This window comes from Nocardiopsis prasina DSM 43845 (genome assembly GCF_000341265.1).
Taxonomy (GTDB): domain Bacteria; phylum Actinomycetota; class Actinomycetes; order Streptosporangiales; family Streptosporangiaceae; genus Nocardiopsis; species Nocardiopsis prasina.
Genome location: NZ_ANAE01000212.1, coordinates 1 through 57,671 on the forward strand (window position 1 = coordinate 1; position 57,671 = coordinate 57,671).

Annotated in this window: 48 protein-coding genes (1 of these 48 running past the window's edge); 28 read left to right on the forward strand and 20 right to left on the reverse strand. The window is 71.5% G+C overall.

Features of this window, described 5'->3' with window-relative positions:
• The first annotated feature begins 180 nt into the window (after window positions 1–180).
• On the forward strand, window positions 181–864 hold the full coding sequence (locus D452_RS0126425) for a GntR family transcriptional regulator (protein WP_051061373.1): 684 nt from the start codon (window positions 181–183) through the stop codon (window positions 862–864).
• A gap of 61 nt (window positions 865–925) precedes the next feature.
• Window positions 926–2,182, forward strand: coding sequence for an MFS transporter (locus D452_RS0126430; RefSeq protein WP_017547147.1), 1,257 nt, complete (start codon window positions 926–928; stop codon window positions 2,180–2,182).
• A gap of 1 nt (window position 2,183) precedes the next feature.
• Here D452_RS0126430 and D452_RS0126435 read toward each other — a convergent pair whose 3' ends face one another.
• A complete protein-coding gene (locus D452_RS0126435) occupies window positions 2,184–2,705 on the reverse strand; it encodes a hypothetical protein (RefSeq protein ID WP_017547148.1) in 522 nt (173 codons plus the stop codon).
• Between the two features lie 287 nt (window positions 2,706–2,992).
• Here D452_RS0126435 and D452_RS0126440 point away from each other — a divergent pair, with 287 nt between their 5' ends.
• Genes D452_RS0126440 through D452_RS0126450 form a run of 3 tightly spaced genes read left to right on the forward strand, consistent with a single transcriptional unit; the run spans window position 2,993 to window position 6,113 of the window.
• Entirely contained in the window at window positions 2,993–4,252 is a 1,260-nt protein-coding gene (locus D452_RS0126440; protein WP_017547149.1) for an ABC transporter substrate-binding protein, read from the forward strand.
• Entirely contained in the window at window positions 4,249–5,247 is a 999-nt protein-coding gene (locus D452_RS0126445) for a carbohydrate ABC transporter permease (RefSeq protein ID WP_017547150.1), read from the forward strand. The genes D452_RS0126440 and D452_RS0126445 overlap by 4 nt, the downstream gene beginning before the upstream one ends.
• Complete coding sequence (locus D452_RS0126450) at window positions 5,244–6,113, forward strand: carbohydrate ABC transporter permease (protein WP_017547151.1); 870 nt, start codon at window positions 5,244–5,246, stop codon at window positions 6,111–6,113. The genes D452_RS0126445 and D452_RS0126450 overlap by 4 nt, the downstream gene beginning before the upstream one ends.
• Before the next feature lie 42 nt (window positions 6,114–6,155).
• Here the strand turns inward: D452_RS0126450 and D452_RS0126455 are convergent, their stop codons facing one another.
• The 3 genes from D452_RS0126455 to D452_RS0126465 all read right to left on the reverse strand — a co-directional run bounded on the left by D452_RS0126455 (window position 6,156) and on the right by D452_RS0126465 (window position 9,322).
• On the reverse strand, window positions 6,156–7,076 hold the full coding sequence (locus D452_RS0126455; protein ID WP_017547152.1) for a ketopantoate reductase family protein: 921 nt from the start codon (window positions 7,074–7,076) through the stop codon (window positions 6,156–6,158).
• Between the two features lie 77 nt (window positions 7,077–7,153).
• Entirely contained in the window at window positions 7,154–8,344 is a 1,191-nt protein-coding gene (locus D452_RS0126460; protein ID WP_017547153.1) for an MFS transporter, read from the reverse strand.
• A 156-nt stretch (window positions 8,345–8,500) separates the two neighbouring features.
• On the reverse strand, window positions 8,501–9,322 hold the full coding sequence (locus D452_RS0126465) for a sigma-70 family RNA polymerase sigma factor (RefSeq protein ID WP_017547154.1): 822 nt from the start codon (window positions 9,320–9,322) through the stop codon (window positions 8,501–8,503).
• Window positions 9,323–9,954: 632 nt separating this feature from the next.
• Here D452_RS0126465 and D452_RS0126470 point away from each other — a divergent pair.
• From D452_RS0126470 to D452_RS0126500, 7 genes are all read left to right on the forward strand, one after another.
• On the forward strand, window positions 9,955–10,989 hold the full coding sequence (locus tag D452_RS0126470; protein ID WP_239646458.1) for an acyl-CoA dehydrogenase: 1,035 nt from the start codon (window positions 9,955–9,957) through the stop codon (window positions 10,987–10,989).
• Window positions 10,979–11,770, forward strand: a complete 792-nt coding sequence (locus tag D452_RS0126475) for a PIG-L deacetylase family protein (RefSeq protein ID WP_017547156.1) — start codon at window positions 10,979–10,981, stop codon at window positions 11,768–11,770. The genes D452_RS0126470 and D452_RS0126475 overlap by 11 nt, the downstream gene beginning before the upstream one ends.
• Window positions 11,767–12,378 (forward strand): SAM-dependent methyltransferase, encoded by a 612-nt coding sequence (locus tag D452_RS0126480; RefSeq protein ID WP_017547157.1) that lies wholly within the window; start codon window positions 11,767–11,769, stop codon window positions 12,376–12,378. The genes D452_RS0126475 and D452_RS0126480 overlap by 4 nt, the downstream gene beginning before the upstream one ends.
• The gene (locus tag D452_RS29075; RefSeq protein ID WP_017547158.1) at window positions 12,378–13,136 is read left to right on the forward strand and encodes a glycosyltransferase; all 759 of its coding nucleotides are present in this window, start codon (window positions 12,378–12,380) and stop codon (window positions 13,134–13,136) included. Before D452_RS0126480 ends, D452_RS29075 begins: the two co-directional genes overlap by 1 nt.
• 43 nt (window positions 13,137–13,179) lie before the next feature.
• A complete protein-coding gene (locus tag D452_RS0126490) occupies window positions 13,180–14,064 on the forward strand; it encodes a helix-turn-helix transcriptional regulator (protein ID WP_017547159.1) in 885 nt (294 codons plus the stop codon).
• Between the two features lie 132 nt (window positions 14,065–14,196).
• On the forward strand, window positions 14,197–14,631 hold the full coding sequence (locus D452_RS0126495; RefSeq protein ID WP_017547160.1) for a (R)-mandelonitrile lyase: 435 nt from the start codon (window positions 14,197–14,199) through the stop codon (window positions 14,629–14,631).
• On the forward strand, window positions 14,628–15,278 hold the full coding sequence (locus D452_RS0126500) for an SDR family NAD(P)-dependent oxidoreductase (protein ID WP_017547161.1): 651 nt from the start codon (window positions 14,628–14,630) through the stop codon (window positions 15,276–15,278). Before D452_RS0126495 ends, D452_RS0126500 begins: the two co-directional genes overlap by 4 nt.
• Window positions 15,279–15,299: 21 nt before the next feature.
• Here D452_RS0126500 and D452_RS0126505 read toward each other — a convergent pair whose 3' ends face one another.
• The 3 genes from D452_RS0126505 to D452_RS0126515 all read right to left on the reverse strand — a co-directional run bounded on the left by D452_RS0126505 (window position 15,300) and on the right by D452_RS0126515 (window position 20,310).
• Entirely contained in the window at window positions 15,300–16,175 is an 876-nt protein-coding gene (locus D452_RS0126505; RefSeq protein WP_017547162.1) for an aldo/keto reductase, read from the reverse strand.
• Between the two features lie 508 nt (window positions 16,176–16,683).
• The gene (locus D452_RS0126510; RefSeq protein WP_017547163.1) at window positions 16,684–18,333 is read right to left on the reverse strand and encodes a type 1 periplasmic-binding domain-containing protein; all 1,650 of its coding nucleotides are present in this window, start codon (window positions 18,331–18,333) and stop codon (window positions 16,684–16,686) included.
• 12 nt (window positions 18,334–18,345) lie between these two features.
• Entirely contained in the window at window positions 18,346–20,310 is a 1,965-nt protein-coding gene (locus D452_RS0126515) for a hypothetical protein (RefSeq protein WP_152498651.1), read from the reverse strand.
• 886 nt (window positions 20,311–21,196) lie between these two features.
• Between D452_RS0126515 and D452_RS0126520 the strand changes: the two genes are divergently transcribed.
• Both D452_RS0126520 and D452_RS0126525 read left to right on the forward strand, forming a co-directional pair.
• Window positions 21,197–22,726, forward strand: coding sequence for a fatty acyl-CoA synthetase (locus D452_RS0126520; RefSeq protein WP_026129700.1), 1,530 nt, complete (start codon window positions 21,197–21,199; stop codon window positions 22,724–22,726).
• A gap of 320 nt (window positions 22,727–23,046) precedes the next feature.
• On the forward strand, window positions 23,047–23,868 hold the full coding sequence (locus D452_RS0126525; protein WP_017547166.1) for an SAM-dependent methyltransferase: 822 nt from the start codon (window positions 23,047–23,049) through the stop codon (window positions 23,866–23,868).
• 79 nt (window positions 23,869–23,947) lie between these two features.
• Here D452_RS0126525 and D452_RS0126530 read toward each other — a convergent pair whose 3' ends face one another.
• The 7 genes from D452_RS0126530 to D452_RS29080 form a co-directional block, all read right to left on the reverse strand.
• Window positions 23,948–24,685 (reverse strand): methyltransferase domain-containing protein, encoded by a 738-nt coding sequence (locus tag D452_RS0126530; protein ID WP_017547167.1) that lies wholly within the window; start codon window positions 24,683–24,685, stop codon window positions 23,948–23,950.
• A 4-nt stretch (window positions 24,686–24,689) separates the two neighbouring features.
• A complete protein-coding gene (locus D452_RS0126535) occupies window positions 24,690–25,457 on the reverse strand; it encodes an SDR family oxidoreductase (RefSeq protein WP_083927636.1) in 768 nt (255 codons plus the stop codon).
• Entirely contained in the window at window positions 25,454–26,314 is an 861-nt protein-coding gene (locus tag D452_RS0126540; protein ID WP_017547169.1) for a TauD/TfdA family dioxygenase, read from the reverse strand. Before D452_RS0126540 ends, D452_RS0126535 begins: the two co-directional genes overlap by 4 nt.
• A 29-nt stretch (window positions 26,315–26,343) precedes the next feature.
• Window positions 26,344–30,675, reverse strand: coding sequence for a non-ribosomal peptide synthetase (locus tag D452_RS0126545; RefSeq protein WP_017547170.1), 4,332 nt, complete (start codon window positions 30,673–30,675; stop codon window positions 26,344–26,346).
• Between the two features lie 113 nt (window positions 30,676–30,788).
• Entirely contained in the window at window positions 30,789–31,325 is a 537-nt protein-coding gene (locus D452_RS0126550) for a DUF6309 family protein (protein ID WP_017547171.1), read from the reverse strand.
• Window positions 31,322–31,564, reverse strand: a complete 243-nt coding sequence (locus D452_RS31555; protein WP_239646459.1) for a hypothetical protein — start codon at window positions 31,562–31,564, stop codon at window positions 31,322–31,324. Before D452_RS31555 ends, D452_RS0126550 begins: the two co-directional genes overlap by 4 nt.
• Window positions 31,564–32,136, reverse strand: coding sequence for a phytanoyl-CoA dioxygenase family protein (locus tag D452_RS29080; RefSeq protein ID WP_239646460.1), 573 nt, complete (start codon window positions 32,134–32,136; stop codon window positions 31,564–31,566). Before D452_RS29080 ends, D452_RS31555 begins: the two co-directional genes overlap by 1 nt.
• Before the next feature lie 984 nt (window positions 32,137–33,120).
• Between D452_RS29080 and D452_RS0126560 the strand changes: the two genes are divergently transcribed.
• Entirely contained in the window at window positions 33,121–34,458 is a 1,338-nt protein-coding gene (locus tag D452_RS0126560; protein ID WP_017547172.1) for an MFS transporter, read from the forward strand.
• A gap of 11 nt (window positions 34,459–34,469) precedes the next feature.
• On the opposite strand, the gene D452_RS0126565 is transcribed toward D452_RS0126560, so the two are convergent.
• A complete protein-coding gene (locus tag D452_RS0126565; protein ID WP_017547173.1) occupies window positions 34,470–34,934 on the reverse strand; it encodes an Lrp/AsnC family transcriptional regulator in 465 nt (154 codons plus the stop codon).
• An 82-nt stretch (window positions 34,935–35,016) separates the two neighbouring features.
• Between D452_RS0126565 and D452_RS0126570 the strand changes: the two genes are divergently transcribed.
• Together D452_RS0126570 and D452_RS0126575 are read left to right on the forward strand one after the other, a co-directional pair.
• Window positions 35,017–36,015: a DMT family transporter gene (locus tag D452_RS0126570; protein ID WP_152498652.1), complete on the forward strand. Its 999-nt coding sequence runs from the start codon at window positions 35,017–35,019 to the stop codon at window positions 36,013–36,015.
• Complete coding sequence (locus D452_RS0126575; protein WP_040694966.1) at window positions 36,015–37,235, forward strand: aromatic amino acid transaminase; 1,221 nt, start codon at window positions 36,015–36,017, stop codon at window positions 37,233–37,235. The genes D452_RS0126570 and D452_RS0126575 overlap by 1 nt, the downstream gene beginning before the upstream one ends.
• Window positions 37,236–37,283: 48 nt before the next feature.
• Here the strand turns inward: D452_RS0126575 and D452_RS0126580 are convergent, their stop codons facing one another.
• Together D452_RS0126580 and D452_RS0126585 are read right to left on the reverse strand one after the other, a co-directional pair.
• Window positions 37,284–38,561, reverse strand: a complete 1,278-nt coding sequence (locus tag D452_RS0126580) for an AI-2E family transporter (protein ID WP_017547176.1) — start codon at window positions 38,559–38,561, stop codon at window positions 37,284–37,286.
• Window positions 38,562–38,866: 305 nt separating this feature from the next.
• Window positions 38,867–39,076, reverse strand: coding sequence for a hypothetical protein (locus D452_RS0126585; RefSeq protein ID WP_017547177.1), 210 nt, complete (start codon window positions 39,074–39,076; stop codon window positions 38,867–38,869).
• A gap of 149 nt (window positions 39,077–39,225) precedes the next feature.
• Between D452_RS0126585 and D452_RS0126590 the strand changes: the two genes are divergently transcribed.
• The 3 genes from D452_RS0126590 (at window position 39,226) to D452_RS0126600 (ending at window position 42,617) form a co-directional block, all read left to right on the forward strand.
• Window positions 39,226–39,705, forward strand: coding sequence for a GNAT family N-acetyltransferase (locus D452_RS0126590; protein ID WP_017547178.1), 480 nt, complete (start codon window positions 39,226–39,228; stop codon window positions 39,703–39,705).
• 243 nt (window positions 39,706–39,948) lie between these two features.
• A complete protein-coding gene (locus D452_RS0126595; protein WP_017547179.1) occupies window positions 39,949–42,120 on the forward strand; it encodes a fibronectin type III domain-containing protein in 2,172 nt (723 codons plus the stop codon).
• A 38-nt stretch (window positions 42,121–42,158) separates the two neighbouring features.
• Window positions 42,159–42,617 carry a hypothetical protein gene (locus tag D452_RS0126600; RefSeq protein ID WP_152498653.1) on the forward strand — a complete coding sequence of 153 codons (459 nt, stop codon included), beginning with the start codon at window positions 42,159–42,161 and terminating at the stop codon, window positions 42,615–42,617.
• 394 nt (window positions 42,618–43,011) lie between these two features.
• Here D452_RS0126600 and D452_RS0126605 read toward each other — a convergent pair whose 3' ends face one another.
• Window positions 43,012–46,905 (reverse strand): type VII secretion protein EccC, encoded by a 3,894-nt coding sequence (locus D452_RS0126605; protein ID WP_026129703.1) that lies wholly within the window; start codon window positions 46,903–46,905, stop codon window positions 43,012–43,014.
• 340 nt (window positions 46,906–47,245) lie between these two features.
• On the opposite strand from D452_RS0126605, the gene eccD reads away from it, so the two are divergent.
• The 8 genes from eccD to D452_RS0126645 all read left to right on the forward strand — a co-directional run bounded on the left by eccD (window position 47,246) and on the right by D452_RS0126645 (window position 56,984).
• A complete protein-coding gene (gene eccD, locus D452_RS0126610; RefSeq protein ID WP_017547182.1) occupies window positions 47,246–48,592 on the forward strand; it encodes a type VII secretion integral membrane protein EccD in 1,347 nt (448 codons plus the stop codon).
• 635 nt (window positions 48,593–49,227) lie between these two features.
• Window positions 49,228–49,560, forward strand: a complete 333-nt coding sequence (locus D452_RS0126615; protein ID WP_017547183.1) for a hypothetical protein — start codon at window positions 49,228–49,230, stop codon at window positions 49,558–49,560.
• 36 nt (window positions 49,561–49,596) lie between these two features.
• A complete protein-coding gene (locus tag D452_RS0126620; RefSeq protein WP_017547184.1) occupies window positions 49,597–49,893 on the forward strand; it encodes a WXG100 family type VII secretion target in 297 nt (98 codons plus the stop codon).
• A complete protein-coding gene (locus D452_RS31905; RefSeq protein ID WP_017547185.1) occupies window positions 49,890–50,309 on the forward strand; it encodes an ABC transporter permease in 420 nt (139 codons plus the stop codon). Before D452_RS0126620 ends, D452_RS31905 begins: the two co-directional genes overlap by 4 nt.
• 30 nt (window positions 50,310–50,339) lie before the next feature.
• Entirely contained in the window at window positions 50,340–51,344 is a 1,005-nt protein-coding gene (locus tag D452_RS0126630; RefSeq protein WP_017547186.1) for an AAA family ATPase, read from the forward strand.
• A complete protein-coding gene (locus D452_RS0126635; protein WP_017547187.1) occupies window positions 51,344–52,474 on the forward strand; it encodes a DUF58 domain-containing protein in 1,131 nt (376 codons plus the stop codon). Before D452_RS0126630 ends, D452_RS0126635 begins: the two co-directional genes overlap by 1 nt.
• Window positions 52,471–54,738: a DUF3488 and transglutaminase-like domain-containing protein gene (locus tag D452_RS0126640; protein ID WP_083927637.1), complete on the forward strand. Its 2,268-nt coding sequence runs from the start codon at window positions 52,471–52,473 to the stop codon at window positions 54,736–54,738. The genes D452_RS0126635 and D452_RS0126640 overlap by 4 nt, the downstream gene beginning before the upstream one ends.
• Window positions 54,735–56,984 carry a protein kinase domain-containing protein gene (locus tag D452_RS0126645; protein ID WP_017547189.1) on the forward strand — a complete coding sequence of 750 codons (2,250 nt, stop codon included), beginning with the start codon at window positions 54,735–54,737 and terminating at the stop codon, window positions 56,982–56,984. The genes D452_RS0126640 and D452_RS0126645 overlap by 4 nt, the downstream gene beginning before the upstream one ends.
• Before the next feature lie 10 nt (window positions 56,985–56,994).
• Here the strand turns inward: D452_RS0126645 and D452_RS0126650 are convergent, their stop codons facing one another.
• Together D452_RS0126650 and D452_RS0126655 are read right to left on the reverse strand one after the other, a co-directional pair.
• Window positions 56,995–57,627, reverse strand: coding sequence for an MBL fold metallo-hydrolase (locus D452_RS0126650; protein ID WP_017547190.1), 633 nt, complete (start codon window positions 57,625–57,627; stop codon window positions 56,995–56,997).
• Window positions 57,624–57,671, reverse strand: partial view of an S-(hydroxymethyl)mycothiol dehydrogenase gene (locus D452_RS0126655; RefSeq protein WP_017547191.1) — the end only. It continues 1,038 nt past the right edge of the window; the window shows 48 of its 1,086 coding nt (coding positions 1,039–1,086); its start codon lies beyond the right edge, outside the window — the gene reads right to left on this strand; the stop codon is at window positions 57,624–57,626. The genes D452_RS0126650 and D452_RS0126655 overlap by 4 nt, the downstream gene beginning before the upstream one ends.

A 57,671-nucleotide genomic window follows, 5' to 3' on the forward strand; every position in this document is an offset into this window, starting at 1 on the left:
CGTTCGCTCGGGCGGACGCCCTCTCCTTTCCTTTGTGTCGGTGGTGCGTGACTCCGCTCTCGGGGCGACGAGGCGTCGGTGGGAAGCGCCCTCCTGTGATGCTTCGAACAGGGAACACCGGCGCAGGGGAGGCTGGTACACAACTAGTATCTATGTTGTATCCAACCCCCTGGAGGTCCAGTGAGCGCGAGCGGTGTCGGCGGAGGAGAACCGGTGGTGGGAGCGGCCACGGAGCCGGAATCGGCGGCCGGACGGGCCTACGCCGTCCTGCGGAACCGCATCCTCGACGGGGAGTTCGAGGACGGCAGCATGCTCAGCGAGGGCCGCGTCGCCGCCGAACTGGGCATGAGCCGCACCCCCGTGCGAGAGGCCTTCCTCCAGCTCCAGGCCGAGGGATGGATGCGGCTGTACCCCAAACGGGGGGCCATGGTGCGCCCGGTCCCGCCGCACGAGTTCCGCGAGGTCCTCCAGGCGCGCCAGATCATCGAGTCCGCGGCGGTCCGCACCGTGTGCGCCTCGGCGGGCGGCTCCGAGCGGCTGGTCCGGCGCCTGCGCGAGGTGACCGAGGAGCAGCGGCACGCCTGGGAGCAGGACGACCTCGCCGCCTTCACCCGGGCCGACGTCGAGTTCCACCGTGAGGTGGTGGCCGCGGGCGGCAACTCGATCCTCCAGGGCTTCCACCAGCTCCTCCAGGACCGCCACCGGCGCATGACCACGCAGTCGATCAGCGACGACACCACCCGCGCCGAACGCGTCCTCGCACAGCACGCCGGGCTGGCCCGGCTCATCGAGGAGGGCGACGCCGAGGGCTACGCCCGGGCCACCGCCGAGCACCTGAGCGACATCCACGGCTCCACCGTGTGACACCCGTCCCGCCCCCGACCCCCGTTCCCTGAACCCGAACCCCGAGGAAGCAGCAGCAGCCATGGCCACGATCGAGGCCCACAGACCAAGCCCGCACGCACGGACCGGAGCCGGGCGGCGCCGAGCCCTGCCGGGTTGGCTCGCCGTCTGCGGCACCCTCTTCGCAGTCGCGTGGGGCGGCAACGAGTTCACCCCGCTCCTGGTCATGTACCGCCTGGAGAGCGGTCTGAGCGTGCAGGTCGTCAACGTCCTGCTCGGCGCCTACGTCCTGGGGATCGTGCCCGCCCTCCTTGTGGGCGGGCCGCTCTCCGACCGCCACGGACGCCGCCCCCTGCTTTTCCCGGCGCCGGTCCTGTGCGTGATCGGCAGCGGGCTGCTGGCTCTGGGGCCGGACTCGGTCGCCCTGCTGTTCGCCGGGCGCGTGTTCTCCGGGCTGGCACTCGGCCTGGTCATGGCGGTGGGCACCAGCTGGGTGAAGGAGCTGTCCCAGCCGCCCCACGACACCGGCGCCACGGCCGGGTCCGGGGCGGTGCGCGCCTCGCTCGCGCTCACCCTCGGATTCCTGCTCGGCGCGGTCGTCGCGGCCGCCATCGCCCAGTTCGCGCCGATGTCCGCCGTCCTGCCCTACGCGGTCAACATCGTGATCACCGTGCTGCTCGCAGTGGCCCTGCTGCGGGTTCCGGAGACCCACGGGCGGGGGACGGTGCCCGGCGGGCTCCTGGACGACCTGCGGGTCCCGGCAGCGCTGCACCGCCGGTTCCTGCTGGTGGTCGTGCCCATGGCGCCGTGGGTCTTCGGAACGTCCGCCACCGCCTACGCGATCCTGCCCAACCTGCTCGCCCACCGGGTGCCCGGCTACGAGGTCGGCTTCTCCGGGCTGCTGTGCATGGTGGCGCTGGCCAGCGGGGTCCTCAGCCAGCAGGTGGCCAAACGCGTGGACAGCCCGCACTCCTCACGCGCCGTCCTCGTCGCCCTGGGAACCGCCGCCGTCGGCATGGCCTTGGCGGTGTGGGCCTCGGCCGCCCTCACGATCCCGGCCGCATTGGTGGCGGCGGCGGTGCTGGGCGCCGCCTACGGTCTGCTGTTGGTGTCCGGCCTCCAGGAGGTCCAGCGCATCGCGGGACCCGACCGTCTGGCCGGGCTGACCGCCGTCTACTACTCGCTGGCCTACCTGGGGTTCTTCGTCCCCGCCGCCCTGGCGGCGCTGACCGGACGGTTCGACTACCCGGCCATGTTCGCGGTCGGAACGGGACTCGCGCTGCTGTGCGCCCTGGCCGTCGCCCTGTCCTGGCGACGCCACCTTCCCGCCGCGCACTGACTCAGCACTCGGGCGGGAACTCGTCGGTGCCCACGAGCGCCCCCTCGCCGCTGGTGTGCGTGCCCAGGTACACGCCGTCGTCGGCGGCCAGGAGTTCGGTGTCGAAGCCCAGTGTGGCGATGTCGTGCTCGGCGTCCTCCTCCAGCGCGGCGGCGGAGGTCACCCCCAGGGTGTACTCGGTCTCCGGGGAGTCGGGCACCACCCGGTAGGCCGGGTCCCCGGCCAGGTCGGTGATGGTCCAGTCCTCACCGGGGGCTCCCAGGTCCACCTCCAGGCGGTCGCCCTCGAACTCACGGGTGGCGTTCAGCCGCCACCCATGGTCCTCCGAGGCGAGTTCGATCCGCGCGGGCGGGCTCTCCCCGCACCAGGACACCAGGACCACCGGGAACTGGTGGCGCGCGGAGAAGTGACCGGTGGCCACGGCGCCCACCGCGCCGCCGTCGGGCGCGCAGGAGGACAGGAGGAGACAGGCCGAGGGGAGGAGCGCCAGGCGTCGCAGGGCGGCTCGGTCGAGGACTGACATGCCGTGATTGTGCCAACCGCTGTGGCGTGCCGTGCGGGACGCCCGGCGGCTTCGGGGCCGGGCGGGTGGAACACCACAGGTCACGTGAGGGCCGCGACGAATCCCGCGCGCGGTGTCGCTTCGGCGTGTCCCGTCACCGCGGGTGCGTCTCCGATTCGTGATCCGCCCCGCCCTTGACCTAGCTCGCCGGGGTTGCGAAGGATGGCGAAATCGGATTTTCGGTGACTTGTGACACGTGGGGCGGTGCGTCACCGTGGACGGGGGCGGCCGCCCGGAGAGGGATGCGTATGCGTTCACGGCGGTGGTCGATCGCGGCCTCAGGGCTCGGTCTCACACTCCTGGCCACGGCATGCGGCGGCGGAGGCGGGGCCGGAGACCAGGTCGAGGTCTTCTCCTGGTGGACCGGCGGCGGTGAGGAGGCCGGCCTGAACGCGCTCATCGAACGCTTCGAGGAGCAGAACGAGGGGATCGAGTTCGTCAACGCCGCCGTAGCCGGGGGATCGGGCACCAACGCCCAGGCCGTGCTGGAGGGACGGCTCCAGAGCCAGGACCCGCCGGACTCCTTCCAGGGGCACGCGGGGGCCTCCCTCCAGGACTACATCGAGGCCGGCTACCTGGCCCCGCTGGACGACTTCTTCGACGAACAGGGACTGCGCGAGGCCTACCCCGACCAGCTGGTCGAGCAGATCTCCTACGAGGACAGCGTCTACTCGGTCCCGGTGAACATCCACCGCTCCAACGTGATGTGGTTCAACCCCTCGCTGTTGGAGGAAGCGGGGGTGGACGGGCCACCGGAGACCCTGGACGAGCTGGTCGACGCGTTGGAGGCCGTGGACGCCGAGACCGACGCGATCCCCATGGCGGTGGGCGCCCAGTGGACCGTCGACCACCTGCTGGAGTCGGTGCTGCTGGGCTCACTCGGCACCGACGCCTACAACGCCCTGTGGGAGCCGGGCGCCGACTGGGACACCCCGGAGGTGGCCGAGGCGCTGGAGACCTTCGAGATCATCATGTCCCACACGCAGGAGGAGTCCGCAGCCGAGGACTGGCAGGAGGCGTCGCGCCGGGTGTCCGAGGGCGAGGCCGCCTTCAACGTGATGGGTGACTGGGCGGCCGGGTACTTCGACGAACTGGGAGCGCTCCCCGGGGAGGACTACGACTGGGCTCCCTCACCCGGAACGGACGGCACGTACATGTGGCTGTCGGACAGCTTCACCCTTCCGGCGGGCGCCCCCAACGAGGAGAACGCCTACTCCTGGCTCGAACTCGTCGCCAGCCAGGAGGGCCAGGACCTGTTCAACCCCCTCAAGGGCTCCATCCCGGCCCGCTCCGACGCCGACCCGGCCAACTACGCGGACAGTCCCTACCTGGAGTCCGCGCTCGCCGAGTGGCAGGCCGGACCGCAGCTGGCGGGATCGTTCTGGCACGGGGTCACCGTGGGAAACCGGTGGAAGAACGACATCGACACCGCCGTGGGCCTCTACCTCCAGAGCGGGGACCTGGAAGCACTCAACGCGGCCCTGCACGAGGCCGCCCAGTCCGAATGAGCGCGTCCACAGAACCCGGGGCCGCCGCGAACGGCGGCCCCGGCCACCCGAAACGTCCCGTGACGGGACCCCGCGCGCACCCGACACGCTTCCGACGGGCACTGACCAGGGCCCGCACGTGGTTCCCGGGCCTGCTGATGGTCTCCCCGTCGATCCTGCTCATCGGCGTGTTCGTCTACGGCATGATCGGCTGGAACACCCACCTGGCCCTGAGCGACAAGCACGCCCCGATCCAGGACGGCTCCTTTGTGGGGCTGACCAACTTCGTGCAGCTGTGGCAGGAGGCCCGCTGGCCCGCCGCCGTGAGCAACGCGGTCGTGTTCACCGTGGTGTTCGTCGGCGGCGCGCTGTTCCTGGGCTGGCTCCTGGGCCTGCTGCTGGACAAGGGCATCCGAGGCGAGGCGGTGTTCCGCACCCTCTTCCTCGCCCCGATGGCCGTCTCCTTCATCGCCACCGGAGTCGTGTGGCGGTGGCTGATGAACCCGGCGCCCGCCGAGCGCGCCACCGGACTCAACGCCCTGTTCGTCCACCTCAACCTGGACTTCCTCGTCAACGACTGGTGGACCGCGCCCGACTTCGGCATGGCGGCGATGGCGCTGCCCGCCGTCTGGCAACTGGCGGGGTACGTGATGGCGCTGTTCCTGGCCGGGTTCCGCGGGGTGCCCGAGGAGCTGCGCGAGGCGGCCCGCGTGGACGGGTGCTCGGAGTGGGGCGTGTACTGGCGGGTGGTCATGCCGCAGCTGCGCCCGGTCGTCCTCAGCGCCGTCATCATCCTGGGACACATGTCGTTGAAGGTGTTCGACCTGATCATCGCGGTGGCGGGCCAACAGATCGTCGCCGACGTCCCCGCTGTGTACATGTGGGCGATGGTCTTCGAGGTCCGCGACCCGGCCAAGGGAGCCACGATCGCGTCCTACCTGCTGTTCGCGGTGGCGGTGTTCGTCATCCCCTACCTGGTGTGGACCGTGCGCAAGGAACGGAGCGAGGGCCGATGACCCAGAGCGCACCCGAACGGGTGGTCGCCCCCGGCGGCGGCGCGTCCGGGACCACGCGGCGCGGGCAGGCGGTCAAGTTCACCGTCCTGTTCGTGCTGGCGGCCCTGTTCCTGCTGCCGATGTACGTGCTGGCGGTGACCGGGTTCAAACCCTTCGACGAGGCCACCGCCGCCCAGGCCTGGCTGCTGCCGCGCAACTGGAGTCTGGAGGGGTGGTCGACCGCCTGGTCGTCGCTTGCCCCGGGGCTGTGGAACAGCGTGCTGATGGCGGTGCCGAGCGCGGTCATCTCGGCCGTGCTCGGCTCGATGAACGGCTACGTGCTGGCGCGCTGGCGCTTCCCCGGCGCCGACACGGTGTTCACGCTGTTCCTGTTCGGGATGTTCATCCCCTACCAGGCGGTGATGATCCCCCTCCAGCAGATGCTGGTGAGCGCCGGGCTCATGGGCGGGCTGTTCCCGCTCATCCTGGCGCACACGGTGTACGGCATCCCGATCTGCACGCTCATCTTCCGCAACTACTACGCGAGCATCCCGGGGTCCCTCATCGAGGCGGCACGGGTGGACGGCGCGGGTCTGCTGCGCACGTACGCCCACGTGGTGCTGCCGGTGTCGGCACCGGCGTTCGCGGTCACACTGATCTGGCAGTTCACCTCCGCGTGGAACGACTTCCTCTTCGCGGTGTTCCTGACCGGGCCCAACAGCTGGCCGGTGACGGTGCAGCTGAACAACGTGGCCGGGTCCATGGTGGTGCCCTACAACCAGCAGATGGCGGCGGCGGTGCTCGCCTCACTGCCGACGCTCCTCATCTACCTGGTGCTGGGGCGGTACTTCATGCGCGGCCTCATGGCGGGCGCGCTGAAGGGCTGACCGGGATCGGCCGCCGGAGACGCCCCCCCGGCGGCCGTCCCGTCAACCCCGCCCGGCCGAGTAGACGCTCAGGTGCGTGTGGGCCAGGGAGAACAGCGGGGTGGGCACTCCGAGTTCGCGGCCTCTGGCGACCAGGTCACCGACGATGTGGTCGCCCTCCACCGGGTTGTCGTGGGTCAGGTCCCAGTACATGGACGTGGAGGTGTCGCGTTCGGTGTCGGAGATGACCTTGTCGGCGAACCCCCTGATCCGGTCGCTGGGCGGGTAGCCCGCGGCGGTCGCCACGGTGATGGCCTCCGCGAACATCCCCGCGCTGAACTCGGAACCGCCCGGGGCGCGGTTGACCCTGCCGATGGGGGCCCGCATGAGGCAGGTGACGGCGCCCAGGCTGCCCAGGAAGACCCACTTGTCCCACATCTCCTGGCGGATGTCCTTGGTGGGTCGCGCGGTGTACCCGGCCTCTTCCAGGGCCGTGTGGACCCGGTCCAGGTCCACCACGGGGGAGTCGGAGAGCGGGCCGTAGACGAGTTCGCCCAGCTTCCCCACCTCCACGATGCCGCCGTCCTCGTCCAGGCGGGTCATCACCATGCACACCCCGCCGTACACCCGGTCAGGGCCGAACCGCTCGACCAGGACGTCCAGGTGACGCATGCCGTTGAGGAAGGGGACCACCACCGTCCGGGGGCCCACCGCCGGCGCGAGGTCCTCGACGGCGCCCTCGAGCCCGTAGGACTTCACCGAGAGCAGGACGAGGTCGTAGTCGTCGGTGAGCTCGTCCCTGGTCACCGGACGGACGGGGATGTTCTCGGTGCGGCCGTCCACGGAGCGGATGTTCAGTCCGTGCTCCCTCAGGAGCGCGGCGCGGGCGGGGCGGACCAGGAAGTCGACGTCGCGACCGGCCTGGACGAGCCGCCCGCCGAAGTAGCCGCCGACAGCTCCCGCACCCACGACAAGGATCTTCATGTCTCTCCTGGTTCAGCCCAGCCCGATGGATCAGGCAAAACGTATGACGATGGGACGCAACCCCGCAAGGGGTGCCCCTAGCGCCTGTGGACAACGCGGTCCGGGGTGCGGGTGAACGCGGAGCTGAGCAGCAGTCCCACCCCCGCGGCCGTCGCCGCCACCACCGGGACCAGGCCGGGGCTCGCGGCGACCGCCGCACCGCCGAGGACGCCGCCCAGGGCGGCTCCTACATAGACCGACCCGCTGTGCACGGCCATCGCCTGCGAGGCCGCGTGCGTGCCCGCACGGTCGAGCATGAGCGTCTGGAGGCCCGGCGGCACGGCCCAGGCCGCGGCGGACCAGGCCACGAGCAGGGGCGTCACCGCCCACAGCGGAGCCGGGCGGGCCAGCCACAGGAGGGCGAGCGCGGACATGGTGAGAGCGAAGAGCACCACGGAGCACCGCAGGGTGCGCGGGGCCCCGATCCGGTCCACCAGGTATCCGGAGGCCTGCGCCCCCAGCAGCCCGCCGACCCCGGAGCACACCAGTAGTACGCCGAGCACCACGGGGGTGACGCCGGAGAGCCCGGACAGCACCACCGCGACGTAGGTCTGGAAGGCGAGGTTCCCGGCCACGGTCAGGACGGTGACGGCGAGGACGACCGCCACGGTCCGGTCGACGAGGGGGCGCACCAGGTCGGTCAGCGTCCGGTCATCCTCCTCGACGACCACCGAGGGCAGGGTGCGGGAGGCCAGGGCCAGCGCGGCCAGGCCCAGGAACCCGCAGGACACGAAGGTGGCCTCCCAACCCCACAGGGCTCCGATCCACGTCCCGAGGGGGACGCCGAGCAGTACCGCGCCGGTCAGACCGGTCATGACGGCGGCCAGGTGGCGGCCCCTGCGCTCCGGTGGGGCGAGGGTGCCAGCCAGGGCCAGGGAGGTGGGCAGGACCACCGCGGCCGCGAGTGCCGCGATCACACGCAGGGCCATCAGCGCCGGGTAGCCGTTCACCAGTGGCACGGCGACGTTGGCCGCCGCGAAGACGGCCAACGCCCCGAGGAGCGCCCGCCGTCGGGGGACCCGGGCGAACAGGACCGCCCACAGGGGAGCGGTGAGCGCGTAGACGAGGGAGTAGACGGTGACGAGCTGTCCGGCGGCGGTCTCCGAGACGGTAAACGCGGAGGCGATCGCCGGGAGTACGCCGATGATCACGAAGTCGTCCGTCTGGACCGCGAACGCGGCCAGTACCAGGGGGAGGAGCCACAGGGGAGGCAGGCGGGGACCACGCATGGATTAAGGGTAACAGTTGTTTCCTGAATGGAGGCGCGTGTTCGCGCCGCCTCCTGCTTCGGCGAACACCCGCACGTTCTCCCGATCCTGAGCGGCATCGGGCGCGGACCGGAGCAGTCCGAGGACGGCGGGGGAGCCGGGGCACAGGGCTGGCTGTCAGAAAGGGGGGCTCCCCTTCCGAGGGGCGTCCCCCTCGGACAGTTCCGCGCGCATCCATTCCAGGGCCCCGGACAGGAGCCGGGACACGTGCATCTGGGAGCAGCCCACCTCGCCCGCGATGCGCGCCTGTTGCCAGCCGTCGAAGTAGCGCCGCCGCAGGATGAGCCGCTCCCTGGGCGTCAGCCGGGTCAGGACGGAGCGGGCCGCCTGCCGATCGACGACCAGGTCCAGACCCGGGTCGCGGACCCCCAGGTACCGCTCCATGGCGTTGGACGACTCCTCACCGCGCGGATCCGGAGCGCTGAGCGAGAACGTGTTGTAGGCCTCCGAGACCAGCAGTGTCTCCTCGACGTCGGCGACCGTCACTCCCATCTCCCGGGCGATCTCCTCGTTCGACGGTTGGCGGCACAGGCGTTGCTCTAGGTCCTGCCTGGCCTGGAGCAGGAACGGGCGGCGCGCCTGGGGCGCGCGGGGTGTGTGCACCGACCACGTGTGGTCGCGGAAGTGACGCTTGATCTCCCCGGTGACCGTGGGCAGCAGGTAGGAGACGAAGGGCTTGCCCCGGCCGGGGTCGAAGCCCTGGATGGCCTTGACCAGTCCCAGGTGGGCCGTCTGCCTCAGGTCCTCGATGTCCTCGCCCCGACCGCCGTAGCGTCGGGCGATCCGGTTCAGGAGTGGTCGGTAGTGGGCCACGATGCGTTCCTTGAGCCGGACGGCGGCGGCGCTGCCCTCTTCCAGAGACCGCAGCTCCAGGAGGATCGCCTCGGCAGAGGCGTCCTCGGGCGGTTCCTCCACGGTTCCGGAGCCGTCGGACGGCACTGGCGCGAACCTCGTCGTGTTCGGACGCATGTGAACCTCACAACCAGTCACGTGTGGGCGGTGCGGCCAAGGCGCGGCGTCCTGGTGCTTCCTGGCGGGATCGCCTGCGGTGCCCGGCCGACCTGGTCGGCGCGCGGTACGTCACGGCCAGCGTGCCCTGGATGGAGACTTGGGGGAACCTCACATGTCAGGACTTGACGCGTTGTTGTGGACCTGTTGGGCGGCCAGACCGCCCGCGTCGCGGCGGTGAAGCACTCCAACGTGCCAGGGGCGGGACCTTTCACCTCCGGAGCCGTTCACGCCGGATGGGTTCCCCGGACCCGGGTGTGGGCCGGGCGGGACCGTGCGCTGGCGAGGACCCGCGTGGAGCCCGCCAGGAGGACCTCCGCGCGTTACCCCGTCCGCCGTGTGTGGCGACGGATCCTCTCTTGTGAGCGGCTCGAATCTTGTGAGCGGCTCGAACGCGTCCGCCCGTGCCCACGACCGAAGCGGCAGAGCCGGCCGTGCCGGGTAAAGATCGCCTCCGCGCGTGTTTGGCGGGACCGGCGCCGGGTCACTCGCCAGTGGAGAGCACGAAGGTCCGCACTCCGCTGTCAGGGGGTGCGGGCCCGACGAGCGGCCAGGGAGGGCGTATGAGCCGATCGACTCCGCCCGCACCGGTGAACGGCCGGGAGCGGACACGCGACGAGGATGTTCCGGAGCAGCACCGGCGACGGGTCGCGGCGTCGTTCGCCCGGGCCGTGCGCTCCGGAGACCTCGACCTGCCCCTGCCGGGCGGCGGGGACACCCGGCGCCGCTGGCGGGCGCTCCGGGACCTGGCGCGTGAGGACCTGTCCCTGGCCAGGCTCGCGGAGGGACACGTGGACGCCATGGCGATCCTCGCCGAACTCGGCGCCGCGCCGCCCCGGCACGGACAACTGTGGGGGGTGTGGGCGGCCCACCCTCCCGGGCCCAACGTGACGGCCCGGGCCATCGACGGGGTCTGGCGGTTGAGCGGACTGAAACCCTTCTGCTCCGGTGCGCGCACGTGCACGCACGCCCTGGTGAGCGCCGAGGTCGACGAGGGCGAACGCCGCCTCTTCGCTGTCGCCACGGCGGGGGCGGGGACGGTGGAGGGGACGTGGGCCAGCGCGGGGATGGCGGCCAGCGACACCCTGACGTTCGGGTTCGACGACGTTCCCGCCGAGGCGGTCGGGAGTCCGGGCGCCTACGTCCGACGACCGGGCTTCCACCACGGGGGCGCCGGGGTGGCCGCCTGCTGGCTGGGCGGCGCGGTGGCGGTGAGTGCTCCCCTGGCCGCCAGAGCCGCCCGAGAGACGGCGGACGTCCACCTACGGACCGCGTGGGGGAGCGTGGACCGCGACCTCCACGCGGCCGCGGCGGTCCTGGGACGGGCGGCCGACGAGATCGACGCCGACCCCGAGGACACCCTGGGACGGGCCGCACCCCGCACTGCCCGCGCCCGAGCCGTCGTGGCCGGGGTCTGCGGCGACGTCCTGAGACGGACCGGCGAGGCGTTGGGCGCGGGGCCGCTCGCGGCTGACCCGGAGTACGCGCGCGCCGCCGCCGACCTCGCCGTGTACGTGCGGCAGCACCACGCCGACCGCGACCTGGCCGAGCTGGGCGGGCTCACCGCGACGAAGGAGGACCTACCCCATGAGTTCTGACACCCGCCCCGGCGTCCACCCGATAGACGCTGAGGGGACCCCGGAACGGTTCTGGCGGGAGTGGGGCCTCCTGCGGCGGCTGCCCGCGTTCGCTCTGACGGGAATCGCGGACGCGGTCGTGGTCGCGCCCCACCCCGACGACGAGACGCTGGGATTCGGCGGGGGACTGGCGCTGTTGGCGGCGCTCGGCACACGGATCACCGTCGTGGCGGTCACCGACGGAGAGGGATCCCATCCCGAGGGCTGCGCCCTCGCCCCGGAGGGCCTGGTCGCGGCGCGTGCCGAGGAGAGGGCGCGGGCGCTGTCCATGCTGGGAGCCGGGGACGTCCGTGTCGTGCGGCTGGGGCTCCCGGACGGTGAGGTGACGCGACACCGTTCCCTCCTCACCGCACACCTCACGGACCTGTGCGCGGGCGCCCAGCTCTGCGTCACGTCCTGGGCGGGCGATCTGCACCCGGACCACCGCGCCACCGGCCTCGCGACCCGCGACGCCGTCCACGGCGGGGTCCAGCCGTCGAGAACCGTCCGGGGCCCGGGGCCGACGCTGGTCAGCTACCCGGTGTGGATGTGGCACTGGGCCCGTCCCGCGGACGAGTCGGTGCCCTGGGAGCGGGCGCGGGGGATCGACCTGCCCGCGGCCACGCGGCGGCGCAAGGATCGCGCGCTGGGCGCCTTCACCACCCAGACCGAGCCGACCGGTTCGTCGGCGCGGGACCGGCCGGTGCTCGACGAGGGAATGCTCGCGCACTTCCGACGCGACCGGGAGGTGGTGTTCCGGTGAGCGTCGGACGGCACTACTTCGACTCCATGTACGCGGGGGCCGCGGACCCGTGGGGATTCCGGAGCCGATGGTACGAGGCCCGCAAACGCGCGCTCACCATCGCCTCGCTGCCCCGCGAGAGGTACGCGCGGGCCTTCGAGCCAGGGTGCGCGATCGGGGTGCTCACGAAGGCGCTCGCGGAGCGCTGCGACGAGGTCCTGGCATGGGAGGTCGTGCCGGAGGCGGCCTCCCGGGCCAGACGGGACCTGACCGGCGCCGACCACGTGGAGGTCGTCCACGCCGCTGTCCCCGAGGAGTGGCCGGAGGGAGACTTCGACCTCGTGGTGCTCTCCGAACTCCTCTACTACTTCGACGACACCGACCTCGCGACCGTGTTCGCCCGGACCGCCCGGTCACTGGCCGGGGACGGCACGGTCATCGCCGTGCACTGGCGACACCCGGTCGACGATCACGTCCGGTCCGGTGACGACGTGCACCGGGCACTCGACGCTGTACCGGGACTGGGCCGGACGGTGCTGCACGTGGAACGGGACTTCACGCTCGCGGTGTACGAGCGCTCCGACACCCGCGGGCCGCTCTCCGTCGCGCAACGTGAGGGGCTGGCCTGATGGAGGCCGTCGCCGTGGTGATTCCCGCGCATGACGAGTCGGAGACCATCGTGGCCTGCCTGCGGTCGGTTCGGGCCTCCCTGCGCCACTGTGGGGTGCCCCCGTGGCACCGCCGCGTGGTGGTGGTCGCCGATGACTGCACCGACGCGACAGCCACGCTGGCCCGGGCGGAGGGAGCCCACGTCGTGGAGGTCGCGTACCGCAACGTCGGAGCGGTACGGCGTACCGGCGTGGAGCTGGCGCTCGAACTCGCGCACCACCGGTCCGAGAAGGACCTGTGGCTGTCCTTCACCGACGCCGACAGCGTGGTCCCGGAGCACTGGATAGCCGCGCAGCTGGCCCTGGCTCGGACCGCCGACGCCGTGGCGGGCACCGTCGAGGTCACTGACTGGTCCGGGCGACCCGCCGAGCTGGCCGAGCACTTCGCGCGCACCTATCCGGTCGTCCGGGGCGACGAGCACCTCCACGTCCATGGGGCCAACCTCGGGGTGCGGGCCTCCGCCTATCTTGCCTGTGGCGGCTTCGAGGCCCTGCGCCTCTCGGAGGACCAGGCCCTGGTCGCGGAGCTGGTGCGCCGGGGCCACTGTGTGAGTCGTCCCTGCGACCTGCCGGTGGTGACCTCGGCCCGGAGCTCCCCACGCGCCGCCGGGGGGTTCGGGGACTGTCTGAACCGGCTCACGCAGCCCGTGATGCGGCAGGAGCACACACTCCGCCGCCCTTCCCGGCGATGGGGGAATCCTGGCTGGTGGGGGTACTGAGAGGGTCTCCCTCACCCCAGATCCCTGGCCTACGGTGGCTGGTATGGACAACCGAGCGGAAGTGCGTGAATTCCTCATCTCGCGGCGCGCCCGGATCAGCCCCGGGGACGTCGGGCTGCCGGCCGGCGCGAAGCGTCGCGTGAAGGGTCTGCGCCGCAGCGAGGTCGCGACCCTGGCCGGTGTGAGCGTGGAGTACTACACCCGGCTGGAGCGCGGAGCGATCAGCGGTGCCTCCCCGGAGGTGCTCAACAGCCTCGTCAAGGCACTGCGCCTGGACGACGCCGAGAGGGCGCACCTGTTCGACCTCGCGCACGCGGCGAGCCCGGTGGCGCGGCCGCCCAAACGACGGAGCGCGAAGAGCTGGTCCCCGCACACCAGCCTCCAGTGGACGCTCGACGCGATCACCGCCGGGCCCGCCTTCGTCCGAAACGGACGCATGGACCTGCTGGCGGTCAACACGCTGGCGCGGGCGTTCTACAGGGACGTCCACGCGATGCCGGGCCAGCCGCCCAACGTCGCCCGGTTCACCTTCCTGGACGAGCGCGCCCGGACCTTCTTCCCCGACTGGGACATGTTCGCCGAGGTGACCGTCGCGATCCTGCGCACCGAAGCGGGACGGGACCCGCACAACAAGGAGCTGCACGACCTGATCGGTGAGCTCTGCACCCGTAGCGACGAGTTCCGCCACCTCTGGGGCGCGCACGACGTCCGTCACCACGGCACCGGGTTCAAGACCTTCGACCACCCCGTCGTGGGTGAGATGACCCTGGCCTTCGAGGGGATGGAGCTGGCCGCCGAGCCTGGTCTGACCCTCACCGTCTACACCGCGGAGCCCGGGTCGGCCTCGGCCGAACGGATGAGCCTGCTCGCCTCCTGGGGAGCCAGCGAGTTCCAGGCCGAGCGGGCCGTCGACGAGTCGCACCCGTAGGGCGGCTCCGAGCTCCGGGGCAAAACCGCGGTCAAGAGGCGGCCGCCCCGCCGTTCCGCGACGGGGCAACGGTGGACGCGGGCACGACCATGGGAACCGACCACCACGAGACCGCACCACGGGAGGACCGCCTTGGAACACGTCACCGGCACCGCGACCCTCAGGGGACCGTCCGAACGCTTCACCGGCGACGTCTACCTGAACATGATCGAGGCCCCCGCCGAACCGGCCCGCCTGGCCGCCGCGCTGGTGCGCTTCACCCCCGGTGCACGAACGAATTGGCACTCCCACACCCTGGGCCAGGTCCTGCACGTCACGGACGGTGTCGCGATGGTGGGCACCCGCGACGGCGCCGTCGTGCGCGCCTCCCCGGGCGAGACCGTCCGGTGCCCGCCCGGAGAGGAGCACTGGCACGGCGCCACCGACGAGGCGTTCATGTCACACCTGGCCCTGGTGGTCGGGGACGGCCACGGCGACGGCACCACCTGGCTGGAGCCGGTCACCGATCACCAGTACACGGAGGCTCTGGCCTCCGCCACCAGCCGAGCGAAGAAGGAAACCTCATGACGACGATCGCGATCATCGGCGCGGGCCCCGGCCTCGGCGCCGCCGCCGCTCGAAGGTTCGGCCGGGAGGGGTTCTCCGTCGCACTGGTCTCCCGCAACGAGGACAGACTCGACCAGCTCGCCCGTGACCTCGCCGCGGAGGGGATCGAGGCGCGCGGCTACGGGGCCGACGTACGCGACCGGCCCTCCCTGACCCGTGCGCTGGAGTCGGCCGCCGGGGAACTGGGGACGATCGAGGTGCTCCAGTACAGCCCGGTCCCCAGCCGCGAGTTCCTCCGCCCGGTGCTGGAGACGACCCCCGAGGACCTGGCCGCGGCGGTGGAGTTCTCCGTCCTCGGCCCGGCCACCGCCGTCGGTCAGGTGCTGCCCGGGATGGGTGAGCTCGGCCACGGGACGATCCTGCTGGTCAACGGCTCCAGCGCCGCGACGCCCAACGGGAACGTCGCCGGAACGTCGACGGCGTTCGCCGGGGAGTCCGCCTACGGACACATGCTCCACGAGGCCCTCGCACCGGTGAACATCCACGTCGGGCAGCTCATCATCCCCGGAGCGATCGGAGGGGGTGACCCCCGCTACGCTCCCGAGGCCCTCGCGGACCGGTTGTGGACCGTCCACGACGAGCGCGGCCCCTTCCGCACGACCGTGTGAGCCGGGCGGGCCGCCCCGAGCTCAGGCTTCGGGGATGTCACGCCCGAAGGCCTCGGGGGTGACCGACACGGGGTCGGGACCTCCCCGGACCCCCGTGTCGAGCGCGTCGATCGTGGTGAGCTGGTCCGTCGTGAGTTCGAAGTCGAAGACGTCGAAGTTCGCGGCGATCCTCTCGCTCCTGACCGACTTCGGGATCGCGGACCGGCCCTCCTGCAGGTGCCAGCGGAGCATGACCTGGGCGGGCGTCCTGCCGTGGGCCGCCGCGATCTCCCGGATCACCGGGTCGTCGAAGGTGGACCGCTCGCCGTGGCCCCGGTAACTGGTGATGCCCCCCATCGGTGACCAGGCCTGGGTCAGGATTGCCTGCTCCGTGTCCGCCGCCTGGGCGTCGGACTGCACGAAGTAGGGGTGGACCTCGATCTGGTTCACCGCGGGTACGACGTCGGTCCGTTCGAGCAGGTCGGCCAGGACCCCGGGCATGAAGTTGCTGACGCCGATCGCCCGGACGCGCCCGTCGTCCAGCAGGGTCTCCAGCGCCCTGTAGGCCTCGACGGTGTCGTCGAACCCCGTGGGGACGGGCTGGTGGAGCAGCAGGAGGTCGATCTGCTCGACGCCGAGCTTGCCCGCGCTCTTGTCGAAGGCGTGCAGGGTCCGGTCGTATCCGTAGTCGCTGATCCAGACCTTCGTCTCGATGAACACCTCGGACCGGTCCAGGCCCGAACGGCGGATGCCCTCGCCGACCTCGCGCTCGTTGAAGTACGCGGCGGCGGTGTCGATGAGCCGGTAGCCGACGCTGAGGGCCTCGGCGACGGACGCGGCGGTGACCTCGGGCGGGGTCTGGAAGACGCCGAAGCCCAACGCGGGCATCTCCACACCGTTGTTCAGGGTCAGGTTCATGTCGTTCCTCCTTCGGTCGTCCGATCTGGGGGCCGTGTCGACACCCGTCCGTGATGGCCGACGTCGTTCATGATGTCGAAGGAACGCGGGGAACCTCCCCAGCGGTCGGGCGTGTGTCTCCCGCTGGGTCCCCGACCCGGACGAACGGCGGTCACACCCGCCCCTGGTTTCTCTGTCGGAGACTAGCCACCATCGAATTCGACAATGCTGGTGTGTGTCAATGTTTATCCGCAATTGTCGCAAAATGGGATGTGATTTGCGGAATGTTGAGCGGTGAAGGCCCGATGCGGCCAAGGTGTTCTCTTTCCCTGTCCGGGTTCCTCACCTGACGTCACTGACGCAACAGAGATGCGGGGCCGGGTCATTCCGGTCGAGACAGTTATGGGTGTATCCAACCGAGTGAAGGAACCCGTGTCGGGCGTGATCTCGATGGACGGCGTCGCTTTGACGGTGCGTGCGGGTTCGGGAATCCGGAACCGGCGTCGAGGGACGCAGGGGGTGGGGCCGCTCAGTTCGCCAGGTCCGGGTACAGCTCGTCGTAGGGGACGTCAGGCGTCCGGAACGGATCGGCGTCCACTGAGCAGTCGGAACTGAGGATCGGAATGTGCCGGCCCGCCCCGCGGCCCTCCAACTCCTCCAGATAGTCCACATGTCCGCTGCCAGTCGGCTCGCGGGTGACCCGGAACAGGTGGTTCCGGACGCTCGCGGTCAGGGTGCTCTCGTCACTCGCCTCGAAGCCCAGCAGCGTCGCGCGGGCCGCGATCGTGGCCGCGTCGTAGTAGACCAGGCTGTAGCCGCTGTAGAAGTCCTCCGGAACGGAGGTGCTCTCCGTCTCGGCCCTCACCGTCGTGGTGACGGCCGCCCGGTAGTCGTCGAACCCCTCCGGGCTCCAAGCGCCCTCTTCCAGCCAGGAGGGATCGAAGGCGCTCGCCTGGACGAGGCGGTAGTGCTCCCCGGCCGAGTCGTCGTCGGCGGGCGCGCACTCCGTGCCGGAGTAGGACCTGATCATGTCCGGAAGCAGTCCGAGTTCCATGGAGTACACCGTGATCGGGACGTCGGATTCGGCCCTGCAACCGCGCAGTTCCAAGGATCGCAGGAAGGTCTCCAGGTCGGAGAACCGTCCGGCGAAGAACACCGCGTTGGTCCCCGGGTTCGCGCAGATCTCGTTGGCTATGTGATCGAAGTAGACAGTCGTGTTCGCCGAGCCGGCGCTGCCCTGGAACGTCAGCGAGTTCTGGACGAGATAGGGGTCGAGATACCGGCGGAACTGATCAGCCAGATCCAGTGAGAAGGTGTCGGCCTCGTTCTCGTCGACGAGCAGCAGCCCCCTGGCCGGTTCCTGGTCCGACTCGGCCTCACGGTCCAGGTGGTCGCGCAGAGCCGCCGCGAAGTCCTCGTTGTTGGGGGCCGCTCGGATGAGTCCGGGCGAGTGCACACTGTTGATCGTGGTGGAGGTCGAGGAGCCGGCGACCATGGGAATCCTGAGCTCGGACAGTTCCCGGGCGACTTCCTCGGTCTTGGTGGTGGTCGAAGACTGCCCGATGACCACGGACAGGGGAATGTCGTCGTGGACCATCGATTCGAGGGCGTCGATGACCGCATCGGTGCCTTGCTGCACACTCCCCTCGTTGGCCAAGTAGAGCTGGAAGATCCGGCTCCCCTCGGCGACCACCTCAACTCCGGAACCGGTCTCCGCGAATCCGTTCTGTCGCATGAGCGCGACATAGGTCCCCTCGACGGCGCGGACGATCTGCTCCTCGCTCAGGTCCGCGCTCCCGTCGAGTGAGAACGACGTCATCATCACGATGCGGAAGGCCTCGACGTCGTCCCGGGAGGCGGCGAGCTCCTCGACCTCGGTGTTCATGCTGTGGATCCGGCTGGTGAGCCAGTCGAGATCCGCTTCGAAGGAAGAGGAGCCGTCGTTGACGCCGACGCATTCGCCTTCGATCTGCTGGAGGCCCGTCCCGCAGACCAGGTACGGCCAGCCGAACACGCCCCCGACCATGGTGGCGACGAGCGCCACCACCGTCGAGAGGACCGCTGTCGCCCGGGTTCGCCTGAACCGCCGCCGTTGGAGCGGTGAACCGATCCTGCGCACGAGTTCGGATCGGGTGAGCGGGAACTCGAGGTCCCCGATGGAGGATCGGCCCTGTTCCATGCGTCCTCGTTCTCAGAAGTCGATATCGGAGTCGAGTGGGTTCACCGGGCGTTCCAGCGAGATGCTCTCGTGGAATTCGGCCTCGGACTGGAACGGGTGGGAGTCCTCGCAGACGGCTCCCAGCTCGTGGAACGCGGTCCTCACGCGCAGGTGCACGTCCCTGGTGTACATGCTCTCGAAGGGGTCCTCGATGACCCATTTGCCGGCGACGATGCGCAGGATCCTCGACAACCGGTGGTCCAGCGGGGCTCCGTCCGACCGACGAGGACCCCGGTTCTGTACGAGGAACCCGTAGCGCTGCAACGGAGTGAAGCCGTCCGCGCCGGGGTCGTCGATCGGCGGCTGCGGTACCGACGTGGTGTGTCGGATGAGGTCGAGCACCTCGGATTCACGGCCGGGCAGGTCGAGCAGCGCGTCGAGCTCCCGGCACACCGCCATGAGGTCGCCGGACCCGAGCGTGTAGTAGTACCAGTTCGGGGTGTGGCCGCTCGCCCCTTTGTCGGACCGCGTCGCGAGCCGGCGGAAGGCCTCGTCGCGGTCGCAGCGCACCCATGTCGGTTCCTTCTGCCAGCGACGAAGCAGCAACCGCATCATCAGCGCGCGGGCCGAGCGTGCCGCTCCCGAGTTCTCGTTCCATGCCAGCCAGTGGCGGTCGTCGAGTCCGGTGAGGTCCTCGCCGAGGTCGTAGGTCCGGATGAGGTGATCGACGTCCTGGAGGTCCTTGGCGAGCGAGCAGATCGTCAGCGCTTCGAGCGTCCGGCTCTTGAGGTCGAGCTCGGAGTGTTTCAGCAGGGCCTTGATGATGGAGTCGCCCAGGTGCTCCTGCAGTGTCGGGGCGTCCTCAGCGCCGCCGCGCTTCTGGCGGAGCAGGTGCTGGAGTCCGTTGTAGGCGCGCAGTCCGTCGATCGCCGGATCCTGGAGCAGATAGCTGGTGGCGGCCACGTATCCCCCGGTGAGTCCGAAGATGAGTCCGGGGAAGTAGTCGTCGATGCGGTGCGGTGTGCGGTCCGCCAGTTCGCGTGCCTCGGAGGGACTGAAGTCCGGGGCCGGGACCGCCTTCACCCTGCTCAGGAGAGGCCTCTCGGGAGTGCTGCTCACCAGCAGCAGTGGTATCCGGCCGGCCCCCTGGTGGGCGGGCGAGGACTGCGCGGACCGGAACAGTGCGAGCAGCCCGCCGCCCCTGCTGGCCGGCTGCTTCAACGCGTCGACGTCGTCCAGGAAGACCACGCGCCGGTACTGGCCGGCGGCTTCGGCCTGATCGCGCAGATCGGCGAGGAAGGCGTGGACGAGCCACTCGTTGTGACTGGTCTGGATCATCCACTCGGTCTCGCGGTCCCGCTCAGCCTTCTCGGTTCCGGCCTGTTCCGGATAGGGGTTGATGAGCGAGCCCCAGGCCCGGGTCTTGAACCACTGCTCCACGGCGGCGCCGATCTTCCTGCGCGGCAGCGCGAGGGCGTGGCTGATCGGACGTGCGGCGCCGAGCTGGAACTTGAGGAAGAGCAGATTCACCTCCACCACGACGGTGACGGACGTGGCGGCATTGTCACGACGCCCGCGTCGGGCTCCGCGGTCGGAACGTGCCTGCCGTCTCCAGTGTCTGACCAGATCCGGCCAGAATCTGGTGTAGTCGCTGACGGGGGTGAGGCCGTCGAGCAAGGCGGTGAGCACCAGGTCCAGCCTCGGGAAGTGGCAGCGCGGCAGTCCCGGTGTCCTGGCGCTCAACTGGTCCCGAATATCGCGGAAGAGGTCCGGCACGGTCTCCGGTCGGTATTCGTTGCAGTTGACGAACGCGGTGGGGGTGATCAGCCGCATGATCTCGTTGGACTGAGTGAGCAGGGTGGTCTTGCCGCTCCCGGAGGGGCCGTGGACGATGAGGTTGCCGGACTCGTCCGAGTCGTCCCGGCAGGAATCGAGAATGTCGTCCAGGGGGCGGTCGCGGAGAATGGTCGATCCGGACACGTCGACCTGGGTGGACATGGGACGGAGTTTCATCTGGGAGAGATCTCCTGGATCGGCTTCGACCGAGGATACTCGACAGGGGCGGGATTCGCTGGTCGCAATTCGGACCACGCGAGGTCGGTACCCGCGTGCCGCTTCGCGCAATTCCTTGGAAACCCCTGGTCGAGGTGGAGGGATCGGCCTGTTGAAACTCCTGGCCTCGGCAGGGATTGATCCGCGGAGTTCGCGTGGGACGGCATCAGGGACCTTGGCGCGGCAGGCTCGCGGTAGTAGACTCTTCTGCCGCGGATTCTCTGTGTCAGGGCTTGTTCGCTGCGCCCGCCGTACGGATGTGACCGCGCAGAACGACGAAGATCTCCACGGGCCTGCCTACGGACTCGACTCCTGTCGGTGCCTCAGTCGTGTCGGATCTCCGAGTCAAGAATGGTTGCGCGTCAAGGCGGCCCTGTGAGCCAGTGCCGAGGCTTCCCTTTTATTGCACGTGTGGTCCGACCGAGGAGCTTTGCGTCTTCTGCATTTCCCCGGGACATGAGGATTCGAGCCCACTTCCTTAAAGTACGTTTCTGTTCGTACCGGAGTGAAGTGCTCTCTGTCTTCAAGCCTTGGTTCTCGGTCCGGGTCGGCCGTCCCGAGGACCCTTTCACTCCTGTCGGAGGTGCTCTTCGGCGTGGGACGCGGTTATATCGGGGAAAGTGCGGAATGGGCCCGGTGCGGTTCCGAACAGCGGTCCGTGCCCCATCATGTCCGAGGCCGCGCGTACACGTCGAACTGGAGGGCGCCGGCGTCGGCGGCCAGGGCCCGTCCCCGAGAACTCCCGGGACGGTTGCCCCTGCCCCCGCCACCCTCCAGGATGGGGCGTACCGGAGGCCCCGGGGCCTCACCGACCGACGAGAGCACAGGTGCCATGACCGCTTTGACGACCTCCAGCCGTGTGGACGACATCCTCCGGCGGAGCGCGGCCAGGACCCCCGCGAACACCGCGCTGGTCTTCGCCGACCGGGAGTGGACCTACTCCGGACTCGACGACGCGGTCACCCGGGCGGCCGCGCGGCTGCTGGCGACGGGCGCGGCCAAGGGTGACCGCGTCGCGGCCTATGGCAGGAACTCCGACGCCTACCTGATCGGTTTCCTCGCCTGCGCGCGGGCCGGGCTGGTGCACGTGCCCATCAACTTCGCCCTCAGGGGCACGGAGCTCGCCTACCTGCTGGAGCAGTCCGGCAGCACCGTGGCCCTGGTCGACCCGGCATTGCGCTCGGCCGTGGACGACCTGCGCACCGAGACCGGCGTCGAGCAGGTGCTGGAACTGCGCGACGCCCCCGGCTCGCTGCTGGAGGAGGCCACGCGGGGGCCGGTTCCCGATCTGGACGCGGAGGTGGCCGACACCGACCTGGTCCAGCTCCTGTACACCTCCGGTACCACCTCCAGACCCAAGGGCGCCATGATGACCCACCGGGCGCTCGTTCACGAGTACCTCTCGTGCCTGGTGGGGCTGGACCTGGACGCCGGGGACAACCCGTTGCACGCGATGCCCCTGTACCACTCGGCTCAGCTGCACGTCTTCCTCCTTCCGTGGCTGGCGGTGGGTGCCCGCAACACCCTGGTGGAGACTCCCGACCCCACGGACCTGCTGAACCGGATCGAGGCCGACGGGCACGGCGCCTTCTTCGCCGCCCCCACCCTGTGGGTGGCGATGGCCAACCACCCCTCGTTCGACGACCGGGACCTGTCCAGCCTGCGCAAGGCCTACTACGGTGCCTCGATCATGCCCGGACCGGTCCTGGACCGACTCCGCGCGGCCCTGCCCGACCTGGGCTTCTACAACTGCTTCGGCCAGAGCGAGATCGGCCCTCTGGCCACCGTGCTGCGCCCCGAGGAGCACGAGGCCAGGCCCGCCTCCGCGGGGCGTTCGGCCCTCTTCGTGGAGCTGCGTGTGGTGGACGAGAACGGGGAGGAGGTCGCGCCGGGCGAGCTCGGCGAGGTGGTCTACCGGTCACCGCAGCTGTGCCTGGGCTACTGGGACAAGCCGGAGGACACCAAGGAGGCCTTCCGGGACGGTTGGTTCCACTCCGGTGACCTGGTGCGCGCCGACGCCGAGGGCTACATCGAGGTGGTCGACCGGATCAAGGACGTCATCAACACCGGTGGGGTGCTGGTGGCCTCCCGGGAGATCGAGGACGTGCTGTTCTCCCACCCCGGGGTGGGAGAGGCCGCTGTGGTCGGAACCGCTGACGAGAAGTGGATCGAGGCGGTGACGGCGTACGTGGTGCCCGCGGCGGACGCCGACACCGAGACGCTTCCGGAGCAGTTGGTGGCGCACGTGCGCCACCAACTGGCGCCGTTCAAGGTGCCCAAGACGGTGCGGGTGGTCAGCGAGCTGCCCCGCAACGCCTCGGGCAAGATCCTCAAGCGCGAACTCCGCGACCGGTCGGCCTGACCCCGCGCGGCCCTCCGGTCACACCGTGACCGCCCCCTGGAGGGCCTTCCACGCCTCGACCACGTGGTGGTCCCGAGTGAACGTCCCACCTGTGGCGAACCGGAGGATCAGGCGCCCCTCCCGTTCGGAGTGGGTCAGGAACGTCGTCCCCTGGGTGTGCGGGGCCGGAGAGCGCGCATACCTCGCATCCGTCCGATCGGGGCGGTTTCCCCTATGGTTGGGGCGAACGGCTTCTGGCTGGGAGGGATCGCCGTCCCGAGACGGTCGGAGACCGCCCGGCCGCGTGGCGCGGCCCCCTGTGTGTAGAGGTAGATGCTCCTATGTCCGACGGTTCCTCCCAGTCCACCGCCGACGGTTTCGACCGGCCCTCCCCCATCGACACCACCCGGACGCACTCGGCCCGGATCTGGAACTACTGGATGGGCGGCAAGGACCACTACCCGATCGACCGCGTCGCGGGCGACCAGGTGGCCGAGTCCTTCCCGGAGATCGTGGACCTGGCCCGCACCAGCCGGGAGTTCCTGAACCGCGTGGTGACCCACCTGACGGAGGAGGCGGGGATCCGCCAGTTCCTCGACATCGGCACCGGGATGCCCACCGCGAACAACACCCACGAGGTGGCCCAGGGGATCGCTCCCGAAAGCCGGGTGGTCTACGTGGACAACGACCCCCTCGTGCTCACGCACGCGCGCGCCCTGCTCGTGGGAACCCCCGAGGGCGTCACCGACTACATCGACGCCGACCTGCGTGACCCCGAGGCGATCCTGGAACGGGCAGCGAAGACCCTGGACTTCGACCAGCCCATCGCCCTCATGCTGATGGGAGTGCTGGGCCACGTCCCGGACGAGGAGCTCCAGCCGATCGTGGGGAAGCTCCTGGACGCGCTGCCCTCCGGCAGCTACCTGGCCAGCTACGACGGCACCAACACCAACGAGGCCTACAACGAGGCCATCGAGGAGGGCAACAAGCACGGCGACGACCCCTACCGCCTGCGCAGCCCGGAGGCGGTCGCCGCTCGCTTCGAGGGCCTGGAGCTGCTCGAGCCGGGCGTGGTGCCCTGCCCCCGGTGGCGTCCACTGGAGGGTGAGCTCAGCGCCCGTCGCGGTTTGGACCAGTACGGCGGAGTGGCCCGCAAGCCCTGAGAGTCGGGTTCCCCGATTCCGGCGTGAACCGCCCCGGGGGCACCCGACCAGGGCTGCCCCCGGACCCGGGATCAGGTGTTCAGGTGTTCAGGTGCCGCCAGCGGACCGGATCGAAGTGGGCGCGGATGCCCTCGCTCCGCGGTAGGTCACCGCGTTCGGAGCACTCCAGGACCAGCATCTCCTCTTCTCCCGGATCGAAGGCGTACTCCACCCGCTCCACCCGCGAGGACACTCCGCAGTCGGCCAGGAACTCCCGCATCCGGTCCAGCGCCGGATAGCGCGTGAAGTCCGAGTGCCGGAACAGCGGGTACAGCCGCACCTGCCAGCGGGACAGCCGCACCAGCTCCAACAGCGCCTCCCTGTGGAACTCCTCGTCCAGCTGCCTGCCGTACGAGAACAGCAGGTGGGAGCTGAGCACCAGGTCGAAGGAGTGGTCGGGGAAGGGCAGGTGCGGCAGGGAACCCTCCACGTAGCGCTCCGGGTGCGCGGTCACGTCCGCGCCGAACCTGCGCGCCGACTCCGAACGCAGCCGCGTGTACTGCTCCGGACCCTCGAACCACGTCCACACGAAGTCCGACTGGTGTTCGACCAGATCGGCGTGCTTGTGCTCGTTCTCCAGCAGGGCCAGCTCGGCCAGCTTCCCCCGGTTCTCGCCGTACTCGGGATCCACCGCCGTGACGTCGGAGCCCCGGGCGCGGGCCTCGGCCGTGAAGCTCGCGGCGCCGCCGGGGCAGTCCAGGATCCTCAACGACAGGTCGTGGTCGGAGAGCCCGAACATGGACCGGTACTCCGCGAAGTCGCGCGCGCTGACGAACACCCGCTCACCCCCGCCCGACGAAGGGCATCGACGTGGGCAGCACCGTCAGGTACTGCACGTTGGCCCCCGGCGGCATCGACGCCATGAGGAGCAGGGCCTCGACGAAGCGGTCCAGGGGGAGGGTCTGTTCCACGGCCGTCCCTCCGTCGGCCTGCCTGGCCGGGGGTTGGGGGCGCCCGTCGGAGGGTTCCACGTTGCCCACGTCGATCTGTCCGCAGGCGATGTCGTGCTCGCGCCCGTCCAGCGACAGCGCCTTGGTCAGGCCGAGGACCGCGTGCTTGGCCGTGGTGTAGGCGACGGCGTTCGGCCGGGGCGCGTGCGCGGAGGGCGCCCCGTTGTTGATGATGCGCCCGCCCCGGGGCGACTGATCCCGCATCACGCGGAACGCCTCCTGGGCGCACAGGAACGTGCCGGTCACGGTGGTGTCCATGATCCGGTTCCAGTCCTCGAACCGGACGTCCTGCACCGGCACCCTGGGCACGACCGCCCCGGCGTTGTTGAACAGCAGGTCCACCCGGCCGAACCGCTCCCGCGCAGCGGTGAACAGCGCCGCCACCTCCTCGGGACGTCCGATGTCGGTCGGGACGGTCAGCATCCGGTGCGCGTCCCCGCCGGCCAGGGAGACCGTCTCCTCCAGCGCCTCCTTGCGTCGGCCGGCGATCGCCACGGACCACCCCTCCGAGAGCAGGGCGAGCGCCGCGGCGCGTCCCAGCCCGCTGCCGCCGCCGGTGACCACCGCTACCCCGCGTTCCGGGGTGGCACCTTCGCTCATCGGGCACCCGCGCTCATCCAGGCCCGCAGTACGCGGCGGCTGCCCGGACCGGGCACGTCCACGTAGGGTGACCGTCCGTGCAGGACCCGCGAGTTGCGGATGACCAGCAGGTCACCGGCGTCGAGCAGGAGCTGGAAGGCGATCTCCGGCCGGTAGAGGACCTCGTCGAGGACGTCCAGGGCCTCCCACTGGCGGTCGGTCAGGGGCGGGCCGCCCCGCTCCGGGGAAGTGCGCACCGTGCGGGTCTGGTAGTAGCAGCCCACGGTCCCGTCCTCCTGGGTGAACAGGATGGGGGAGACGATCACCTGCTGTCCCGCCCGGCCGGTGCGGTCGAAGGTCCAGTCCTCCTCCAGCGTGGCGAGCACGTCCGGGCGCTCACCGCCGATGATGCTCCGCACATGACGGGCACTGGCGAGCTTGGTGTACCCACCGCCCCGGACCGCGGGCTGGAGGCACAGCAGCACCAGGAGGTCGCAGGTGTCGCAGTGGAACCCGAGTTCGGTGTTCCCGTCGCCGTCCTGGTCCCGAAGCACCCGGAACAGGTCGCCCTCGGCGTTCTGCGGGATGATCTCGCCGAAGTCCCGCAGCACGAAGGAGAGCGCCGAGACGATGTCGGCATCGTCCGCCGCGGGGTCGATCAGGTTCGGCACGTGGGCGAAGCCCACTGATCGGATGCTGTCGGCGCTGAACGCGCGCAGCCGCTCGCGCACCCGTGAGGCACCCTCCCAGCGCTCCGCCCGAGCGTCCCGCCACAGCAGCGAGCGCTCCTCGTCGGAGAGCGGCATCGACCACAGGTCGCGACGGGTGTCCAGGGTCGTGCTTCCCCAACCGATCTCGGTCGTGGTGTTCTCGGTCATCTGGCGGGCCGTTCCCTTCGTCGTGGGATTCACTGGGGCGGTTCGGGGAGGAAGCCGACGTCCGTGGCCCAGGCCATGGCCGCCGACCACCACTCGCGGGTCGGCGGCGCGAAACGCACGCCGACGCGATCGAGCGCGGACGTCGTGTGGGAGCTGTCGACCACCACGTTGCGCGACCCCAGCTGGGACCAGGCGGAGGCCAGCCGGGCGGCGGTCGGGTGGGTCCGCTCCACCCGGGACAGCGCCGCGGCGAAAGCGTGGTCATCGGTGAGTCTGACCGGATGGCCCAGGGAGACCAGCCAGGCCACCAGTTCGTCGTGCGGGACCGTGTACGGGGACTCCACGTGGTACACGCCCGGCGCCGCGTGCGTGTGGGCCACCATCGCCGCGATCCCCGCAGCCACCGTGTCCACGTGGGAGAACGCGAACGACTCCGAGGGGCGGCTCGGAGCGGCACCGGCCAGGACGTAGCCGCGCACCAGCTGGTAGATCCGGTTGTCCTCCACGTTGCGTTGGAAGGCGCCGGTCCGGCTGTGCGCCGCGACGTGGCCGCTGCGGTGGACGTAGCACTGGCGTCCCGAGGCCGCCCACGAGCGGACCTCCTCCTCCGCCGCGAACTTCGTCCTCTCGTAGGGGGTGCGGAACCGCTGCCCGATCCGCAGGTCGGCCTCGCTGAACCTGCGCGGTACACCGTCCACGCCCCCCGCGACCGCGAGCGTGGACAGGTGGTGCAGGCGGGCGCCGGGCACCTCCGCGTCGATCCACGCGAGCAGGCGGCGGACCCCCGCGACGTTGGTGCGTTCCAGGTCGTCGGGGGGCGCGACCAGGCGCACGTCCGCCGCCGCGTGGACGACCGCCCGGACGTCCCGGACCCGTTCCAGGCCGTCCTGCGACAGACCCAGACCCACCTGGTCGACGTCACCGGCGACCACGTCGAACCCGCCGACCCGTCGGTCCGCGCCGTCGATCGCGGAGGCGAGCCGCCGAGCCGCGTCGGTGTCGTCCGCGCCCCGGACCAGGCAGGTGACGTGCGCGTCGCGGTCCAGGAGAGCGGCCAGCAGGTGGCGGCCCAGGTATCCGGTGGCACCGGTGAGGAGTACGCGGACCGGTTCCCGGACCCGGACGCTCGCGCGAGCGGTTCCGGGCTTCGGGGCGCCGGTGAGCAGCAGCTGGCCCGAGGTGGAGACGGCGCTCCTGTCGGGCTCCGGGGGAGCGCTCCCGACCTCGCCGGCCACGGTCCCACCGAAGGCGGAGACGATCCCGTGGGCGTCCTCGTGGGACAACCGCGGCCAGGCGTACACGAGGTCGGCCACCAGCCTGCCCTCGACGATCCGCGTGGTGAGCCGCAGACGGTGGTGCGGGTCCGCGCTGGGACAGCGCGCCGCCCCGCCGTTCTCAGGGGCGACGGACCAGGCCAGCGACGGTTCGTCGGGCAGTTCGAAGGTGCCCAGGAAGTTGAACCCGGCCTCGGGGCGCGGGACGTCGGCGTCCATCGGGAGCTGCCGCGCCTCCCGCACCAGGTGCTCGACCCGCGCGGTGGTCTCGGCCGAGGCGGAACGGACCACGGTCCGCACGTCCACGGCTCCGCCGACACTTCCCGAGCCGGTGGCGGAGCCCGGGTCGGTGCCGGGAGCCGCCACGGTCACGTGTTTGACGGCCGTGAACCAGCCGACGGTGTCCATGTAGGCGTCGCCGCGGCTCGTGGTGTCGCGACCGTGGGTCTCCACCTCCACGGTCAGCCGCGGCCGACCGTTCCGGCGCAGGACGGCCTCGGAGAAGGCCGAGATCAGGAACGCCTCCAACCGCTGGGAGCGCCCGTGACGGCGGACCAACCTGGCGGTGGCGCCCTCGTCCAGGGACCAGGTCAGGGCCGCCGGCTCCATGCCGGGGTCGGCGGGCGGCCGCGTGCGGAGCGGAGCCGCCCGTTCCGGTGCGGGGGGCGCGGCGGTCGCCGCCCACCGGTAGAAGTCGGCGGTCACGGGCATGCGGGGCGGGCTCCCGGTGAGCGCCGCCCGGTAGGCGTGGGCGAGGTCGTCGAGCAGGACCCGCCAGGAGAGCCCGTCGATGGCCAGGTGGTGCACGATGACCGCCAGCCGGTCGTCGGCCCCGGCACCGGAGAAGTCGCCGCCCGTCCCGGAGAACAGGTGGATCCGGACCAGACGGCCCGACTCCGGGTCCAGCCCCCGGTGCAGCTCGGTACAGGTGGCCTCGACCGTCTCCGAAACCCCGGCGGGGTCGGTGGGGAGCCGGGAGAAGGTCACCGCGTCCGTCTCCTCAGCGGGGCGGGGGAGACCCGGACCTCCCGTCGCCACGGGCTGGCGCAGCGCGGGATGGCGGCGCAGCACCTCCACCACGGCGCGGGAGAGGGCGGGCGGGTCCACCGGGACCCCGCACCGCAGGACGGCCGACTGGTTCCAGTGCCTGGGGTCACGCACCCGCTGTTGGAAGAACCAGCGCTGGGCCGGTGCCAGCCTCCCGATTCCGTCGACGCCCGTGTCTTCCGTCGGGTCGGCGGCCTCCTCCTCCGAGAACGGGGTGGCGGCCGCCGCCAGCCGCACCGCCGTGGGGTTCAGGTAGAAGTCCTCGAACGCGACCCGGTACCCGGACCTGCGCAGCGCCGTGACCGTGCGCATGGCCAGGATCGAGTCACCGCCGAGCTCCAGCACGTCCGTGTGCGGGGCGACCAGGGGCAGACCGAGAGCGCTCGCCCAGAGGTCGGCGATGGTCTTCACGAGGGGGTCCCCGGCCGGTGCGCAGACCGTGTCCGGGGGCGCCGACACGTCGGAGGCGGTCGCGGGATTCCTCCCCCCGAGTTCCAGGACCCGGTCCACCAGCACGGACAGGCCGTCCCTGTCCAGCTTGCCGTTCGGGCCGGTGGGGAACTCCGGCACCACGACCAGCGGTTGGGGGACCGAGTACGCGGGGAGCCGGTCCAGCAGGTAGGAGCGCAGGGAGGCCACCAGGGCCGCCTCCGCTCCGTCCTCGCCGGTCACCGGTCGCACCGCCGCCAGGAGCTGGGCCCCAGCGGGGTTGCGGCGCACGATCACCGCCGACCGCGCCACCCCGGAAAAGCCGTCGATCACCCGCTCCACGTCCGCCGGGTCCACCCGGTAGCCCCGGATCTTCACCTGACGGTCGGTCCGACCGGCGAAGACGAGGTCGCCGTCCGGACGGCGGCGACATCGGTCACCGGTCCGGTACCTCGGTCCGTCGTCGTGCGGGAGGAAGCGGAGCGCGGTCTCCTCCGGGCGCCCGAAGTACCCCGGCGTCACACCTGGACCGCCGATGAGCAGCTCACCGTCGGCGCCGTCCGGTACCGGACGGCCCTCGGCGTCCACCAGGTACAGGCCGTTCTGGCCGATGGCCGTCCCGATGGGGACCGTCGCCTCGTCCTCGGGAAGCTGGGAGGGGGAGACGGCCACGAAGCAGCTCGCGCCGATGGTGGCCTCGGTCGGACCGTAGTGGTTGACCAGCCGGCCGGCCACGCCGTCGTCGAGGAGCCCGGCGGCCAGGGAACGGGGCAGTGCCTCACCGCCCAACAGCAGGGTGTGCAGTCGCGGAGCCCGACGCGGCCGCCCCTCCAACAGGGCGGTCATGTGGGAGGGGGTGGTCTTGAGCACGGATACCCCCGCCGCGGCCAGACAGGACCAGAAGGCCTCCGGGTCGCGGGCCCGGTCGTCGGGCACCACGTGGACCGACCCGCCTGTCGCCAGGGCCAGCAGCCAGGAGGTGTGCCCGAGGTCGGCGGCGAGCGTGGTGACGTGCGCGACGCACGGCGCGTCCTCACGGGTGAGGCCGAGGCGGTCCCGCAGGGAGAACGCGTAGTGCACGGTGTTGGCGTGGGTGACCGTGACCGCCTTGGGTTCCCCACTCGAACCCGAGGTGAAGGAGAGATAGGCCGGGTCCGAGGCACGCACCCGTGGCGGGGCCGCGCCACGGGGCTGGCCGCCGTGAGCCCCGACCATCGCGTCCAGGTCCACGACCTCGGTCCCGCGCGCCCCGGGCGCGGTGTGCCCGGGATCGGAACTGAGCACGTGCCCCACGGCGATCGCGTCCAGACGCCTGCGGACGTCGGGGCCGCTCCACGCGGGATCGACGACCACGGCGGCCGCCCCCGCGCGCAGGACCCCGTACAGCAACACGCACACCCGGATGTCGCGCGGACCCAGCACCGCGACCCGGTCACCCCGACCCACGCCCTGATCGGCCAGGTGGGCAGCCACCCGGTCCGCGGCGGCGAGCAGCCCCCCGTAGTCGAGGGAGCGAACCCCGTCGGAGAGCGCCGGTCGGTCCGGGTGGGAGCGCGCGCCGCTCGCCAGCAGGTCGGAGAGTGAGAGGTCCGGGATCGTCGTACCTGTCAAGGGGGTGGGTCTCCAGTTCAGGCGGTGTCTGCTTGGGACGGCCCGGCGCCTGTCCCCCTGGGCCTTCGTCCCCGCCCGTCACCGGCGAGGGGTTCAGGAGAACAGGACCCGTCTCACCCGGCCGGTGCGTTGTCCGGGGCACCCGCCACGAACGCCTCGGTGCGTTCGTCGGGCGCCAGGCGCCCGTACAGGGCCCAGGCGACGGTCCGGTGCAGCCCGTCCAGGTGGATGAGCCCGGTCCGCACCTCCAGGTCGGAGTAGTCGGAGTGCGGCACCGGGCGGGTGCTCAGGTAGACGGGCGTCAGGGGCCTCTCCTTGAACAGCTCGAGCTTCTCCGAGCAGATCGGGTTGGCGGCGGACATCTCCGCGCCGCCCGAGCGGACCAGCTCCGCGGCCTCGCCCACCGTCCGGCCCGACCGGGGGACCAGCTCGCGGCCCCCACCCTCGCTCAGGTGCCAGGGCAGCACGATGCCGAGGACCTCGTCCCGGGACAGCAGGACCCGGTGCCAGATGCCGAGGAGCTCGTCCGCCATGTGCAGGACGTCCTCCCCGTCCTGGTTGGTGTTGGACACGTGGGCGCGGTCGACGGGGTGGTCGCCCCGGTAGACCTCCAACACCTCCGAGAAGGGCACCGTGCCGATCAGTTTCATGTGGTGGAGTCCCGTTCCGTCGTGTACTCGGTGAAGTGCCGCTCGGCGAACAGCTCGGGCCAGCGCCCCCCGCTGAGGTCGAGCTCGCGCGCCCGAGCGAGCATATGCCGCCAATAGGGCTTCACCGGATGCCATCGCGCGTCCGCCTGGCAGTAGGAGGCGTCCACGAAGTAACGGGGGTGAGGGTCGCCCTCCCCCTCGGGGGCGGGTCTGCGCGCGTGGAACAGGGCGGAGTTCATCAGGACCGTCGAGCCCGGGGGAGCCGGTCGATGACGGCCTCTCCCGGGAGCTCCTTGGTGCCCAGGTGGGCACGGGATTGCTTGGAGGCGTGCTCCAGATGGGAGCCGGGCAGGACCGCGAGGTGGCCGACGCTGGGGTCGAGCCCACCGAGGTAGTGCAGGGCGTGGACCATCAGCAGGCTCGGGTCCTCACGGTCGTTGGCCTCGTGGTCGTGGTGCCAGGCCTTGCCGCCGGTCGACTCACCGTGCCGGTCGCTGTGCAGGTGGTGGAAGACGAAGGAGGGCCCCATGAGTTCGGCGATCACCCGCATCAGCGGTTCGTGGGTGAGGAGCTCGCCGTGTGCGGGAAGCTCCAGCTCCAGGACCGGTGGCGTGGCGTGGGACTCCGGGTCGAGGCAGGCGGCGATGGAACGCGCGCGCAGCCCCTCGTCCACCCAGCGGTCCACCTCGGGCAGGAGACGGTCGACCAGGTGCGCGGGCAGGAAGCCGGGGAGGACGAGGTAGCCGGACTCCGTGAACTGTCTCCGCCGCGCGGTGGCGCCGTCCAGTTCCGGGGAAAACGTGTGGGTCAAGTCTTCGCCCCTTGTTCGTGCTCGGGTGTCGGGTCGATCTCCGGGGCACGGCGGATTCCCTCCCGGAGGAATCCGTCGTGGAAAAGGCGTCGTGCCCGGGTGCGAGGGGAAGCGCGCCTGGCCAGGGGTGCGGGTGAGGGCTATTGGTGTGGCTGTCCGCGGCCGTCAGGGGTGGGTGCCCGGAGGGTCGACAGTATTAGTTTCACTTTGTCCGGATCGTTGTCAAGAGAATCGGGGAAACACGATCCTGGCCTGGAACTTCTCCTCCTGGGTAGTGCTTGCGGGAAATTCACGGTACGCGCGGAGTATGAATTCATCGGGGGAAGGGTAAGGGTGGTTGCGGCGGCCGTGCGCTCCCGGGGAGGGGAGCGGTCCTCGGGGCGCCCCTACCTGAAACGAGTCGCGTGACACCTGCTCAGCGTGGGGGTCGCTGGACGCCTCGCGGAACGCCGGAAGGGCGGTTTCCGTCGTCGAAGCCGCGTGTTGGCGGGGTCCGCGTGAGAGGAGCCCCTTCCTTTTTCCCAGGTCGATTCGGGCATTTGGGATGAAGAATGAATTCCGCAACAGATTTGGAACCGAGTTCCTAGAAGCAATCCGAAGATCATTTTATCCGTTCCGGAGAGTGGCCGATTCCGGACGGTCGAATGGGCCCGTGGGGGTGCTGGCCCCGGGCTGCCTCCGTGATATCGATAGCCCAGCCGCTTTATTCCCGTGTTCCGGAAGAACGGATACCGAGGCGTGCTCGGGGGGAGTCGCAACGGAGATCCAGGGCAGGGAAACGCGCCGTGGGCTCCCCGCGTCATCGCGGGACGGAGTGAGAAGGAGTGGGACGGTCCCCTTGCCTGTGCGCACGATGACCGTGATGAACCCGTCCCTCGCACCTGAAGGGGCGTCCCGGCCACGGGCGGGCGTTCGCGCGCCCTCCCACGGCGGGGTCGGCACTGCCTGACCCGACGAGGAGAGAACGGAAGGTGAGAGGTCGGAGTGAGCGCCACCGGTCCCGCCCCCCGACTGGGGCGCGACTACTGGAAGCTGTGGTCCGCGAGCGGGATGACCAACCTGGGGGACGGGCTCATGTCCGTCGCCGTGGTGTGGCTCGCCTACGCGCTGACCCGCGACGCCCTCCTGGTCTCGCTTGTCGCCCTGACCACCCGGCTGCCCTGGCTGCTGTTCTCCCTGCCCGCCGGGGTGATCACCGACAGGTACGACCGGCGCCTGCTGGTGGCCTGGACGGACACCGGACGCTTCGTCGTGGTCGCGGCCTTCGGTGTGTTCGTCCTGCTCGCCGAGGGAGGACTGCCCACCCCCGAACGACTGGCCGCCGGTGGGGGAGCCCCCGCCTCGGCGACCGCGCTGCTCATCGGCCTCTACGTGATGTCGTTCCTGGTGGGCTGCGCGGAGGTGGTCCGGGACAACGCCGCCCAGACCCTCCTCCCCTCCCTGGTGGACCAACGGCTGCTGGAACGGGCCAACGGCCGGCTCTGGGGCGTGGAGGTGACCGCCAACAACTTCGTCGGGCCACCGCTGGCCGGGGTCCTGATGGGCCTGGCCCTGGCCGTCCCGTTCCTGTTCAACGCCGGCCTGCTCGCGGCCGGAGCCGTGCTGCTGTTCACCCTCTCCGGGACCTACCGCCCACGGGGAGTCCCGGCCGGGGCCGGCCGGATCGCCTGGCGCGCGGAGATCGGCACCGGCCTGCGGTGGCTGTGGAACAACCCGGTCCTGCGCGCCCTGGCACTGCTGCTGGGAGCGCTCAACCTGGCCTCCGCCATGATCATCTCCCTGTTGGTGCTCTACACGCAGGACGTGCTGGGCCTGTTCGAGGGCTGGCAGTTCGGGCTGGTCCTCACGGGTTCGGCCACGGGCGCGCTCCTGGGGTCGCTGCTGGCCGAACGGATCATCTCCGCCGTGGGGGAGGGGCGCTGTCTGCTCGGCTCGATCACGGTGATGGGGGTCGGGCTCGCGCTCTTCGGCCTGGTACCCGTGACCGCCGTCGTGTGGGTGTCGGGCGCGGCGATCGGCGTCGCGATCGTGGTGTGGAACGTCATCACCGTCTCGCTGCGCCAGCGCGTCATCCCCGACCACCTGCTGGGGCGAGTGAACGCGGTCTACCGGTTCTTCGGCTGGGGCACCCTGTCCGTGGGCACGCTCCTGGGCGGTCTGGTGGTGGTCGGCCTCGAACCGGCCCTGGGGAGGGAGTGGGCGCTGCGCGTGCCGTTCCTGTTGGCCGGTGCGGCCCACCTGCCCATGCTGGTGTTCGCCTGGGGCCGGGTGACCGGGGAGAGTCTGGCCCGCGCCCGGGAGGCGGCCCCGGGGCCCACCTGACCCCGTGCGTTTCAGTCGATGGGCAGGGGTGAACTGGGCTTGGTGACGCTGATGGCGAAGGTCGTCTCGATGGAGGAGACGGCCGGGATGGCGCGCAGTTTGGTGCGCATCAGTTCCTCGTAGGCGGGGAAGGAACGGGCGGCCACCTTCAGCAGGTAGTCGTGGTCGCCCGCCAACAGGTAGGACTCGGTGACCTCCGGAATCTCCCGGATGGCCTCCTCCACCCGCTCCGCCACACCCGTGCCGTGGGAGTCCAGGCGCAACCGCACGAACGCCGTGATGTCCAGCCCGACCGAGGCCGGGTCGACCACCGCCGTGTACCCGGCCACCACGCCGGACTCCTCCAACCGCCGCACCCTGCGCAGACAGGGGGAGGGTGAGAGCCCCACGCGGTCGGCCAGGTCCTGGTTGCTGATCCGTCCGTCGCTCTGGAGTTCGTGCAGGATCCGCAGATCGATCTCGTCCAACCGTTGCATGTGGCAGATTCTGCCAAAACCATCTTGCCTGGAGCAATAAACAGCAATCGCCGGTCGCGGCGATCCCCGTACCTTCACTCCCATGAGCAGACCTACCGGCGCGACACCCTCGCTCCCCGTATCCCTGGCCGCGATGGCCGCGACCGTGGTGCTGTGGGCCGGGTTCGCCCTGAGCATCCGGGGGATCGGCGCCTCCGACCTCACCGCCCTGGACGCCGCCCTCCTCAGGTTCCTGACCCCGCTGGTGGTGCTGGCGCCGTGGATCCCCCGGGCCGTGCGGCGCGTGCGACACGAACGCCCCGGCGTCCTGGTGGCGCTGTGCGTCGGCGCCGGACTCCCGTACTTCCTCCTCGCCGCCTGGGGCGGCTCCCTGACCAGCGCGGCCCTCGTGGGGATCGTGATCCCCGGGACCGTCCCGCTGTTCGTCACCGCGCTCGCGTTCGCGCTCTGGCGCACCCGGGCCCGCCCCGCGCAACTGGGCGCCCTCGTGCTGATCGTCCTGGGCGCGGCGGTGCCCGTGGCGGCAGCGGTCGCCCCGGACCAGGCCACGGGGGTCGCGATCCTGCTCTGCGCGGGGCTGGTGTGGTCGGTGTACACCCTGGCGCTGCGGGAGACCACCCTCGATCCGGTCAGCGCCGCGATCGTCCTCTGCGCGCCCTCGGCCCTCCTGGCCGGGGTACCTGTTCTGCTGGGCCTGGTGCCCTCCGCGTTGCTCGGGGGCGCCGCACCCCGCGACGTCCTGGTCTACGCCGCCGTCCAGGGCATCGGCGTCGGCGTGCTCGCCGCCCTGTGCTACGCGACCGCTATCCGCGGCCTCGGAGGTCCGGCCGCCGCCACCCTCGGCGCGCTCAGCCCGGTCGTCACCCTGGTCGCGGCCGTCCCGCTGTTCGGCGAGCCCGTCACCCTCGCGACCACCGTCACCCTGCTGCTGGTCCTCACCGGTGTGGTCGCCTTCAACCTGTTCGGCGCGGGGCGCCCCACCGGGACGGTACCTCCCTCCCCGCTGTCCACCGCCCACCCGACTCCACCCTCCACGGTCGAGGCCGTGGACCGCCGTCCCGAACTGGAGACCTCGTGCTGATGCCGTCCACGTTCCCGCCGCGCACCGACCCCCTCTGGAGGCTCACCGCCGCCTGCGACGCCGACACGCGCCCCGACCGCCTCGATCTCCTCGTCGGCGTCTACCGCGACGACACCGGGTCCTCCCCGGTCTTCGGAGCGGTGGCCGAGGCCGAACGGAGCCTCGCCGCACGCTCACCCTCCAAGGAGTACCTGGGCCCCGCTGGCAACCGCGACTTCACCAACGCGCTCACCCGCATGCTGTTCCCCTCCGAGGACATCCGCGCCCGTACCCTGGCGGTGCAGTCCGTGGCGGGCACCGGGGCGCTGCGGCTCCTGGCCGAACTCCTGGCCGCCACCGGCCCCGACCGCACCGTGCACCTGGGCACACCCGCCTACCTCAACCACCGCACCATCCTCACCGCCGCGGGTCTGCGCGTACGCGAGTACCCGATGCTGCTCCCCGACGGCCGCCCGGACCCGAACGCCTCCCTCGCGGCCGTCGCCACGGCGGCACCAGGCGACGCACTGCTGATCCAGGGGTGCTGCCACAACCCCACCGGTGCCGCGATGCCCACCCAGCGCTGGGAGGAGCTCGCCCACGCGATGGCCGAGCGCGGGGTGGTGCCCTTCGTCGACCACGCCTACTTCGGTCTGGGCGACGGTCTCGACGCCGACCTGGAGGGCGTGCGCCGCATGCTCGACATCCTGCCCGAAGCGGTGGTCGCGGTCAGTGCCTCCAAGGCCTGGGGCCTGTACAACGAACGCACCGGATGCGCGATCGTGGTCTCCGACGACCCCGCTCGCCGCGCCCTCGCCCACAGCGTCCTGGAGACCACGGCCCGCGCCGGGTACTCGCAGCCACCCGACCACGGGGCGCGGATCGTCCACGAGATCCTCACCCGGCCCGAACTGCGCACCCGCTGGTCGGCGGAGCTCGACTCCATGCGCCTGCGCCTGGGGCACCTGCGCGAGGGGCTCACCGACGCCCTGGTGCGACGGACCGCCTCCGCGGAGTTCGAACCGTTGCGGGAACAGCGCGGCATGTTCCTGCGTCTGCCCCTCAGCGAGGACCAGATGGGACGGCTGCGCGACGAACACGGGATCCACGGGCTCCCCTCAGGGCGGATCAACCTCGCCGGCGTGCCCACCCTCCTCGTCGACCGCGTCGCCGACGCCATCACCCGGGTCCACGGCGGGCCCGAGGCGGCCCGGCCGGTCCTCACGGGCGCCCGGGGGTGAGTCCGGAGGGGCGTGCTGGCTCCGGCCGTCGGCCCCACCGGACCGGGGTCAGGCCGTGGCCCCGGGCTCCTCTGCGCGCTCGCCGTCCGCCCGCCCGGACTCCGCGCCCTCCTCGGAGGACCCGGACGAGGAGGACGCCCGGTTGCGCAGGAGCGCCGCGAGGACCGCCGCGACCGGGGTGGCGAGGAACAGGCCCGCCACCCCGCCGAGGATCCCGCCGACCGTCACCACGACCAGGACCACGGCGGACGGCAGCTCCAGGGCGCGGCCGTAGATGCGCGGAGCGAACACGTTGCTCTCCAACTGCTGCACCAGCAGCACCGCCCCGAGCACGATCAGTGCCACCACCCAGTTCTCGGTCACCAGAGCCACCAGGACGGCCAGCAACCCGCTCAGGAAGGCACCGATGATCGGCAGGAACGCGCCCACGAAGGTGAGCACGATCAGCGGGATGGCCAGGCTCGTGTCGATCAGCAGGATCAGCGCGATACCGATGCCGATCGCGTCGATCACCCCCACGAGCGCCACCCCGCGCACGTAGTTGCCCATCACCTCGTAGGAGACCCCCGCCGAGTGGCGCAGCACCGGGCGGGACCGGACCGGCAGCAGACTGGCGATCCAGTCCATGAGCTTGTCGCCCGAGTGCACGAAGTAGATGGTCAGGACGATGATCAGCACGATCCCCAGCACGACGCGGGTCACCGCGGTGGTCGCCGTCCACGCCCCGCTCAGGACCTGGTTGCTGTTCTCGGTGATCAGGGACTGCACCTGCTCCCAGGCGCTGTCGATCGCCTCGGTGAGCAGCGCCGGGTCCAGGCCGAAGGGCAGAGCCATGGTCTGGAGCTGGGACACGGCACTGTTGACGCTGGCCACGAGGTCGTCGAAGCTCGCGATCGCCGGGGTCACGATGAGGGTGACCACGCCGCTGTAGATCGCCAACGCGATCAGCATGGTGATCGTCGTGGACGACCCCCGGCCGAACCCGCGGCGTCTGATCAGGTTGGGGCGGCGCAGCCAGTTGGCCAGGGGCATCAGGAGGGCGGTGAGGAACACCGCGATGATGAGGGGGAGCGTGACCACGGACAGCCTGGTGAGCGCGTAGACCAGAAGCCCCGCGACCACACCGACGACCAGGATGCGCCAGGCGGCGTCGGCGGCCACACGGAGCAGGTCACCGGCGCGCGCGCCGTCGTCCGGGTCCGGTGTTCCGGGGCCCGACCGCTCGGCCTCGGACCGCTCACGTGCCCGCTCCCGCTCGACACGGGCCCTGCGGGTGGCGTTCCACTTGTTCACGAGGGCCCCGACGCCCGGCCACTGGGCTTGCACATGCGCTCCGTTCTCCGATCGGCGCGGACACCGTCGTCACGCGCCACGAACCGCGTCGACCAGCACTCCAGAACCTTCGGTGAGTGAACAGCGACACGGGGTGACAACGAGTCTGGCGTCCGCGCGCGGCACGCGGCGGGAGGCGCGCACCGCGTCACCGGATGGGCGTGTCGCCCGGAGTGCCCCACTCACCCGCCGCTGTCGGTACCCCCGAACGCGGTGCCGGTCCGCGAGCGGGCCAGGGCCCAACACCCGAGCCACCGTTCACCCCGGCTCGGAAACGCCGGTCCGGGCGGGACAGGGGATCACTCGGAGGGTTCGGGCAGGTCCGGGCACTCGATGGTCGGGTTGACGCCGACGTAGTTCAGCGGACCGACGAAGATCGTGACCACGACGCTGCCGACGGAGGAACAGGACGCCTCCGAGGCACTGAAGTCACCGCGCTGGACCGCTGCCGCCGCACCGATGGCGAGCCAGACGAGGACGAGTACCGAGAGGGTGGCGCTGGTGCGCATTGCTGCCTCCTGGGGGACGGGGCCGGTGACTCTCCGACTGACCTACCCCGGGAGGGCCCCCGCCTACCGGACCCGGGGCCCGAACCGGGCGCGCCGCCAGCGCGAAAAGCCGTGGCGGCCCGGCCTCGCCGTCCGTAGGGTGCCATCCCATGAACGACACTCCCGTTGCCCCCGCCACCACCCCGCGACTGGTGGAGATCACCGACGACAACTTCCAGGACGCCCACCGGATCAGGGTCCGCGAGGACCAGGACCAGTACGTCGCCCCCGTGGTGTACTCCCTGGCACAGGCCTACACGAACCGCGACACCGCATGGCCCCGCCTGCTCATGGACGGCGACGAGGCGGTCGGCTTCATCATGGTGAGGTTCGCCCCCGACGACGAGGACCCCGACTTCCGCGCCGAGATCTGGCGGCTCAACATCGCGGAGAAGCATCAGGGGCGGGGGTACGGCCGCCACGCGGTGGAGGGCGCGCTCGCCGAGGCCCGGCGCCGCGGCTTCTCCCGGGTCACCGTCACCTGGGTTCCGGGCGAGGGCAGCCCCGAGGGCTTCTACCTCGGCCTGGGCTTCCGAAAGACCGGCCGCGTGGAGGACGGGGAGATCGTCGGCGCCATCGACCTCGACTGAACCCCGGCGCGGATTCCCGGAACGAGTGGGATTGCCGCGAGGAAACCAGAACCGAACACGGGCACCGGCGCATCGAACGGTGCGTGGCCCAGACGGCGCCCCGAAGCGTTGACGTCGTACCCGCTGTCTGGTTTCGTACAGAAGCCCGAATCCCTCGGGCCCCTACACCAGCGACCCCCGATCCCACCTCCCCCGCCGCCGGAGGCCGGACACGTCCGCGGTAGCCGAAGGAGTACGTGGATAGTGAGCCGTAAGACGGCGCCCACCGACGCCACCCCCCACGAGCGGGGCCGATCCCGGCGCCTGCTCGGCACCCTCGCCCAACGCACCCGCGCCGGATCCTCCGGGCTGGTGCTCAGCCTCATGGCCACGGCCCTGGTCAGCACGGCGTTCGGCGTCGGTGCCCTGGGCCGGTCCGACGACATGTCCGACGGCGCCGCCTGGCTCTGGAGCGCGGTCACCAAGGAAGCGGTCCGTGTCAACGGCAACAACGCCGAGATCGACCTCGTGGCCTCCCTGCCCGAGGCCGGTGAGGGGCCCGTCGAGGTCGAGCAGAACGACGACTACCTCCTCCTCACCGACCCCCAGACGGGCAAGGTCACCTCGGTCGACCTCAACAACCTCGGCTTCTCCGGCAGGCTCGAACTGGGCTCCGGCGACCACGGGGTGGTGCTCGGACGGGAGAGCGCCGTGGTCATCGACCGCGCGGGCGGCCAGATCAGGGCCGTCAACCCCGCCACCCTCCAGGCCACCGGAGCCTCGCTCACCCTGGAGGGCCCCCTGGTCGGCGGCGCCTTCGACGACGCCGACACCCTGTGGGTGGGCGCGCCCACCCAGGGCCACGCCGTCGGGATCAAGGTGTCCGAGGGCGAGGCGGCCGTCACCCAGACCGTCGCGGTGGCCTCACCGGGTTCCGACATCGGAGTCACCGTCTTCGACGACGGCGCGCTCGCCGTCGACCGCGGCGGAGAGGACGTGGTGGCCATGCGCGAGGGGGACGACCCGGTGATGGTCACCATGCCCGCGCCGATGGCGGGCTCGGCCATGCCCGCCCGCACGCGCGGCGAGATGGCCGCCGTCACCAGGACCAAGGACGACGAGATCGTCACCCTGATGCACCCCTACGGTGCGGCCGAGACCACCCGGTTCCCGGTGGGCAGGCCCGGCGGCGGACTGGCCGTCCCGTTCTCCGGGCGCGTCTACGTGCCCTTCGAGGACGAGGGGGTCGTCCGCTCCTACGCTCCCAACGGGCGAGAACTGGACACCGTCACCCTGCCCGGGGCCGAGGGGGCGCTCGAACTCCAGGTGCGTGAGGGGAGCCTGTTCGTCAACTCCCCGGAGACCGGTGTGGCCGCGGTGGTGGACGACACCGGTCAGGCCACCCTGGTGGACACCGACGAACCGCCGCCCGGGCCCGGTGAGATCCGCGGGGACACCCCCGCACCCGACCCGGTGGCGCCCGCACCGCCCAACGGACCCGCGACGGAGGCGGGAACCGGCGGCCCGGGGGAGGGGACGGACGGCGGTTCGGCCGGCGGAGGGACCGGAGCGCCGACGCCTCAGAGCGAAGGCGAGCCCGAACGATCCACAGGCCCACCCGGTGCGCCCACCCCCGTCACGGCCGAGGCCGGAGACGGCAGTGTCGAACTGAGCTGGCCCGAGGCCTACTCACCCGACGCCTCCGTGGAGTCCTACGACATCACCTGGGAGGGTGGCCAGACCACCGTCGAGGGTTCGGAGCTGCACACCCTCATCACGGGCCTGGACAACGGCACGGCCTACCGGTTCCGGGTGAAGGCCACCAACGCGCACGGCACCGGGCCCGCCGCCCAGTCGCCGCAGGTCACCCCCAGCCAGGAGGCCCCGGGCTCGCCCGGCGGCGTCTCGGTGGAGGTGAGCGGCAACGAGACCGCGACCGTGTCCTGGACCGGCGCCGACAACGCCGTGGACTACCTGGTGTCCGCGGCCGCCGAGGGCGGGGCCTCCGCTCCCAGCAACCGCACCACCGGGGAGACGTCGCTGGAGGTGACCGGCCTGGAGCCGGGCGCCACCTACACGTTCACGGTCACCTCACGGGGCGAGGGCGGGGTCACCGGCGAGTCCGCCAGCAGTTCCCCGGTGACCATGCCGGAGATCCAGGTGGGTACCCCGGGCGGGGTGGCGCACAGCGTGTCGGGCAGCACGGTGACCGTCACCTGGACGGCTGCGGACAATGCCGAGGGATACCGGATCACGCCGCACGGCGACGGTGTGGAGATCGGTTCCGAGACGACGGTGGATGGCGGGGCCACCTCCCACGCCTTCACCCGGGGCGACCAACGGTGTTTCTCCTTCACGGTCACCGCCGTGGGGTCGGGGACCACCGAGGGCGGCTCCGCCCGGAGCACCCCGGCGTGCCTTGCCCCGTTCCAGTGACCGACGACCTTGACCAGGCCCGGAAGGGAAGCGAGCCGATGACCGTTCTGAGAGGACCGCGCCGCTGGGCGGTCTGGTCCGCTGCCTGCGCGCTGGGAGTGACCGGCCTGCTCGTCAGCGGGGCGACCGCCGCGCAGGGACAGAGCCCGGAGGACGTGTGCACCAACGCCCACCCCAACGTGGGGGAGGCACCCCGCTACACGCAGAACGTGGAGGGCGACTGGCCGATGTCGATCCCGGGAGACCCCGGTGGGCAGGTGCACCTCTACTACGAGAGCACGTTCGGGTACAACTGCGCGGTTGTCACTTCCAACGGTGGCGACACCTACCTGGACGTCGGCATCCGAACGGAGGGCGGAACTCCACAGACCGCGGTCGAGCCGTCCGGTAGGTCGACCGATCCGGTCCTGATCCCGGCCGAGGGCGTCTGCGTCCAGGTCACCGCTGCGGCCGGGGAACGCTCGGTGATTTCGGGCTATTCGAACTGCGGGTCCTGACCCGCGCGAGTGCGCGGCCGGGCGTCTGCTGTACCGGGGAAACGCTCCCGGTCCCGCGGGTGCCCCGGAGGTCTGAAACGGTACTCGCACGGCCTGGTCGTGGAGCGCGCGTGAGGTTTCGGTGAGTGAAGGCCCGGCCACCGCACACGGCTCAGCCGTCGCGGCGCTTCCAGCGCCCCGGGGGTCCGCCTTCACGGCGGGCCCCGTCCACCCGGTAGCCGCACGGCCTGGTTGCCGAGTGCGTGAGAGGTTTCGGTGAGTGGAGCCCCGATCCTTCCGGGGGCGGCTCAGCTGCTCGGCGCCTGGATCCCTCCGGGCACGGACTTTCGCGGGTGCCGTCCATCTGATCCGCGGGGCCCGCCGCTTCGGCGGACCCCCTTCGCGTGCCGGAACCTCACTCCACCGGGTCGGTCCAGGCCACCTGCACCTGCTCGGGCGGGCGCCCACGGCGGGCCAGCAGCGCGCGGCCCGGGGGGAGGCGGCGGGAGACGACCCCGTTGGCGAGCCGCCCCTCCATCCGGTCACCCGAGAACAGCAGTCCCGGAGTGGCCATGTCCGTGAGCGTCTGGGAGACCGGATCGAACATCGACCTCGACGCGCCGCCGGTCCTTCGCGCCGTGACCAGGTGCAGACCCAGGTCGGCTCCCTGGGTCAGGAGGTCGGCCATCGGGCTCAGGGGGTTGCTGCGCCCCGCCACCATGTCCAGGTCGTCCACGAACACGAACACCTCCAGCCCCTCCCACCAACTGCGCTCACGCAGCTGCCTGGGCGTGACGTCCGGCCCGGGGAGACGTTTGCGGACCAGTCCGGCCAGTTCCCCGGCGACCCCCTCGGTCTGCTGGGGACTGGTGCTGTACGCCAACAGGTACTCCGGGGGGACCAATCCCAGGTGCGCGCGGCGGTAGTCGACCATCACCACGCCCACCTCGCTGGCCGGACGGGAGATCACCTGCCGGACCAGGGCCCGGATCAGGGTGCTCTTGCCGGTCTGCGGGTCCCCGAAGACCATCAGGTGCGGGTCCTCGTGCGGGTGGTACAGCGCGGGCCCCAGGTCACTCTCTGCCATGCCCATGACCAGGTCGGAGCCCTGCTGCCTGGGCAGGAGCTCCGCCAGGGAGACCAGGGCGGGCAGTACCCGGACCCGGCGCACCGGGAGGTCGGGCCACCGGGCCGAGAGTCTGTCCACCGCGTCGCGCACGCCGTCGCCGAGATCGGCGTCCTCCGCGACACCGTCCAAGCGGGGGAGCGGCACCTGCACGAACGACTCGTCCGCTCTCAGCCCCCGGCCGGGCACGTCCTTGGGTAGGCGCTCGGCGACCTTGCGACCCAGCTGGGAGTCGTAGGGGTCGGTCAGACGCAGCTCGAAACGGCCGCCGAAGAGCGATTGCAGCTTGGTGCGGACCTGGTTGGAGGCGGAACTGGTCAGCACCGTGTGCACGCCGAGGGAGGGGCCGCGCGAGACGATGTCGGTGAGGACGTCGTCCACGTCCGGGTAGGCCTCACGCAGCCCCGCCCAGCCGTCGATGAACAGGAACACGTCCCCGTGGGTTCCTGCGGGGACGTTCCCCTCCGCCCGCGCCTGGCGTAGAGCGGCGGGTGAGTCCAGCCGCCTCTGACGGAAGACCGCTTCGCGCTGGTCCAGCTGGACGCGCACGTCCGCGAGGATGCGCTGGGCCAGCTCCAGCTCGGAACGGCCCGCCACACCCGCCACGTGCGGCAGTTCGGCGAACGGTGCGAGGGAGCCACCGCCGAAGTCGATGGCGTACACCGCCACCCGCCCGGGCGGATACCGCCAGGCCAGGGTGGCGATCAGGGTTCTGATCAGGGTCGACTTCCCGGACTGGGGGCCGCCCAGAACCACGATGTTGCTCTCCCCGCCGGTGAAGTCCAGGTCGGCCGGGCACTGGCGCTGTTCCCGGGGCAGGTCCGCCAATCCGATGATCGCCCGAACCTCGTCGGGGGCGGGCTCGATCGCGGTCCCGTCCTCCCGCGTCCGGGTCTCGTCCAACTGTTCCAGCAGCTGGTCGAGGGTGAGGACGGAGGGGAGCGGCGGGACCCAGACCGGGCGGACCGGTTCCCTCCCGGAGTCCACGATCCGGTCCACCGCCACCTGGAGGGTGGTGGGAGCGTCCTGCTCCGGCCTGTCCTCGGCGTCGGCGCTCTCCGCCCGCTGGGCGGGCCGCACCAGCGAGGCGAGCCCGTTGAACGAGATCAGCGGCAGGACCTGCGGAACCTCCTCGACCTCCTCGCGTGTGGGCGGCACGTACGGCTGGGAGACCATGGCCGCCTTGAAGCGCTCGAACACCGTGGTGTCGACCTTCAGGTAGCCCGATCCGGGCTCCGGCGGCAGGTGGTAGGCGTCCCCGACCCCGATCGCCTCCCGGCTCTCGGCCTCGGAGAAGGTCCGCAGACCGATCCGGTAGGACAGATGGGACTCCAAGCCCTTGATCTTGCCCGAGTCCAGCCGCTGGGTGGCCAGCAGCAGGTGCACGCCGATCGAACGGCCGATCCGGCCGATGGCCACGAACAGCTCCGCGAAGTCCGGGTGCGCGGTGAGCAGCTCGGAGAACTCGTCGATGATCACCAGCAGGTGGGGGAGCGGTTCCAGCTCGGGTCGGCGGGCCCGCGCCCCCTCGTAGGCGTGCAGGTTGGGCAGGTTGCCCGCGTCCTTGAGGACCTGCTGGCGCCGGTTCAGCTCGCCGAACATCGCCTCGCGGAAGCGCTCCACCAACCCGTCGTCGTCGGCGAGGTTGGTGATGAGACCGGCGCTGTGCGGGAGCCGGTCGGTGTCGGCGAAGGTCGCGCCGCCCTTGAAGTCCACCAGCAACAGGGCGAGCTGGTCGGGCGGGTGGTTGATCACCAGTGAGGCCACCAGGGTGCGCAGCATCTCCGACTTGCCCGAACCGGTGGCGCCCACCACCAGCCCGTGCGGCCCCATGCCCCCGAACGCGGACTCCTTGAGGTCGAGCAGCACGGTGTTGGCCTCGGGGCCCACCCCGATCGGCACCCGCAGGAAATCCCCGGTGCCCCGGGGCCGCCACGCCCGCTCGGTGTCCAGTCGGGCGACGTCGGGCACGCCCAGGATCTCCGGCAGCCCCACCGTGGCGTGCATGGCGTCCGAGCTGTCGCTGGCAGCCAGTCGCAGCGGCGCCAGGGATCGCGCGAGGGTGGTGAGGAGTTCCCGGCCGACCCGGTCGAAGGAACCCTCCAGGGGAGGGTCGTCCTCCGTCTCGGGGCCCTGGTCGGGCTGCTGCGGCCTCGGTGCGCGGTCCTCCCTCAGGGAACCGTCAGCCGACACGTACAGCCGGGTGTCCACGTGCCCGGGCTCCTCCCGGCGGTCACCCACGAGGAAGACCAGGTGGACGCCGATGTCGGCCAGCGAGGTCACCGGGGGCTCGGCCGCCAGCCCGGACAGGGTCGCCTGGAACTCGCCGTCCACGAGCACCACGAGCCGCTGCGTGCCCGGTCCGGGAGGCGCGCCCCGCCTGCGCTGCATGTCGATGGTGCGCTGCTCGATCTCGGCCGTCAGCAGCTCGGTCATCTCCACGGTGTTGCCCGCCACCAGCCGGGCGGGCAGCGGACCGTCCTGGACCCCGTCGAGGGCGTTGTGGGGCAGCCACTTGGTCCAGTCCCACTCCGCCGTCAACCGCTGGTGCCGCACCACACCCAACCGCACGTCCTCGGCGGCGGAGAAGGTCACCAGCTGCGCCGCCAGGGCGCGGGCCACCTCCCGGCCCGCCGCCCGGTCGCCGACCACCGACACCACCCCGCACTCGCGCAGGCGCAGCACGAGCGGCTGCTCGGACACGTCCGAGTACAGGTCGACGATCTGCTCGGCGATGCCCTGGCAGACGGGGTCGTAGACGATCAGGGGGTTGGTGCGGTCGATGTTCAGGTTCAGCCGTCTGGCCAGGGGGCGCGAACCCTCACCGATCCGCAGGTCGAGGAAGTCGGGGTCCCCCGGGCGCCGTTCCCAGCGCCGTGCGGTGAGCCGGGCGGTCTCCTCCAACAGGTGCGGCTCCGGGTGCCGGAAAAGCGACGCGGCGCGTTGCAGCCCCGCCACCTCCCGAACCGTCTCGCGCAGGTGGTCCAGGTAGTCCAGGTACCGTTCCCGCTGCTCCCGGATGCGCTTGCGCGGCCCGTTGCGCTGGGCGACGAACATGACGATGCCGACCGCGACGCTGGCCAGCATGATCATGGCCCCGGCCACCGCGAACAGCGGGCGGTTCCCCATGGTGATGGTCATCATCAGCGAACCGGACCCGGTGATGATCGGCATGATGATCATCGCCGAGGAGCTGGCGGCCGGGGGGTTCTCCGGCAGCTGCGGCGGGGTCGCGATCACCAGGGGTGTCCTGCCGGGATCCGGGACCGCAGTGCGGGCGGGACGATGAACCACCGTCGTTGTCACTGGCGCCTCTCCTGTCGCGTGCGCCCGGATCGCCCGGTACGCGCTCTTGCTACCGTGATGATCCCGCGCCCCGGCGGTGCCGGACAAGCGGCGACCACGGGCCTGTGGACAACCGGACCACGGACCGGTGTGATCCTCGTGCGGGCCCAACGGTTCGCGCCCGCCAACGGACGGTCGTGCGCCGTCCACAACTGACGTCGAACGCGGGGAGCCCCAGGTGAGCGGATACTGCCGGGTCACGGTGACCGGACCGGATCGGTGGGCCGACCTCGTCCTGCCCGGCGCGGTGTCGGTGGCGACACTGATGCCGCAGGTCGTGCGCGTGTGCTCCCCGGCCGACGACGGGCTCCAGTCCGCCCGCTGGAACCTCGTCGCGGTGGACGGCACCCCCATCCCCTCCGCCGGTTCCCTGACCGACGCCGGAGTCCGCGACGGGGACGTCCTGCTCCTGGACCGGGTCACCGCCCCGGACCGACCGTCGTTCGTCGACGACGTACGCGGCACCGTCGAGGACCGCGTCGACGAGCGCGCCTGGCTGTGGAAGCCCACCACCACGTTCGGGTTCGGCCTGGCACTCACGGCGCTGGGACCGCTGCTGCTCATGGCGGCCATGGTCCTGGTCCGCACCTCGCCCCTCGACCTCGCCGTGTCCGTTCTCGGGCTTCTGGCCGCGCTGGGTGCCCTGTGGTTGGCCGGGTCCAGGAACCTTCCCGGAGTGGCCCACGCCGCGCAGGTCGCCGCCTGCGGCTGGGGCGCCCTGACCATCGTGCTCGCCGTCCTGGGAGTGAGCGCCGTCGCGCCCTCGCCCATCGTTCTGGCGCTGTTCGCCTGCTTCGGCGCGCTGGCCGCCTCTGCTGGCGGCTGGGCGCTGGCCCACTTCCTGCTGCCCTACCTCGCCGGGCTGAGCGTCGTCACGGTGTCCATGGTGCTGCTCGTGGGCTTCGGCCTGTTCACCGACGGCCCCATGGCGGTGCGCCTGCTCGCCGTCCTGCTGGCTCTGGGCATCGGCGCCCTGCCCCGGATGGCGCTCGCCCTGGGCGGGCTGTCCGGGCTCGACTACGAGGTGCGCCAGGTCGGCCAGACCGACAACGAACGCTTCGAGGAGAGCCTGGCCAACAGCGACCGCATGCTGACCGGAACCATCCTGGGGGTGTCGGCCGCCGCCACGATCTCCGTGGGCCTGCTCGCGTTCACCGGTGACGCGCGCCGGGACCTGGTCCTGGCCGCCCTGGTCTCGCTCGCCCTGCTGATGCGGTCGCGCCTGTTCGACCGGGTCTCCCACGTGCTGCCGGTCCGGCTCACCGGCGTGCTGGGGCTGGCCGTGACCGGGGTGGCCGCGACAACGGCTCACCCCTGGATGTCGGGTGTGCTCCCGGCAGTGGGGCTGGTGCTGTGCGTGGCGGTGGCGGCCGTGAGCGCTATCCGTCTGACCGACGTGCCCAGGGCCTCGCTGCGCCGCATCCTCAACGGGGTGGAGATCGTCGTGGTCGCGGGGATGTGCGTGGCCGCCGTCTGGGCTCTCGGCGTGTACGAGGCCGTCTCCACCATCCGCATCGGAGGCTGACCTCCGCTCGGGTGAGGGGGAAGGCGAGGAATCCACCCTCCTCCTCGTGATCGGTTTCGAAGACGCGTCCGGCGGCGGCCTCAGCGTCGCGCGAGATGGTCGTGCCGTTGGCCTCGCCCGTCCGCACGGCCTGCTCGTGGTCGATGTGGAAGTTGGAGAAGGCACCGTTGGTCCTGCGGCCTCCACGGTGGCCTCGTTGAGGTTCTCCGCCACCGTCCCGAAGCGTGGGGAGACCCCGTCCAGGGCACCGCTCACCCGCTCGGCGATCCGTGCCGCCGCCCCGGCCTCCGCAGGGTTGGCTCCACCCTCTGAGTCACCCGTGGCCCGCCCTTCTTCGCTTCCGGGAGCGAGGACCACCCCCACGAGGAGGGCGGCGACGGGTGCGCGGGAAGGGCGCCAGCGAACTGTGGGACGCCGATGAGGGCCCTGGAGGTGAGAATCTGTCCTGTTTCGGTCACTTGGCGTCCTTGTTCTGCAATCGCGTTGACAGGGGACGCCGCCTTCACTACTTTCCGGTTCGAGTCGTGAATCTGTGACCGCGAGCAGACCTCCCCGGTGCTCACAGAGCGACCACGCCCCTGATACCGGCGTCGAGTTCGGACCAAGGGGAGAGTCCACGGGGAGAGGACGGACAGTTGACCAACAACGTCGGCACGGAACAGAGCAACACTCTGTCCCAGGGCGGTACGCGCCTGGACGAACAGAGCCGTGGTCTCAGTGACCGCATGCAGTCCCTGATCGACGTCCTGGACCAGGACGGTCAGGCGCTCCAGGGCAACGCCCTCCGGGCCTACCGCCAGGGCCAGGCCGAACTGGTGACGGGCTTCCAGGCCCTCATCGACTGGTGCAACAAGTACGGCGTCAACCTCAACCTCGGCCAGGAGAAGATCAACTCCGCCGACGCCCAGAGCGAAGAGGACTTCTCCAAAGCCCAGAGCGAGCTCAGCTACCTGAGCCGGAACATCTGAGTCGGAACCTGAGACCGAAGTGGGGGAGAGGACGCCATGGGCGTGAACAAGTACGAGGTCGGCGCGGACATCGACGCGCTGGACCAGCTGAGCGTCGACCAGCGCCAGTACCTGGGCTACTTCAGGGCGATCATGCAGGAGCTCGACACCCAGGCCAAGGACACCGTCGCCAGGTTCGAGGGCGGCGACGAGGCCTTCCAGGCCAGGGCGGCCGAGTTCAACAACGCCTTCGAGATGACCAACCGGGGCTTCTCCAGGATGATCGACGCCGTCGACGGCACGGTGGACGGCTACCGCGAGACCAAGAGCTACCTCAACAACCTGTTCGAGTGAGCCACCCCTACGGGCACCAGGGCGCGGCGGGGACCCCACCACAGCAGTGGCCCCCCGCCCCGGGCCCCGGGAGCCCCGAACCGCCCGCCCCCACCCCGCTCCCCGAAGCGTTCCAGACCACACCCCACACCGAGCGCTACGTCCTCCAGGCCGACGCCCTGCGCCGTCGGCAGCTGCGTGCCGCCCTGCTGTACGGTTCCAGCCGCTACTGGCGCCAGCGCCACCACGTGTGGCCCTCGGTCGTCGTGGGTCTGATAGCCGCCGCGGTGCTCGCCGCGGGCATCGTGGTCGCGGGAGCCTTCCAGACCCAGCGCGAACTCAACGAGCAGCGCGGGCATCAGACCCAGACACAGGATCCGAACACCCCGCTCGTCCCCCAGGAGCGCGACCCCGCGGGCCCGGACCAGACTCCCTGACCCGTCTTCCGTACCCCGAAGGACACCCCCGTGACCCTGCACGCTCCCTCAGCGCCGCTCTCGACGGACGAGGCGGCGGTCCATACGGACGCCTTCGACGCGATGGCCTCCAACGTCGAGTCGGCTCTCCTGGGCAAGACCGAGGTGGTGCGGCTCGCCCTCGTCGCCCTCCTCTCCCAGGGACACCTCCTGCTGGAGGACGTCCCGGGCACCGGCAAGACGACCCTGGCCCGCGCCATCGCCTCCAGCGTCGACGGGATCTGGCGGCGGGTGCAGTTCACCCCCGACCTGCTGCCCTCCGACGTGACCGGCGTGACCGTCTTCAACCAGGCCACCCGCGAGTTCGAGTTCCACCCGGGACCGGTCTTCGCCAACGTCGTCATCGCCGACGAGATCAACCGGGCCTCGCCCAAGACCCAGTCCGCGCTGCTGGAGGTCATGGAGGAGGGCGCGGTCACGGTCGACGGGGTCCGCCACACGGTCCCGGCGCCCTTCCTGGTCGTGGCCACCCAGAACCCCGTGGAGATGTCGGGCACCTACCGGCTCCCCGAGGCCCAGCTGGACCGGTTCCTGATGCGCCTGACCGTGGGCTACGCGGACCCGGCCGCCGAACTGGCCATCATCCGGGGGGACCGCCTCGTCTCCCCGGACGCCCTGCCCTCGTCCACGGACGCGGCGCGCATGGAACAGGTCCGGCAGGCGGCCCGCCGCGTGTACGTCGACGACGCCGTCTACGAGTACGTGCTGCGCGTGGCCCGCTCCACCCGCGACCACCCGGCGCTCAGTGTGGGCCTGTCCACCCGGGCGACCGTCGCCATGGCCCACACGGCCCGCACACTCGCCCTGGTCTCCGGCCGCCCCTACGCCACCCCCGAGGACGTCAAGACGCTCGCGCAGCCGGTGTGGGCGCACCGCCTGGTGCTCTCTCCGGAAGCCTCCGTGGGCGGCCGCACCGGGGTCGACGTGCTCGCCGAGATCCTGTCGTCCACCCCGGCCCCCCAGCCGGGACACCCGGGGGCGACGGCGAACCGCTGATGCCGACCACGAGGGGATGGCTGGTGGCCGCCACGGGAGCCCTGCTCCTCACCGCGGGCACCCTGTCCCAGTACCAGGAACTCGTCCTGCTCGGAGCCCTGGCGGTCCTCGCCGTGGCCGTGGCCGCCCTGTTCGTGGGCCGCCCGGCGGCCGTGACCATGACCCGCTCCCTGCCCGGCGGCACCCGCACCACCCCCGGGCGCTCCGTGCGGGTCCACATGAGTGCCCGCAACACCGGGCGCCGCGGCCTGCGGATCAGTGAAAGGGTGGTGGGCCCCGACGGTGAACACGACGTGCCCCTGTCCCCGCTGCCCGGGGGCGGCACCGGGGGATCGGACTACTGGCTCCAACCCCGGCGGCGCGGACTCATCGAACTCGGCCCCCTGCGTGCGGGCCGCTCCGACCCCCTGGGCCTGGCCGAAAGTACCCGCGCCCACGGCACCACCGACCACGTGTGGGTCCACCCGACCTGGCAGTACCTGCGGGCCATCCCCGTGGGCAACGTCGCCGACCCGGACGGAGAGGTCGACGGGGCCAGGGCCGGAACGCTCACCTTCCACACCCTGCGCGACTACGCTCCCGGCGACGACCTGCGCCACGTCCACTGGCGCAGCTCCGCACGCCTGGACCGCTTGGTGGTGCGCGAGTACGTGGACACCTCCCAGACCCGGGTGTGTGTGATCGTCGACGACCGAGCCGCCCCCGAGGACGCTGCCCGACTCGACGAGGTCGCCGGAGCCGCCGCCTCCCTGCTCGCCACCGGAGTCCGGGCCGCGCTCCACTGCGAACTGCGGCTCGTCAGCGGACGGGGTCGGGACAGCGGCGGCGGCCTGCCCTCCCTGCTCGACCTGCTCGCCGAGGCCGCGCCCACCCAGGGACCGGACCTGGCCGACGCCCTCCACCTGGCCCGCACCCGGAGCCAGGGAGACACGGCCATCCTGGTCAGCGCAGGACTGGACGCCACCGACCTGCGCCTGTTCGGTCAGCTCGCCGACCGCTACTCCGGCCTCATCGCCGTGGTCGTCGGCCAGCAGGAACCGCCGATCTCACCCGACTCCGTCACGCTCATCGCCGCGGGCGACGCCGGGTCGTTCGCGGACCGTTGGAACGAGGCGCCGTGGCCACGATGACGGCTCCCGCCCCCGAACGGGCCGCGCCGCCCGTGCCCGGGCGTCCCTACCGGATCTCCCCGAGCACGCTCCTGGCCTGCGCGGGCCTGGTCCTGTCCACCGTCGCGGGCGGGGTGGTGGTCTCGGCCTCCTACGGCTCTGCCGTGACCCTCCTGGCCGTGCTCGCGGCCTGCTCCGTGGTATCCGTCGTGGCGGCGCTGGTCCTGCGCGCCCGCCACAGCGCTCTCCGCACGGTCCTGACCGGTGTTCCCCTTCCGCTCGCCAGCGTTGTGGCCGCCGCCGCGTGGGTGCCGGGCGAGGGGGACGGTGTCCTGCGGGGCGCGGGCGAGGCCCTCCTCCATTCCGGAGCGCGCATCCTCACCAGCACGGCGCCGACACCGCTCACCGTCGACACCCTGGCCCTGCCACTCCTGGCGACCTGGCTCACCGGCACCGCCACGGCTCTGGCCTGGCGCGCCGAACGCCGGGCGCTGGCCCTGCTCCCGGGGCTCGTTCTGCTCGTGGGCGCGGTCGTCCTCAACGGCCCGGTCGCACCCCCCGGGTTCAGCGCGATCGGCCTGCTCGGCGTGGCCGCCGTCCTCATCATGTCCGCGCGTCCGGCCTTGAGGACCCACAGCGGCGTCGGATCTCCCTCCCTGGGCATTCAGGTGGACCAACGCCCCGCGGGGCCCTCCCCCGTCCGTGACGCCGTTATCACGGGGCTCATCTGCGTGTTCACCGCGACCATGGCGGTGTTCGGCGGACCGGCACTGCTCGCGGGCTGGTCCGCCGAACCAGGCGACCCCCGCGCGGTGCTGAACCCTCCGATGGACCCGCAGGAGGCCCTCAACCCGCTCAGCTACCTGCCCGGGTGGGCAGCCGAACCCGACGAGCACCTGCTCACCGTCGAGTCCGACCAGCCCGTCGATCTGCGCTGGGTCGCCCTCTCCGACTTCACCGGCACCACCTGGCTCCCCGAGAGCGGCTACCGCAGCGCGGACCAGGTCCTGCCCGCACCGGTGCCACCGCCTCCCGGGGCCGACGGGGACGTCACCGCGCGGATCAGCGTGGGCGAGGCCCTTCCCGGAAGCTGGGCTCCGGTGGTGGGCGCACCCCGCCGGGTGGGACTCGACTCCCTTGGCTACGACGCCCTCACCGGCACCGTCGTCACCCGGGACGGCACCGTGGCCGGGCGCGACTACGAGGTGGTCGGCACGGTCGCCGACTGGTCCGGCGTCGACCTGTCCCGGTCGTCCCCACCGGTGGGGGACGTGTACGAGTTGTACCGGGAGTTGCCGCCCGGCGCCCCGCCCATCCTCGACGAGGTCGTGTCCGCGATCGCCGCCGAGGGCGACTACCACCACCGCGCGCGGGCCATCGCCGAGTACCTGCGCGACTCCCACACGTTCGACCCCGAGACCCCCGGCGGCCACGGCTACGCGCACATCGACGCTCTCCTTGCCGCCCCCGGGGGTCAGGGCGGTTCCGGTACCTCCGAGCAGTTCGCGAGCGCCTTCGCCCTGCTGACGCGCGCGGCCGGACTCCCCAGCCGGGTGGCGGTCGGCTTCGCGCCCGGGACCGAACGGGACGAGGGCGAGTACGAGGTGCGCACCGGCGACGCGCACGCCTGGGGCGAGGTGTACTTCGACGGTCTGGGATGGGTGCCCTACAACGCCACTCCCGGAGGGCGCGACGAGGGCGGCGCCGACGAAACCCCCGAGAGTGCGCAGGCCCCCGACGAGCCCGAGGCCGGTGAACTCGACTCCGGCTCCGAGACCGAGAGCGACGGGCAGCCCGCTCCCGACCGCCAGGACACGACCGAGGGCCTCTGGGCGGTGGCAGCCTCCGGGGGAGCGCTCACCCTGGTCCTGCTGATCCCCGTCCTGCGCCTCGCTCGCAGGGCACGACGCCTGAGCGCGGGCACCCCCACGGACCGTGTCCTGGGAGCCTGGCGCGAACTGCGCGAGGCCCTCAGGATGGGCGCGGCCGATCTCGACACGGGGGCCACGGTCACCGAGACCGTGACGGTCGCCCGCGCACTCGTGCCCGACACGGCTCCTTCGAGCGGGCTCGACCACCTGGCCCGGGCCGTCAACAGCACGGGCTTCGGCGGCGGAGTCGGCGTCGACGCCCCGGCGGCCGAGGAAGCCGCCCGCGCGGTACGCGACCACCAACGCGCGGTGCGCAGGGCACGCCCCCGGTTCAGGAGACTGACCTGGTGGTTCGACCCCCGCCCCCTGTTCTGGCGGGACGGTCCGAGCCGCCGACGGAGAGGACGCCGATGAGCGGCGAGCAACAACACGACAGACTGGCCCCGGGGTTCCACTCCCCGGAGGTCCTGCACCGGGGAGCGGCCTCGACCGTCTACCGGGCCCGGCGTGACGGGGACGACGCCCCGGTCGCGCTCAAGGTCATGCGCGACGGGTCAGGCGCCAGGGAAGTGGACCGACTGGTCGAGCTGTCCGGTATCCCTGGCCTGGTCGGCGTCGTCGGCGGAGGCCGCACCTCGTCCGGCCGCGCCTTCGTCGCCATGAACCTGCACCCGGGGGACTACGCGACCGCGCTGAAGAGCCGGGGACCGCTGCCGGTCGGGGAGGTCCTGGCCGTGGGCCGCTCCGTGGCCGGGGCACTCGCCGCTCTGCACGCGCGTGGTCTGCTCCACCACCGGGTCCAGCCCGGAAACATCCTGGGGGCACCGGAGGGCGCCGTCCTTGCTGACGTCGGCGGTGTGCTCACCACCGAGGAGCGGCCCGAACCGGTGGGCCTGGACCCCGTGGCGGTCGCCTACGCCTCCCCGGAGGCGCTCAGCGGCCTGTACCCGCTGACCCCCGCCTCCGACATCTACCGGCTCGCGGCGGTGCTCTGGACCCTCCTCGCTGGGTACCCGCCCTTCGCGCAGGGGGCGGGCGCGGTCGGAGATCCGTTCACCTACCGGGAGCGGGCCCTCGCCGAGGACCCACCACGGCTGCCGCGCGCCGACCTGCCCGTCCGACTGCGCGCGGTCCTGGATCGAGCGCTGTCCAGGGAGCCCGGCCGTCGTCAGGACGCCACCGAGCTTGCCCGGGACCTCGCCGGGGACGCTCCCGCCGGAGTCGCCGATCCCGGAGCTGTCGCCGCCGACTCCGGGAACGCCTGGGGGGTGCCCGGTGCGGCGCCCGGGGGTGGAATTGCGGGTGGGTCGGTCGCTGGATCTGTGAACCCTGTTCCTGCCTCGCAGCCGCAGACCAGAACCGGGGCCGTCGACTCGGCGAACGCCTGGAGTTCCCCCGTCCTTGGTCAGGGGAGTGCGGGGTCCCGTGACAGCCCCGAGGCCGAGGAACCTGGGACACGTGTTCCCAGAGGGCTGCCTGCTGGATCCGGGGCCTTCGATTCCGGTGCGACTGGTGCACGTCCGCAGGCCCAGGTCGCCGAGTCCGCGAACGCCTGGGGTGTGCCGGGTGCCGCACCCCGCACGGAGAAGGGGCTCCAGGGTCAGCAGGACGGACTGCGAACCAGTACCCCTCAGCCGGAGGCCCCAGGGGCCGGGGCTGACCCGGACACAGCGACGGGTTCCGGGGTTGATCCCGGTGCGGCTGGTGCGCTGTCACAGACCGGGACCGGAGCTGTCGACCCCTCTAGCATCTGGGGCGTGCCTGGCGCTGCGCCCGGCCCTAGGGAAGGCCTCACGAAACCGCTGGCAAGCCCTGAGTCCGGTGCCCCGGAGGACACCGGGGTCTGTGTTCCAACGGCCCCGGAGCCGCAGGCCGAACCGGGCGGTGACGAGACCGCCGACGCGCGGCCGGACACCACGGGTGCAACACCGGCCTCGGCCGCGAGCCTCCTGGCGGACCACCCCGAAATCGCGTGGGCAGCCCTTCCCGGCTGGGCAGGGAGCGCCGCACCCGAACCGGAGTCCGCTGAATCCGGCCCCGTAGCGGGGGCGCCGGATCAGGCGCCCCCCGGTCCGCAGTGGGGTCCGGCCCAACCACCGGCCCCACCCGAACCGCCTAAGCCCCCCGAAGCCGCGGCCCGTCCCCAGGGGCCGACCACACGGCGGCCGCTGTTCATCGGTGTCACCGTCGTGGCCATCGCCTTCGTCGCCATCACCCTCGGCGCGGTGGCGGTCCTGCGCCCCGGCGCGGGCGGCGACCTCATCCAGCAGCTCCGACCGGAAGCCGCCGCGACCCCCGAGGAGCAGCAGCCGCAGTCCGGAGGGGAGACCGGGAACGCGGAGTCCCCCGACCCTCCGGCGCCTCCCGCCGGACTGGTCGAGGACTCCGCCCCCAGTGACGTCGTCCTGGAGGACACCGGGCACACCGTGACGGTGACCTGGACGGACAACACCGACCCCGCCGCCGCGCACCAGGTGATCGGAGGCCCCGCAGGGGAGACCCCGGGCAACCTCGCCGACGCCGAGCCGGGCTCCGGACAGGCGAAGGTCAGCGGACTCGACCCGGGCCGGGACTACTGCTTCGTCGTCATCGCCGTGCTCAGCGTGGACGAGATCGCTCCGTCGGAGCAGGCGTGCACGGAACGGGCCACCGCCTCCTGACCGGCCGGTCTCAGTGCCCCCGATCCAGCCACGCCTGGAGGTGCGGGGCCTCCGCGCCGATGGTCGTGGAATCACCGTGCCCGGTGTGGACCGCCGTCTCCTGGGGGAGCGACAGCAGGCGGGTGCGGATGGAGTCCACGATGGTCGGGAAGTCCGAGAAGGACCGGCCGGTCGCCCCCGGGCCGCCCTGGAAGAGGGTGTCGCCACTGAACAGCACATCGAGTTCCGGGGCGTACAGGCACACCGCCCCGGGGGCGTGCCCCGGGGTGTGCAGCACGGTGAGCCCGGTGCCCCCGACCTCGATGACCTGCCCGTCGGCCAGCTCTGCGTCCGGGGCGCGGTCCGGGTGGGTCATGTCCCACAGCACCCGGTCCTCGGGGTGCAGCAGGATCGGCGCCCCGGTCGCGTCGGCCACCTCCGGGGCGGCGTTCACGTGGTCGTTGTGGCCGTGCGTGCACACCACCGCCACCACCCGGCGCCCGCCCACCGCCGTCAGGATCGCCCCGGCGTCGTGCGGGGCGTCCACGACCACGACCTCCTCGTCGTCGCCCACCAGCCAGACGTTGTTGTCCACCTCCCAGGAACCGCCGTCCAGGGTGAAGACCCCGGACGTGGTCAGATGTTCCACTCGCGCGTCACTCACAGTCGCACCACCGATCGCAGTACTTCGCCGCGCTCCATGCGGGC

Bases quoted from the DNA above. Each gene is read 5' to 3' on its own strand.
- D452_RS0126430 (WP_017547147.1), top strand. From the start codon at position 926: ATGGCCACGATCGAGGCCCACAGACCAAGCCCGCACGCACGGACCGGA.
- D452_RS0126520 (WP_026129700.1), top strand. From the start codon at position 21,197: ATGACCGCTTTGACGACCTCCAGCCGTGTGGACGACATCCTCCGGCGG.
- D452_RS0126575 (WP_040694966.1), top strand. From the start codon at position 36,015: ATGCCGTCCACGTTCCCGCCGCGCACCGACCCCCTCTGGAGGCTCACC.
- D452_RS29075 (WP_017547158.1), top strand. From the start codon at position 12,378: ATGGAGGCCGTCGCCGTGGTGATTCCCGCGCATGACGAGTCGGAGACC.
- D452_RS0126470 (WP_239646458.1), top strand. From the start codon at position 9,955: ATGAGCCGATCGACTCCGCCCGCACCGGTGAACGGCCGGGAGCGGACA.
- D452_RS0126450 (WP_017547151.1), top strand. From the start codon at position 5,244: ATGACCCAGAGCGCACCCGAACGGGTGGTCGCCCCCGGCGGCGGCGCG.
- D452_RS0126525 (WP_017547166.1), top strand. From the start codon at position 23,047: ATGTCCGACGGTTCCTCCCAGTCCACCGCCGACGGTTTCGACCGGCCC.
- D452_RS0126585 (WP_017547177.1), bottom strand. From the start codon at position 39,076: ATGCGCACCAGCGCCACCCTCTCGGTACTCGTCCTCGTCTGGCTCGCC.
- D452_RS0126455 (WP_017547152.1), bottom strand. From the start codon at position 7,076: ATGAAGATCCTTGTCGTGGGTGCGGGAGCTGTCGGCGGCTACTTCGGC.
- D452_RS0126505 (WP_017547162.1), bottom strand. From the start codon at position 16,175: ATGAACCTGACCCTGAACAACGGTGTGGAGATGCCCGCGTTGGGCTTC.
- D452_RS0126565 (WP_017547173.1), bottom strand. From the start codon at position 34,934: ATGCAACGGTTGGACGAGATCGATCTGCGGATCCTGCACGAACTCCAG.
- D452_RS0126435 (WP_017547148.1), bottom strand. From the start codon at position 2,705: ATGTCAGTCCTCGACCGAGCCGCCCTGCGACGCCTGGCGCTCCTCCCC.
- D452_RS0126490 (WP_017547159.1), top strand. From the start codon at position 13,180: ATGGACAACCGAGCGGAAGTGCGTGAATTCCTCATCTCGCGGCGCGCC.
- D452_RS0126590 (WP_017547178.1), top strand. From the start codon at position 39,226: ATGAACGACACTCCCGTTGCCCCCGCCACCACCCCGCGACTGGTGGAG.
- D452_RS0126500 (WP_017547161.1), top strand. From the start codon at position 14,628: ATGACGACGATCGCGATCATCGGCGCGGGCCCCGGCCTCGGCGCCGCC.
- D452_RS0126510 (WP_017547163.1), bottom strand. From the start codon at position 18,333: ATGGAACAGGGCCGATCCTCCATCGGGGACCTCGAGTTCCCGCTCACC.
- D452_RS0126445 (WP_017547150.1), top strand. From the start codon at position 4,249: ATGAGCGCGTCCACAGAACCCGGGGCCGCCGCGAACGGCGGCCCCGGC.
- D452_RS0126440 (WP_017547149.1), top strand. From the start codon at position 2,993: ATGCGTTCACGGCGGTGGTCGATCGCGGCCTCAGGGCTCGGTCTCACA.
- D452_RS0126570 (WP_152498652.1), top strand. From the start codon at position 35,017: ATGAGCAGACCTACCGGCGCGACACCCTCGCTCCCCGTATCCCTGGCC.
- D452_RS0126620 (WP_017547184.1), top strand. From the start codon at position 49,597: ATGGGCGTGAACAAGTACGAGGTCGGCGCGGACATCGACGCGCTGGAC.
- D452_RS0126645 (WP_017547189.1), top strand. From the start codon at position 54,735: ATGAGCGGCGAGCAACAACACGACAGACTGGCCCCGGGGTTCCACTCC.
- D452_RS0126475 (WP_017547156.1), top strand. From the start codon at position 10,979: ATGAGTTCTGACACCCGCCCCGGCGTCCACCCGATAGACGCTGAGGGG.
- D452_RS0126550 (WP_017547171.1), bottom strand. From the start codon at position 31,325: ATGAAACTGATCGGCACGGTGCCCTTCTCGGAGGTGTTGGAGGTCTAC.
- D452_RS0126460 (WP_017547153.1), bottom strand. From the start codon at position 8,344: ATGCGTGGTCCCCGCCTGCCTCCCCTGTGGCTCCTCCCCCTGGTACTG.
- D452_RS0126605 (WP_026129703.1), bottom strand. From the start codon at position 46,905: ATGATCATCATGCCGATCATCACCGGGTCCGGTTCGCTGATGATGACC.
- D452_RS0126515 (WP_152498651.1), bottom strand. From the start codon at position 20,310: ATGTCCACCCAGGTCGACGTGTCCGGATCGACCATTCTCCGCGACCGC.
- D452_RS0126600 (WP_152498653.1), top strand. From the start codon at position 42,159: ATGACCGTTCTGAGAGGACCGCGCCGCTGGGCGGTCTGGTCCGCTGCC.
- D452_RS0126535 (WP_083927636.1), bottom strand. From the start codon at position 25,457: ATGAGCGAAGGTGCCACCCCGGAACGCGGGGTAGCGGTGGTCACCGGC.
- D452_RS31555 (WP_239646459.1), bottom strand. From the start codon at position 31,564: ATGAACTCCGCCCTGTTCCACGCGCGCAGACCCGCCCCCGAGGGGGAG.
- D452_RS0126635 (WP_017547187.1), top strand. From the start codon at position 51,344: ATGCCGACCACGAGGGGATGGCTGGTGGCCGCCACGGGAGCCCTGCTC.
- D452_RS0126540 (WP_017547169.1), bottom strand. From the start codon at position 26,314: ATGACCGAGAACACCACGACCGAGATCGGTTGGGGAAGCACGACCCTG.
- D452_RS0126640 (WP_083927637.1), top strand. From the start codon at position 52,471: ATGACGGCTCCCGCCCCCGAACGGGCCGCGCCGCCCGTGCCCGGGCGT.